Annotated in this window: 35 protein-coding genes (1 of these 35 only partly in view); 17 read left to right on the top strand and 18 right to left on the bottom strand. The window is 66.3% G+C overall.

The window, feature by feature from the left end:
• Nucleotides 1–303: 303 nt before the first annotated feature.
• From AC07XB_RS08865 to AC07XB_RS08845, 5 genes are all read left to right on the top strand, one after another.
• Nucleotides 304–840: a hypothetical protein gene (locus tag AC07XB_RS08865; RefSeq protein WP_492375410.1), complete on the top strand. Its 537-nt coding sequence runs from the start codon at nucleotides 304–306 to the stop codon at nucleotides 838–840.
• 128 nt (nucleotides 841–968) lie between these two features.
• A complete protein-coding gene (locus AC07XB_RS08860) occupies nucleotides 969–2,420 on the top strand; it encodes a bifunctional 2-methylcitrate dehydratase/aconitate hydratase (RefSeq protein ID WP_492831092.1) in 1,452 nt (483 codons plus the stop codon).
• A 303-nt stretch (nucleotides 2,421–2,723) separates the two neighbouring features.
• Nucleotides 2,724–5,429 (top strand): aconitate hydratase AcnA, encoded by a 2,706-nt coding sequence (gene acnA / locus AC07XB_RS08855; RefSeq protein WP_492375408.1) that lies wholly within the window; start codon nucleotides 2,724–2,726, stop codon nucleotides 5,427–5,429.
• Between the two features lie 273 nt (nucleotides 5,430–5,702).
• Nucleotides 5,703–5,849 carry a hypothetical protein gene (locus AC07XB_RS08850; protein ID WP_170301880.1) on the top strand — a complete coding sequence of 49 codons (147 nt, stop codon included), beginning with the start codon at nucleotides 5,703–5,705 and terminating at the stop codon, nucleotides 5,847–5,849.
• A 132-nt stretch (nucleotides 5,850–5,981) separates the two neighbouring features.
• Nucleotides 5,982–7,184, top strand: a complete 1,203-nt coding sequence (locus tag AC07XB_RS08845) for a DUF2863 family protein (RefSeq protein WP_492831091.1) — start codon at nucleotides 5,982–5,984, stop codon at nucleotides 7,182–7,184.
• 57 nt (nucleotides 7,185–7,241) lie between these two features.
• On the opposite strand, the gene trmB is transcribed toward AC07XB_RS08845, so the two are convergent.
• Nucleotides 7,242–7,916 (bottom strand): tRNA (guanine(46)-N(7))-methyltransferase TrmB, encoded by a 675-nt coding sequence (gene trmB / locus AC07XB_RS08840; RefSeq protein WP_492375407.1) that lies wholly within the window; start codon nucleotides 7,914–7,916, stop codon nucleotides 7,242–7,244.
• Nucleotides 7,917–8,174: 258 nt separating this feature from the next.
• On the opposite strand from trmB, the gene AC07XB_RS08835 reads away from it, so the two are divergent.
• Nucleotides 8,175–9,809, top strand: coding sequence for an ABC transporter substrate-binding protein (locus AC07XB_RS08835; protein ID WP_492375406.1), 1,635 nt, complete (start codon nucleotides 8,175–8,177; stop codon nucleotides 9,807–9,809).
• 76 nt (nucleotides 9,810–9,885) lie between these two features.
• Here AC07XB_RS08835 and AC07XB_RS08830 read toward each other — a convergent pair whose 3' ends face one another.
• On the bottom strand, nucleotides 9,886–10,782 hold the full coding sequence (locus tag AC07XB_RS08830; protein ID WP_492813711.1) for a class I SAM-dependent methyltransferase: 897 nt from the start codon (nucleotides 10,780–10,782) through the stop codon (nucleotides 9,886–9,888).
• 74 nt (nucleotides 10,783–10,856) lie between these two features.
• On the bottom strand, nucleotides 10,857–11,612 hold the full coding sequence (locus AC07XB_RS08825) for a hypothetical protein (RefSeq protein ID WP_492375404.1): 756 nt from the start codon (nucleotides 11,610–11,612) through the stop codon (nucleotides 10,857–10,859).
• 261 nt (nucleotides 11,613–11,873) lie between these two features.
• Between AC07XB_RS08825 and AC07XB_RS08820 the strand changes: the two genes are divergently transcribed.
• The gene (locus AC07XB_RS08820; protein WP_492375403.1) at nucleotides 11,874–12,569 is read left to right on the top strand and encodes a P-loop NTPase family protein; all 696 of its coding nucleotides are present in this window, start codon (nucleotides 11,874–11,876) and stop codon (nucleotides 12,567–12,569) included.
• Nucleotides 12,570–12,598: 29 nt separating this feature from the next.
• On the opposite strand, the gene AC07XB_RS08815 is transcribed toward AC07XB_RS08820, so the two are convergent.
• The 4 genes from AC07XB_RS08815 to AC07XB_RS08800 all read right to left on the bottom strand — a co-directional run bounded on the left by AC07XB_RS08815 (nucleotide 12,599) and on the right by AC07XB_RS08800 (nucleotide 18,056).
• Nucleotides 12,599–13,735 (bottom strand): PLP-dependent cysteine synthase family protein, encoded by a 1,137-nt coding sequence (locus tag AC07XB_RS08815; RefSeq protein ID WP_492375413.1) that lies wholly within the window; start codon nucleotides 13,733–13,735, stop codon nucleotides 12,599–12,601.
• Nucleotides 13,736–13,904: 169 nt separating this feature from the next.
• Complete coding sequence (locus tag AC07XB_RS08810) at nucleotides 13,905–14,423, bottom strand: DNA-deoxyinosine glycosylase (RefSeq protein ID WP_492831090.1); 519 nt, start codon at nucleotides 14,421–14,423, stop codon at nucleotides 13,905–13,907.
• A gap of 129 nt (nucleotides 14,424–14,552) precedes the next feature.
• Nucleotides 14,553–16,466 carry a molecular chaperone HtpG gene (gene htpG, locus AC07XB_RS08805; RefSeq protein WP_492831089.1) on the bottom strand — a complete coding sequence of 638 codons (1,914 nt, stop codon included), beginning with the start codon at nucleotides 16,464–16,466 and terminating at the stop codon, nucleotides 14,553–14,555.
• Nucleotides 16,467–16,634: 168 nt separating this feature from the next.
• Nucleotides 16,635–18,056 (bottom strand): aminotransferase-like domain-containing protein, encoded by a 1,422-nt coding sequence (locus tag AC07XB_RS08800; RefSeq protein ID WP_492375412.1) that lies wholly within the window; start codon nucleotides 18,054–18,056, stop codon nucleotides 16,635–16,637.
• A 210-nt stretch (nucleotides 18,057–18,266) separates the two neighbouring features.
• Here AC07XB_RS08800 and AC07XB_RS08795 point away from each other — a divergent pair, with 210 nt between their 5' ends.
• The 8 genes from AC07XB_RS08795 to AC07XB_RS08760 all read left to right on the top strand — a co-directional run bounded on the left by AC07XB_RS08795 (nucleotide 18,267) and on the right by AC07XB_RS08760 (nucleotide 24,348).
• Complete coding sequence (locus tag AC07XB_RS08795) at nucleotides 18,267–18,959, top strand: VOC family protein (RefSeq protein WP_492813716.1); 693 nt, start codon at nucleotides 18,267–18,269, stop codon at nucleotides 18,957–18,959.
• Nucleotides 18,960–19,022: 63 nt separating this feature from the next.
• Nucleotides 19,023–19,739, top strand: a complete 717-nt coding sequence (locus AC07XB_RS08790; RefSeq protein ID WP_492375399.1) for an alanyl-tRNA editing protein — start codon at nucleotides 19,023–19,025, stop codon at nucleotides 19,737–19,739.
• Nucleotides 19,740–19,756: 17 nt separating this feature from the next.
• Nucleotides 19,757–20,395, top strand: coding sequence for a LysE family translocator (locus AC07XB_RS08785; protein ID WP_492375398.1), 639 nt, complete (start codon nucleotides 19,757–19,759; stop codon nucleotides 20,393–20,395).
• Between the two features lie 76 nt (nucleotides 20,396–20,471).
• Nucleotides 20,472–21,410 (top strand): DMT family transporter, encoded by a 939-nt coding sequence (locus AC07XB_RS08780; RefSeq protein ID WP_492375411.1) that lies wholly within the window; start codon nucleotides 20,472–20,474, stop codon nucleotides 21,408–21,410.
• A gap of 11 nt (nucleotides 21,411–21,421) precedes the next feature.
• A complete protein-coding gene (locus AC07XB_RS08775; RefSeq protein ID WP_492375397.1) occupies nucleotides 21,422–21,880 on the top strand; it encodes a RidA family protein in 459 nt (152 codons plus the stop codon).
• Nucleotides 21,881–21,990: 110 nt separating this feature from the next.
• Nucleotides 21,991–22,320, top strand: coding sequence for a DHCW motif cupin fold protein (locus AC07XB_RS08770; RefSeq protein ID WP_043348099.1), 330 nt, complete (start codon nucleotides 21,991–21,993; stop codon nucleotides 22,318–22,320).
• Between the two features lie 39 nt (nucleotides 22,321–22,359).
• Nucleotides 22,360–23,547, top strand: a complete 1,188-nt coding sequence (locus tag AC07XB_RS08765; protein WP_492375396.1) for an aminotransferase-like domain-containing protein — start codon at nucleotides 22,360–22,362, stop codon at nucleotides 23,545–23,547.
• Between the two features lie 156 nt (nucleotides 23,548–23,703).
• Entirely contained in the window at nucleotides 23,704–24,348 is a 645-nt protein-coding gene (locus tag AC07XB_RS08760; protein WP_043352127.1) for a glutathione S-transferase family protein, read from the top strand.
• 45 nt (nucleotides 24,349–24,393) lie between these two features.
• Here the strand turns inward: AC07XB_RS08760 and AC07XB_RS08755 are convergent, their stop codons facing one another.
• Complete coding sequence (locus AC07XB_RS08755) at nucleotides 24,394–25,047, bottom strand: LysE family translocator (protein ID WP_043348104.1); 654 nt, start codon at nucleotides 25,045–25,047, stop codon at nucleotides 24,394–24,396.
• Between the two features lie 510 nt (nucleotides 25,048–25,557).
• On the opposite strand from AC07XB_RS08755, the gene AC07XB_RS08750 reads away from it, so the two are divergent.
• Entirely contained in the window at nucleotides 25,558–27,234 is a 1,677-nt protein-coding gene (locus AC07XB_RS08750; protein WP_492375395.1) for an L-lactate permease, read from the top strand.
• Nucleotides 27,235–27,327: 93 nt separating this feature from the next.
• Here the strand turns inward: AC07XB_RS08750 and AC07XB_RS08745 are convergent, their stop codons facing one another.
• The 7 genes from AC07XB_RS08745 to hutU form a co-directional block, all read right to left on the bottom strand.
• Nucleotides 27,328–27,753 carry a type II toxin-antitoxin system VapC family toxin gene (locus AC07XB_RS08745; RefSeq protein ID WP_492831088.1) on the bottom strand — a complete coding sequence of 142 codons (426 nt, stop codon included), beginning with the start codon at nucleotides 27,751–27,753 and terminating at the stop codon, nucleotides 27,328–27,330.
• Nucleotides 27,747–28,019 carry a type II toxin-antitoxin system Phd/YefM family antitoxin gene (locus tag AC07XB_RS08740; RefSeq protein ID WP_492375393.1) on the bottom strand — a complete coding sequence of 91 codons (273 nt, stop codon included), beginning with the start codon at nucleotides 28,017–28,019 and terminating at the stop codon, nucleotides 27,747–27,749. Before AC07XB_RS08740 ends, AC07XB_RS08745 begins: the two co-directional genes overlap by 7 nt.
• 112 nt (nucleotides 28,020–28,131) lie before the next feature.
• Nucleotides 28,132–29,088, bottom strand: coding sequence for a formimidoylglutamase (gene hutG, locus AC07XB_RS08735; protein ID WP_492375392.1), 957 nt, complete (start codon nucleotides 29,086–29,088; stop codon nucleotides 28,132–28,134).
• Nucleotides 29,085–30,392, bottom strand: a complete 1,308-nt coding sequence (locus AC07XB_RS08730) for an MFS transporter (protein WP_492831087.1) — start codon at nucleotides 30,390–30,392, stop codon at nucleotides 29,085–29,087. The genes hutG and AC07XB_RS08730 overlap by 4 nt, the downstream gene beginning before the upstream one ends.
• 185 nt (nucleotides 30,393–30,577) lie before the next feature.
• Nucleotides 30,578–31,978 carry an amino acid permease gene (locus AC07XB_RS08725; RefSeq protein WP_492831086.1) on the bottom strand — a complete coding sequence of 467 codons (1,401 nt, stop codon included), beginning with the start codon at nucleotides 31,976–31,978 and terminating at the stop codon, nucleotides 30,578–30,580.
• 102 nt (nucleotides 31,979–32,080) lie between these two features.
• On the bottom strand, nucleotides 32,081–33,613 hold the full coding sequence (gene hutH, locus AC07XB_RS08720; protein ID WP_492831085.1) for a histidine ammonia-lyase: 1,533 nt from the start codon (nucleotides 33,611–33,613) through the stop codon (nucleotides 32,081–32,083).
• A gap of 2 nt (nucleotides 33,614–33,615) precedes the next feature.
• On the bottom strand, nucleotides 33,616–35,301 hold the full coding sequence (gene hutU / locus AC07XB_RS08715; protein WP_492375388.1) for a urocanate hydratase: 1,686 nt from the start codon (nucleotides 35,299–35,301) through the stop codon (nucleotides 33,616–33,618).
• A gap of 361 nt (nucleotides 35,302–35,662) precedes the next feature.
• Between hutU and AC07XB_RS08710 the strand changes: the two genes are divergently transcribed.
• The gene (locus AC07XB_RS08710) at nucleotides 35,663–37,495 is read left to right on the top strand and encodes an ABC transporter ATP-binding protein (protein ID WP_492831084.1); all 1,833 of its coding nucleotides are present in this window, start codon (nucleotides 35,663–35,665) and stop codon (nucleotides 37,493–37,495) included.
• Nucleotides 37,496–38,469: 974 nt separating this feature from the next.
• Here the strand turns inward: AC07XB_RS08710 and AC07XB_RS08705 are convergent.
• The 3 genes from AC07XB_RS08705 to parC all read right to left on the bottom strand — a co-directional run.
• Complete coding sequence (locus AC07XB_RS08705; protein ID WP_183036321.1) at nucleotides 38,470–39,000, bottom strand: chromate transporter; 531 nt, start codon at nucleotides 38,998–39,000, stop codon at nucleotides 38,470–38,472.
• Nucleotides 38,997–39,668 carry a chromate transporter gene (locus AC07XB_RS08700; RefSeq protein WP_492831083.1) on the bottom strand — a complete coding sequence of 224 codons (672 nt, stop codon included), beginning with the start codon at nucleotides 39,666–39,668 and terminating at the stop codon, nucleotides 38,997–38,999. The genes AC07XB_RS08705 and AC07XB_RS08700 overlap by 4 nt, the downstream gene beginning before the upstream one ends.
• A gap of 106 nt (nucleotides 39,669–39,774) precedes the next feature.
• Nucleotides 39,775–41,470 carry the 3' portion of a DNA topoisomerase IV subunit A gene (gene parC, locus AC07XB_RS08695; protein ID WP_043348134.1) on the bottom strand. It continues 656 nt past the right edge of the window, so the window shows 1,696 of its 2,352 coding nt (coding positions 657–2,352); its start codon lies off the right edge, out of view — the gene reads right to left on this strand; it ends in the stop codon at nucleotides 39,775–39,777.

Raw genomic sequence — 41,470 nt, 5'->3', positions numbered from 1 at the left:
GCTGCGCATATCATCGAGCAACGCATCGACAACAAGATCATCCGCCCCAGCGCCAACTACACCGGGCCGGAAAACCTCAAGTTCGTGCCGATCGGAAAACGGAAATAGGCTGGGCGGGCCGCAAACCGCCTTGCCATGTAGCGAAGGCGCCCCCTTGCCCGGCCTGGGCTACACCGAATTATGTAACGGATGGTAGGGGCACTACGCCCCGACTTTCAAATCGTAGAGAATAGCGGCGGATATGGCTGCCGGCCTTGCCGGCAAGCCACCGCCATTGACCCAACTCCAGAAGGAACCCACAGAATGAAGCAACTTGTCCTCGCCGCCTGCATCGGCGCATTTACGCTGACCACCGCCGGTGTTGCGATGGCCCAGGAACCGGCCAAGAAGGCCGCTCCCGCCAAGAAGGCTCCTGCGAAGCACACCAAGAAGACCGCGGCAGCAGCACCCGCAGTCGTCCCCAGTGGCGAAAAATGGCAGTGCGAACTGGGCCATGTCCTGTACATCGGTGGCAACATGCAGCGCGACGAAGTCATCACCGTGAACTGGGAGGGCAAGGAATACCGCCTGCCCCGCCTGTCCACCGTAACCGGCGCCGACCGCTACTTCGACGCCCGCTCCGGCCTGGACCTGGTCGTGATCCCGAGCAAGGCCATGCTGTTCAACAAGAACGCCGGCCAGCGCCTGGCCGACGAGTGCCAGACCGCGGACATGCAGGCTGGCGGCTCGGCCCCGACCCAGGCAGGCGCGCTGCGCGCTCCGGTAGCCACCCCGTTGCTGATCGCCCCGTCGGCACCGGCAGCCGATGCCTCCCAGGCACCGGCCGCGCCCAAGCAGTAAGCACCAACCTATAAGCAATAAGAGCAGTAAGAGCAGTAAGCGGTAATCAGTAGTAAGGGGCCGTAACCTGGCATCGTCCGGCTACGGCCCCATGGGCACCAGGAAGCACAAATATCCGAGGGGATCCCATGTCCGCGCCTATTTCGAACGTCCGCCCTGAACCGGACCCGGTCATGGCCGACATCGTCGACTACGTCACCAGGTATCAGGTCAAGAGCGCGCTTGCCTACGACACGGCCCGCAACTGCCTGATCGACACGCTAGGCTGCGGCCTGGAAGCCCTGTCGTATCCGGCCTGCACCAAGCTGCTGGGCCCGATCGTGCCCGGCACGGTGGTCCCCAACGGCGCCAAGGTGCCCGGCACCCAATTCCAGCTCGACCCGATCCAGGCCGCCTTCAATATCGGCGCCATGATCCGCTGGCTCGATTTCAACGACACCTGGCTGGCCGCCGAATGGGGCCACCCGTCCGACAACCTCGGCGGCATCCTCGCCACCGCCGACTGGCTCTCGCGCAACAACGTGGCCGCCGGGCGCAAGCCGTTGACCATGAAGGACGTGCTCACCGGCATGATCAAAGCCCATGAGATCCAGGGCTGCATCGCGCTGGAAAACGCCTTCAACAAGGTGGGCCTGGACCACGTGGTGCTGGTCAAGGTGGCTTCCGCCGCCGTGGTTGCCCAGATGCTCGGTCTGGCCCGTGACGAAATCCTCAACGCGGTGTCCCTTGCCTGGGTCGACGGGCAAGCGCTGCGCACCTACCGCCACGCCCCCAATACCGGCAGCCGCAAGAGCTGGGCCGCCGGCGACGCCACCAGCCGCGCGGTGCGCCTGGCGCTGATCGCCCGGACCGGCGAGATGGGCTATCCCTCGGTGCTGAGCGCCAAGGGCTGGGGTTTCTACGACGTACTGTTCAAGGGCCAGCCCTTCAGGTTCCAGCGCCCGTATGGCACCTACGTGATGGAGAACGTGCTGTTCAAGATCGCCTTCCCGGCCGAATTCCACTCGCAAACCGCGGTAGAGGCCGCCATGACCCTGCACGGCCAGCTGTGCGCCGCGGGCAAGACGGCAGCGCAGATCAGGCAGGTCACCATCCGCACCCACGAAGCCTGCATCCGCATCATCGACAAAAAAGGCCCGCTGGCCAACCCCGCCGACCGCGACCACTGCATCCAGTACATGGTGGCGGTACCGCTGCTGTTCGGCCGGCTGACCGCCGAGGACTATGAAGACAAGATGGCGGCGGACCCGCGCATCGACGCCCTGCGCGACAAGATCGTGTGCGTGGAGGATCCGCAGTTCACCGCCGACTACCACGACCCGGAGAAGCGCTCCATCGCCAATGCGCTGACCGTGACGCTGGACGACGGCACGGTGCTGCCCGAAGTCGTGGTGGACTACCCGCTCGGCCACAAGCGCCGGCGCGACGAGGGCATCCCACTGCTGGTGGAGAAGTTCAAGACCAACCTCGCCCGCCGTTTTCCGGCCAGGCAGCAGCAAGCGATCCTGGCGGTGTCGCTGGACCAGGCGCGCCTGGAGGCCATGCCGGTCAATGAGTATGTCGACCTGTACGTGATCTGAATGATCTGAGCGGCCTGAGCAAAAAAAACAGGGCCGATTTGCGCGCGCCAAAGCCAACGGGGGCTGACGGCGGCAGACGCCTTGGCCTAAAATCCACGCGGCACGTACCTTGGTTTAGCGATTGGGCAGCAAAGCAGTCCTGCAAGATCAATCAGCAAGAAGGGCAGTAGGCATGAACACGGCGCGCAAAACCGCGCCGCGCGCCGCGCGGCAACCCTGCTTCTCCGGCAGCCGGCGGCAATAGACGATTTACGATTTACGAGTCCAAGCAAGTCCGCACCATCCTTCGATTGGAGTAAGGCAATGCCCCACAATCTCAATAAGACTCTGAAAGAATTCAAGATCGGCCCGTCGAGCAAGGGCCAGTTCTACTCCCTGCCGCAACTGGGCAAGGCACTAGGCGTGGCGGTCGAGCGCCTGCCGGTATCGATTCGCGTCGTACTGGAATCCGTGCTGCGCAACTGCGACGGCAAGAAGGTCACCGAGGAGCACGTCAGGCAGCTCGCCCACTGGAAACCCGTCGCCGAGCGTGTCGACGAGATCCCCTTCGTGGTGGCACGCGTGGTGCTGCAGGATTTCACCGGTGTGCCCTTGCTGGCCGACCTGGCCGCCATGCGCAACGTGGCCGAGAAGATGGGCAAGAACCCCAAGAAGATCGAGCCGCTGGTTCCCGTGGACCTGGTGGTCGACCACTCGGTGCAGATTGACCACTTCCGCGAGAAGAACGCACTGGACCTGAACATGAAACTGGAGTTCCAGCGCAACAACGAGCGCTACCAGTTCATGAAATGGGGCATGCAGGCCTTCGATACCTTTGGCGTGGTGCAGCCGGGCTTCGGCATTGTGCACCAGGTGAACCTGGAGTACCTGGCCCGCGGCGTGCACAAGAAGGACGGCGTGTACTACCCCGACACCCTGGTCGGCACCGACAGCCACACCACCATGATCAACGGCATCGGCGTGGTGGGCTGGGGCGTGGGCGGCATCGAGGCGGAAGCCGGCATGCTGGGCCAGCCGGTCTATTTCCTGACGCCCGACGTGGTCGGCGTGGAACTGAAGGGCCGCCTGCGCGAAGGCGTGACGGCAACCGACCTGGTGCTCACCATCACCGAAATGCTGCGCCGCGAGAAGGTCGTCGGCAAGTTCGTCGAGTTCTTCGGCGAAGGCACGGCCAGCCTGGCACTGCCGGACCGCGCCACCATCGGCAACATGGCACCGGAGTACGGCGCCACCATGGGCTTCTTCCCGGTCGACGAGAAAACCATTGACTACTTCAAGGGCACCGGCCGCACCGAAGAAGAAATTGCCGCCTTCGAGGGCTATTTCCGTGCCCAGAAGATGTTCGGCGTGCCCAAGGCCGGCGAAATCGACTACACCAATGTGGTCACGCTGGACCTGGGCACCGTGGCCCCCTCGCTGGCCGGCCCCAAGCGCCCGCAGGACCGTATCGAGATCGGCAACGTCAAGTCCACCTTTGCCTCGCTGTTCGCCAAGCCGACCGCCGAGAACGGCTTCAACAAGGACATCGCCGACCTGGACCGGACCTACACCACGACCGACGGCCTCGATGTGAAGAGCGGCGACGTGCTGATCGCCGCCATCACGTCCTGCACCAATACCTCCAACCCGAGCGTGCTGCTGGCCGCCGGCCTGCTGGCCAAGAAGGCGGTGGAAGCCGGCCTCAAGGTGGCGCCGCACATCAAGACGTCGCTGGCCCCTGGCAGCCGCGTGGTAACGGAATACCTGCAAGCCGCCGGCCTGCTGCCGTATCTGGAAAAGCTGGGCTTCGGCGTGACCGCCTACGGCTGCACCACCTGCATCGGCAACGCCGGCGACCTGACGCCGGAACTGAACGAGGTCATCACCAAGAACGACCTGGTGGCCGCCGCCGTGCTGTCGGGCAACCGCAACTTCGAAGCACGCATCCACCCGAACATCCGCGCCAACTTCCTGGCCTCGCCGCCGCTGGTGGTGGCCTACGCCATCGCCGGCAACGTCACGCGCGACCTGATGACCGAGCCGGTGGGCACGGGCAAGGGCGGCCGCGAGATCTACCTGGGCGACATCTGGCCGACCTCGGAAGAAATCCACGCGCTGATGAAGTTCGCGATGGACTCGAAGGTGTTCAAGATCAACTACGAGCAGGTCAAGAAGCCGAGCAAGCTGTGGGCCAAGGTCAAGGGCACCAAGGGCCAGGTCTACGACTGGCCGAAGTCCACCTATATCGCCGAGCCACCCTTCTTCGACGGCTTCGGCATGGAGCCGGCCGCCACGCAGTCGAGCGTGCGCAATGCGCGCGCGCTGGGCGTCTTCGGCGACTCCGTGACCACCGACCACATCTCGCCGGCCGGCTCCATCAAGGAATCGTCGCCCGCGGGCAAGTACCTGCTGGCCAACGGCGTGCTCAAGGCGGACTTCAACAGCTACGGCTCGCGCCGCGGCAACCATGAGGTCATGATGCGCGGCACCTTTGCCAATGTGCGCATCAAGAACCTGATGCTGCCCGTCAAGGCCGACGGCTCCCGCGTGGAAGGCGGCGTGACGCTGCACCAGCCGTCCGGCGAAGAACTGTCGATCTACGACGCCGCCATGAAGTACATCGCCGAGGACACGCCCACCGTGGTGTTCGGCGGCGAAGAGTACGGCACGGGCTCGTCGCGCGACTGGGCGGCCAAGGGCACCCAGCTGCTCGGCGTGAAGGCCGTGATCACGCGCAGCTTCGAGCGCATCCACCGCTCCAACCTGGTCGGCATGGGTGTGCTGCCCCTGCAGTTCAAGGGCAGCGACAGCGTGCAGACGCTCGGCATCATCGGCGACGAGACCTTCGACATCGAAGGCATCGAAGGCGAACTGAAGCCGCAGCAGGACGTGACGCTGGTGATCAAGCGCGCCAATGGCGACGTGCAGCGCGTGCCGGTGCTGCTGCGCATCGACACCCCGATCGAGGTCGACTACTACAACCACGGCGGCATCCTGCCGTTCGTGCTGCGTCAGCTGCTGGCTGCCTGACCGGAGCAACCCTGGCCCTTCGGGGCCAAGGGGTGACGCCGCTGGCTCTGCGCCTCTTTCGGAGGCCATGGCCAGTGGCGTTTTTCTTTGGGGCGCCATCCGCGCTGGCCCTAAAGCGCATCAGCCGTCGCTTGTACCGGGCTTACCCCAAGTGTTGGCCGGTGTAAGTTCCACGCAAGGCTGCCCTGCCAAACTGCCCGTCATCCACAAAGAAAACGCCTTGCGCGGGACAGCCATGCCGGCCAACCCCGCCTGAAACGCACAGGAGACATCATGGCAAAGATTTTCATCGCATTCGTCGTCATTGCCGGCGCGGCACTGTATATGCTGTCAAAGGGCGGCGACATCTCGATGGGCGGCGAGCAGCACGGCGTGGAAACCCACGCGCCGGAGGCTGCGCAAGCGCCCGCGCAGAAGTGAAACCCGGTCGGTTCCGCCGCTGCGCGGCGCTGCCTGACGCAATGCAATACAGCCGCCCGGCCCCCAGGCGGCTTTTTTTGTCAACGCAGCGAGTAGAATACCGTTTTACCGAAAAACGGATGATTTCGACTTATGGCAGGTTTTCGCCCCAAGGCTTCCCAACGTCTTTCGCCTGACGCCGAGCGTCTGGTGGCCGATGCGCTTGCGCTCGATGCCTCGGGCAGCCGCATGGAGGATGGCTACTGGGAGCGGCGTCTTTCGCAACGCCTGGGCCGGCTCCTGAAGAACGGCAGCCAATCCGCGCTCGACGCAGCGCTCGAACACCTGTTCAAGCACAACGCCGACGCCTCCGACGTGCTCGCCGAGCAAGCCGAGACCCTCGCCGAATCGGCTACCGTCGAAATCGACGGCGTCAGCTACGACGCCCTGCTGATCGCCGCGCCCATCCTGGCCCACACCCGCTACGCCATCCCGTCCGGCGCGCTCAAGCCCGAGCTGTCGCAGACGCTGGCTGTGCACATGCAGGCGCATGTGCTGGCGGCCAACACCAAGATGGCGCTGTCGCCCTACCTGTACAGCATCGACCAGCTGCCGCGCACGCACAGCGACACCTTTGCCCTGACCTACAAGCTGGTATCGGCCGCCATGGCCGGTACCACGCCCAAGGTCGACCTGCGCGACCTGCCGGAAACCGCGCCGATCCTGGCCGATCCGCGCTACCTGCTGGCCGTGGTGGTGGCACCGCACGAGCAGGCCCTGTTCCGCTGGCAGGAAGACGCCAAGGAGCACCATGCCGAGCGCAGCGTCTGCCTGGAGCAATGGCGCACCCAGGTGCAGCCGTCGATCGCGCTGCTAATGCCCGGCTGTGAGTTCGACCTGCTGCTACCCGACGCCTTCTTCCTGTCCTGCCGCGAATCCGACAAGAGCATCCGCCCGCTGACCGTGCGCGCTGCCGTCAACTACCTGTGCGGCACGCTGGACGTGCCGGCCGGCCAGATGGCGGCCGTGGTCGCGGCATTCGGCGAGGAAGAAGTCGAGGAATACCGCGTGGGCTTCACCATGCGCGGCGAGAAGGATGTGATCTACGGCATCGTCTGGCCGGTGTATGGCCGCGAGTCCGACGAGATCGATGCCAGCGAGAAGGACAACCCGCTGGAGCAGATCTGCGAGGAACTGCGCAACGCCGGGGTGGAAGACATCTTCCGCCACGCCGCGCTGTTCGACCCCGAGTATTGCGAAGACTGCGGCACGCCGCTTTACGCCGACCGCTCTGGCGAGATCGTCCACGCCGAGTTGCCGGAAGACGCGCCCACGCAGCAGCCGCTGTTCCACTGAGCTGCGTCGCTTCGCCCTGCCCGACCAACGGCCCGCCTTGCGCGGGCCGTTTTTCCTTCAGCCGGCGGCCGCCGGGCTGACGCAGCGCCACAGCGCATGACCGGAGGCCGCGTACTTGCGCTCGAACGGCGTGATGGCCTCGGCCGGCTGCCACAGCTCGACCTGCGCTGGCCGGCCGACCAGCGCCAGGGCCTGGGCAAACTCGTCGATGTAGACCTGCCAGTTGCTGCGGCACTCCAGGTACGTGCCGCACGCAGCCAGCGCCGGGAACACCGCATGGCCTTGCCAGCGCCGCCCCAGGTGGCCGATCTTGGGCCAGGGATTGGGATACAGCACGTAATGGCGATCCACCGCGATGTGATCCGACTGCAGCATCCGCCAGACGTCGACCAGGTCCGCGCGCGCCCAGGCAAAATTGGCCGGCATCGGGCCATCCCACCAGTCCTTGCCCCCGGTCAGCCGTTTCTCCGACTGATCCACGCCGATCACGAAATGCCCGGGGAACGCCGTGGCCAGGCGCAAGGTGCTCTCCCCCACGCCGCAACCGGCGTCCAGGATCAGCGGGGCCGCTCCGGCCTGCTGCCATTGCTGCAACGCAAGATCCAGCGCGCGCCGGCTCGGCTCGCCGATCGGCTTGCGAAAGGGCTCGGCCAGGTGGCGGGCAAGGCGCGCCTCGAGGTGGTCGTGGACATCGGCCTGGGCCGAGGTGATGGTGCGGGAGTTGGCAAACATGGGCGGGATTCTACCCGGCTGCCGAGCGCTGCGGGATCGCCGGGGCATGCGGCGCTGGCGACGGGCGTGGACAAATGCCATCCACTGCTGCGAGCATAAGGATATGACGTCGATGTCGCACGCAGATGTCGTTTTGACGGCACAATGCGGGCAACCGGGGTGAACCAGCGGGCCGCCCAAGCGTGACCCGCCACCCCATCTGAGAACCCGCCGCCGCCATCCCATCCTGGCGACGGCCCGTACGAGGAGCGCATCCCGATGACCGCCACACGCCGCACACGCCACACCTCCAGCCTCGCCGCCATGATGCCGCGCCGCGCGCTGCTGCAAGCCGGTGCCGCGCTCGCGCTCGGCAGTGCCGCGCTGATGCTGTTGCCCGCCGGTGCGGCGCAGGCCGAAGACCTGCGCATCGGCTTGTCCGCCGACGTGACCTCGATGGACCCGCAGTGGAACAACTCCGGCCCCAACAACGCCATCGCGCTGCATATCTTCGAGTCGCTGGTGTTCCTCGACAAGAATGCCCGCTACATCCCCGGCCTGGCGCTGTCGTGGAAACCGGTCAACGCCATCACCTGGGAAATCAAGCTGCGCCCCAACGTGAAATGGCATGACGGCACGCCGTTTACCAGCGAAGACGTCAAGGCCTCGCTCGAGCGCCCCGACAAGCTCACCAACAGCCCGGGTTCCTTCACCAGCTACACCAAGCCGATCGCGCGCATCGACACGCCCGACCCGTTGACCGTGCGCCTGACCATGAGCGTGCCGAACTACGCCAACCTGGCCAACGACCTGAACAGCGTGCCGATCATGCCGAAGAAGGTAGCTGCCACACTGAGCCAGGCGGATTTCGACTCCGGCAAGGCGATGATCGGCACCGGCCCATTCAAGTTCGTGCGCTTCGCGCGCGGGCAGGAAATCGTGATGGCGAAGAACCCCGACTACTGGGGCCCGAAGACGGAATGGGATCGCGCGATCTTTCGCATCATCACGGACAACGGCGCGCGCAGCGCGGCGCTGCTGTCCGGCGACGTCGACGTGATCGAAAGCGTGCCGTCCGCGGACGTGGCCAAGCTCAGGCAGAACCCCAAGTTCCGCATCGAGCAGCAGGTCTCGTGGCGCACCATCTTCTGGCAGATGGACCAGTCGCGCGACAACCCGCCCTACGTCACCGACAAGGCCGGCAAGCCGCTGGGCAAGAACCCCTTCAAGGACGCACGCGTGCGTGCCGCCATCAGCCGCGCGCTGAACCGCGACGCCATCGTCAGCCGCATCATGGAAGGCCTGGCCGTGCCGGCCTCGTCGATCGTCTCGCCGCAGATCTTCGGCCACCCCGGCACCAAGCCAGAGGCCTATGACCCCGAAGGCGCCAAGAAGCTGCTGGCCGCGGCGGGCTATCCGGATGGGTTCGGCCTGACGCTGCACGCCACCAACAACCGCTACCTGAACGATGCTGCCGTGGCACAGGCCACCGCCAGCATGCTCACGCGCATCGGCATCCAGACCAAGGTGGAAACGCTACCGGTAGCCGCGTACTTCACCCGTGCGCGCCAGGGCGACTTTGCGTTCGAGATGCTGGGCTGGGGCTCGGCAGCGGCCGACGTGGCGCTGCGATCGATCACCGGCACGCCGAACCCCAAGACGGGATACGGCACGTGGAACTGGGGCAAATACAGCAATACCCAGCTCGACCAGCTGATCGAGAAATCGCTGACCACGGTGACCAGCGACAAGGCCCGCGAGGAAAACGCCCGCGCCGCAGCCAGGTTCGCCCTGGCCGACCACGCCATCATCCCCTCGCACAGCCAGCTGGCGATGTGGGCCATGCGCAAGGACCTGAAGTACGAAGCGCGCACCGACGAGTGGTCGCTGGCGCAGTTCTTCCACAAGCAGTAAGAGAGAGGCAGAGAGGCGTTTCGCGAGGCGGCGTTGGGTGTTGAACCCGGCGCCGCCACCTACCTGGCAGCTTGAATCAGATCCGCAGGCCGTCTTCCTGGTTTGCGTTCGCCGCGCGCAAACCCTTCACCCATTCGCGCGCCGGCAACCCGGTCGTATCCTCCAGCACCTTCGCGCGAATCTCCAGCACGTCCCACGACACATCGATTGCCGGCCCATTGAAGGCAAGCGCAATGACATTGCCGTCGTGCACTTCGGGGAACACCAGCACGCGGTTATCAAACGCTTCGCAGATCCGCACGATGTTCTTCGGGAAACTGTCGTGATCGCCGAACAGGTTGATCGTCATCACGCCCGGCGCCTTGAGCACACGGCGGCACGCCTTGTAGAACGCCGTGGTGTCAAGCACCGGCCCGCGCGCGGTGGCGTCATACAGGTCCACCTGCAGCACATCCAGCGCGCCGGTGTGCGCGCCATCCATCACGTAATCCCACGCATCCTGCTCCCGCACGGTAAGGCGCTCGTCGTCTTCACGCAGGCCGAACATGCTGCGGCCCGCAATGATCACGGCCGGGTTGAGCTCCACCGCCGTCACCCGCGCGCGGCTGAACTGGCGATGGCAGAACTTGGTGAGCGCAGCCGCGCCCAGGCCCAGCTGCGTCACGTGAAACTCCGGCGCCGAGGGCGACAGGAACAACAGCCACGCCATCATCTGCTGCGCGTACTCCAGCTCGATGGCATCGGGCTTGCGCAGGCGCATGGCGCCTTGCACCCATTCGGTGCCGAAATGCAGGTAGCGCACACCGTCCATCTCGGAGAAGGTCACCGGCGCGAAGCGCGGGGTCATGCGCTTTTCCTCGCGCTGCGCAGCTTGCGCGCTGCGTGCGCCGCGTCCGTCCTCAGGGCTGCGCGCGCCGCGCGCGGGACGGCGCGAGGCCACGGCTTCAATCGATTTGCGTTTGAGAAGAGTCATGGTGGTCAGGAAGAATGCGTGTAAGCGTGCCGCCCAGCGGGGCCGCACGTAAGTCAGTTCGGATCGACCCGGGATCAGGCTTTGCCGAGCGCGCCCTGGGCACGCTGCAGCCACTCCCGGTTGTGCTCGCGGGCGTGGCGCGGCCAGTGCTTGCCGTCGTGCACGATCTCCGCGTACAGCGCCTGGGCGCGCTCGCGGTCGGCCGGTTCCCCGCGGGCCGTCAGCCAGTCGGCAAACAGGCACCGCGCGGCGGCATCGCTGGCGCAAGTCAGCGCCTGCTCGAATGCAGCCCGCGTGCCGGGCGCGTCCGACGCGGCCAGCGCGCGAGCGTACAGCAATGCAGGGTCCGCTTGCTGGCGGGCCTGGGGCTGGGAGGCGAACAAGCGCTCCAGCGCCGCCACGGCAGCGGCATGGCCACCGGTGGCGAACTGCGCGCGCGCCAACCCCAGCAGCAGCGCCGGGTCGGTGGCGAACGGCCCGCTGGCGGCGGCCTCATAGTGTTCCAGCGCAGCCTTGGACTCGCCGGCCTCGAGCAAGGCGGCGCCCAGGCGCATGCGGTGATCGACGGTGGGCGCGCGGTCGAACGCGTCGCGCGCCTCGCGCACCGCGCGGTTGGGGTCGACCAACTGGCCAATGGCGCGCTTGGCGGCCCGCGCACCCCGCGTCTGGCGCAGCCCGGGCAGGTAGATGGCGAAGAAATACACCACGCTGCCCAGGCCCGGGAAGGCAAACAGGATCAGCAGCCAGTACATGTTCTGCTGGGTGCGCACCGCGTGCACGGCGAAGAACACGGCGATGATGACGTGAAAACCAATTCCTAGATACGGCATTGTCTATCTATCCTGCAAAGCGTTGGCCGGCGGCCTTCCCACCGGCATGCACAGCCGTGATTGTGACAGATGCGGCCGGGGTGCCCGATGCGGCATGCTACTTGCTACTGTCACAAATGCCTTTTACGGTAAGGCTGTCTTGCGTCTACGTTCTGCGCTTACGTTCTGCGCTTGGCTTCCTGGCATACCTGCCTGGCTTGCCTTACCAAGGCCCGAGACGCTCCCCCCAAACCTGGCCCCCACGACAAAGGATCCGCAGATATGAGCTACATCCACTTCATCGGTGGTGAAAAAGGCGGCGTCGGCAAATCGCTCGTCGCCCGCCTGCTAGCCCAGCATTTTATCGACCGGAGCATGCCGTTCCTGGGCTTCGACACCGACAAGTCGCACGGCGCCCTGCTGCGCTTCTATGCCGACTTTGCCGCGCCCGCCGTGCTGGACAAGCACGACAGCCTGGACCCCATTATCGAGCACGCCGTGGAAGACCCGCAGCGGCGCATCCTGGTCGACCTCGCGGCCCAGACGCAGCACGCACTAGCAAAATGGATGGACGACGCCGACGTGCTGGCGCTGGCCGAAGCGCATGGCCTGACGCTCACCTGGTGGCACGTGATGGATGCGGGCCGCGACTCGGTCGACCTGCTGCGCCAGTGGCTTGACCAGTTCGGCGGCCGCATCAAGCTGGTGCTGGTCCTCAATGAAGTCCGCGGCGATCGCTTCGAGATCCTGGAAGCCTCGGGCGAACGCGCCCGCGCCGAAGCGCTGGGCGCCAGCGTGATGACGCTACGCCACCTGCCCGATACGACCATGCAGAAGATCGATCAGCAAAGCACCAGCTTCTGGGCCGCGGTCAATCATCCGGAGCGCGCCGCCACCGGGCTCGGCATGCTGGAGCGCCAGCGCGTCAAGGTCTGGCTGAACCGGGCCTATGGGGAGATGGCTGCGCTGGCGTTGTGAGTGGAATCGCTGGCAGTTGATCTCGGCAGCTAGGATGCGTCCTGAACCCCAAGCCCCGCAGCCTCGATCCCCGCATGAGCCTGCCGTGTCAGCAGCGGTTCGCCGTTGACTGCGCGAGCGATCAGGGCATCGGGCTGCGCGACGGGAATTCCCTGCGCCCGGTACCATGCATCATCATAGTAAGTATTGCCATAGCGTTCACCGCTATCACACAGCAAGCCGACGATGGCGCCCTGCTCGCCCGCCGCCGCCATCCGCTCGGCCAGGTACAGCACACCGACGAAGTTGGTGCCTGTCGAGCCGCCCACGCGACGGCCGAAGCGCGCGGCCAGATAGCGCATCGCGGCAAAGGACAAGGCATCGGGTACCTTGAGCATCGCATCGATGCACGTCGGAATAAAGGAGCGCTCGACACGCGGGCGGCCGATGCCCTCGATCCGCGAGCCGACGTCCAGGCTCAGGCTGCTGTCCGGCTGGCCCGCCAGCATGCTTTTGAAATAGTCAAAAAATACGGAGTTCTCCGGGTCGGCGCAAAGAATGCGGGTTCTATGCCGGCTGTAGGCAACGTAGCGGCCCAATGTTGCGACGGTGCCACCGGTGCCTCCGCTGGCCACGAGCCACGTCGGAACCGGGTATTCCTCGTCAGCCATCTGCTTGAAAATCGACTCGGCGATATTGTTGTTGGCGCGCCAGTCGGTAGCACGCTCCGCATAGGTGAACTGGTCCATGAAATGGCCACCGGTTTCCACCGCTATGCAGTGCGATTCCGTATAGATGTCCGCCGGATTGGCAACCAGTTGGCAGCGCCCGCCATAGAATTCGATCGCCTCGATTTTCGCCCTTGAGGTACCCGCCGGAATCACCGCAACGAAGGGCAAGCCGAGCAGCCTGGCAAAGTAGGCTTCGGAGATGGCCGTCGAGCCGCTGGACGCCTCCACGACGGTGCTTTTTTCGTTCAGCCAGCCATTGCAAAGCGCGTAGAGAAACAGCGATCTCGCCAGGCGATGTTTCAGGCTGCCGGTCGGATGGCTGGATTCATCCTTGAAATAGAAGCGGATTTGCGGATATCCCGGCAGGTCCAGCGGAATCAGGTGCGTATCGGCGCAGCGGTTGAAGTCGGCTTCGATCTTGCGAATCGCTTCGCGGGTCCAGTCAGAGCGTGGCATGGGAACCTTCACTGAAATGACTGCGAACAAAACAACAGCCTTGGGCGCCCGGCGCGGCTTCGCGCCGGTTGGCATATCGAGATTTCGATCATAGACGCCCGAGCGGCTCTGCGGTAATTTGCCCCTCTACGGCAGCCGACGGCTTGCCCGCCGGCACGAATATCAGCGCTTAGTTCAGCAGCGCACGCCACAACGCCAGCTTCTGCTCAAAATTGCGCGCCGCATGTGCCGGGCTCGATGAGGGCAGCACCACAGTCTCATAGCCTGCCGCCTCAAACTGCGCGGCGAAACGACCCGACGTACCGCCGTTAAAGCCGACGCGGCGCAACGCAGGCGCCAGCGCCTTGAGCCGCACGAAGTCGTTGGCCTGCGGATGGCGGATATTGCTGTCCAGGCTGCCCTCGCGCACGCAGGCGCCGAGCACATCCCACACGCCGATGCCGTGGGACAGCAACCGCGCCAAACGATCGGCGTAAGGCAAAGCAGGCAGGGGCTCGCCGGTCAGCGCGCCCAGCAGCGGCCAGAACTGGTTGCGTGGATGCGCGTAATACTGCTGCGCCGCCAGCGACGCCGCGCCGGGAAAGCTGCCCAGCACCAGTACGCGGATGTGCCGATCGATGACCGGTGCAAGGCCTTGCTGTAGATCGGGGGGGAGAACCAGAGGGGATGCGGGAGATGGGACGGGCATGGGGTGAGTGTACTTGGCCCCGGGGGAGGACGGGCGCCTGCGCGGCTTGCATGCATCATGCTTGCTGCCGGCGCCCGCCCTCTCCCGGTCCCTCTCCCGCAGGCGGGAGAGGGAGCAAACCCGCTACGCTTACGCCAGCAGCTTATTGACGCGCTGCACGTAGATCGAGGGGTCTTCGAGCGTGCCGCCCTCGGCCAGCAGGGCCTGGTCGAACAGTACGTGCACGCGGTCGCCGAAGGCGTCGTCCGTGGGACCGGCCTCTACCAGCGCGCGCAGCTTTTTCACCAGCGCGTGGTCGGGGTTCAGCTCCAGGATGGGCTGGGCGTCGGGCGCCTTCTGGCCGGCCTGCTTCAGCAGGCGTTGCAGGTAGCCGCTCATGTCGCCTTCGTCCGACACCAGGCAGGATGCCGACTCGGTCAGGCGCAGCGTGACGCGCACGTCCTTGGCCTTGCCATCCAGCACAGCCTTGGCGCGTTCCAGCACGTCCTTCCAGTCGCCTTCGGCCTTTTCCTGCTCGGCCTTCTCGTCGGCGTCGGCCAGCGCGCCAAGCTCCAGGTCGCCGCGTGCCACCGAGACCAGTTCCTTGCCATCGAACTCGCGCAGGAAGGACAGCATCCATTCGTCCACGCGGTCCGTCAGCAGCAGGACTTCGATGCCCTTCTTGCGGAACACTTCCAGGTGCGGGCTCGACTTGGCCGCGGCCCAGCTATCGGCCGTGACGTAGTAGATCTTGTCCTGGCCTTCCTTCATGCGGCCCACGTAGGCAGCCAGCGCCACGCTCTGCTCGGCGCTGTCCTGATGCGTGGAGGCAAAGCGCACCAGCTTGGCGATGCGCTCCAGGTTGGCGGCGTCTTCGCCCAGGCCTTCCTTGAGCACCTGGCCGAACTGCTGCCAGAAGGTGGTGTACTTGGCGCGTTCGGCTTCGTCCTCGCTGTCCGCCAGCGTTTCCAGCATCGACAGCACGCGCTTGGTGCAGCCTTCGCGGATGGCCTTCACGTCGCGGCTTTCCTGCAGCAGTTCGCGCGAGACGTTGAGCGGCAGGTCGGCCGAATCCACCACGCCCTTGACGAAGCGCAGGTATGCCGGCAGCAACTGCTCGGCATCGTCCATGATGAAGACGCGCTTCACATAGAGCTTGAGGCCGGCCTTGTGGTTGCGGTCCCACATATCGAACGGCGCACGCGCCGGCACGTACAGCAGCTGCGTGTATTCGCTGCGGCCTTCGACGCGGTTATGGGTGTAGGCCAGCGGCGCTTCGTTGTCGTGCGCGATGTGCTGGTAGAAAGCGGTGTACTGCGCTTCGGTGATGTCCGATTTGGAGCGGGTCCACAGGGCGCTGGCCTGGTTCACGCTCTCCCACTCGCCCGTGTCCTTGTAGGCGCTGGTCTCGGCATCCCAGACTTCCTTGGGCATGCGGATCGGCAGCGAGATGTGGTCGGAATATTTCTGGATGATGCCCTTGATCTTCCAGGCGGAGAGGAAATCGTCCTCGCCTTCGCGCAGGTGCAGCGTGATGGTGGAACCGCGCTCGGCACGATCGATGGCATCGACGGTGAACTCGCCGTCGCCTGCGCTTTCCCAGCGTACGGCTTCGCTGGCGGGCAGGCCGGCGCGCCGCGTTTCCACGGTGACCTTGTCAGCCACGATGAACGCCGAATAGAAGCCCACGCCGAACTGGCCGATCAGGGCGGCGTCCTTCTGCTGGTCGCCGGAGAGCTGCTGGAAGAATTCCTTGGTGCCCGAGCGGGCGATGGTGCCAAGGTTGCGGATCGCCTCGTCGCGGCTCATGCCGATGCCGTTGTCGGTGATCTTCAGCGTGCGGGCCTTGGCGTCGGCCTCGATGCGGATCGCCAGGTCGGCGTCGTTCTCGAGCAGGGCCGGGTTGGCAATCGCCTCGAAGCGCAGCTTGTCAGTGGCGTCGGAAGCATTCGAAACCAGCTCGCGCAGGAAAATTTCCTTGTTGCTGTACAGCGAGTGGATCATCAGGTGCAGCAGTTGCTTCACTTCCGCCTGGAAGCTCATCGTCTCGTGCGGTGCGGTCATGGTTCTCCTCTTAACAATCTTGGCAAACTTGGCTGATTTGGGAATCTAGGCAATGTGACGGGCCGGCAGCCGGGGGCTGCGGGCCGGCGTCAGGCCGGTGACCCGAGACATAAGGGCATCCGACCGGTTTTCAAGACATGGCCCGGCTAGGACCAGGTTAGGCCCCGGTTAGCGCCGCTCCAGCTGGCGCGCCAGGAAGGCCAGCATGGCAGGGTCCTGGCTGCTAGCCACATTGAAGCGCATCCAGCCGGACGGCATCTGCGACGGCGAGAACAAGCTGCCGGGGGCGAACAGGTAGCCCTCCTCATGCCCGGCGACGGCGATGGCGTTGGTATCGCGCCCGGTGTCCGCCCACAGGTACATGCCGGCGTGCTGGCCTGCAAAGAGCGACAGGCCCATCCGCTCGATGGTGCGCCGGGTCTCGTCGCGCGCCCGGTCAAGCCGGTTGCGCACGCGCTCCACGTGCTTGCGGTAATGGCCTTCGGTCAACACCTTGTACAGCACGCGCTCGTTGATCTCCGGCGAGGCCAGGCCCGCCAGCAGCTTGCTGTCGGTCAGGCTGGCGACCAGCTCCGGATGGGCGGCGATAAAGCCCACACGCAGGTTGGCGGCCAGCGTCTTGGAAAAGCTGCCCAGGTAGATCACCCGGCGCAGCTGGTCCAGGCTGGCCAGCCGGGTGGCGGAGTGACCTGGCGGGCACAGGTCGCAATAGATGTCGTCCTCGACGATCAGCAGGTCGTACTGCTCGGCGAGGCGCAGCAGCTGGAAGGCCTTGGCGGCCGACAGCGAGGTGCCGGTGGGGTTGTGCAGCACCGAGTTGATCACCATCAGGCGCGGGCGGCGCGCCTGCAGGATGCGCTCCAGCGCCTCCAGGTCCGGGCCCTCGGCAGTGTAAGGCATGCCGATCAGCTGCGCGCCCTGGGCGGCGAAGCGGCCGAACATGACGAACCACGCCGGGTCGCCCACCAGCACGGCGTCGCCGGGGCGCAGGTAGAGCCGCGCGATCAGGTCGAGCGCCTGGGTGATGCCGGAGGTAAGCACGATCTGCTCGGGGGTGGCGCCGATCTCCAGTTCGGCCAGGCGGTTGCGCAGTTGCTGGCGCAAAGGCAGGAAGCCCTGCGGCGTGCCACTGGCCAGGAAATGGCTGCCCGGCTGGCGGCCCAGCCCGCGCAGCGCGCTGGCGATCAGGTCGCCGTCGAGCCAGTCGTTGGGCAGGAAGCCCATCCCCGGAGACTTATGCGGCTCGGTCGAGTGGAACATGCTGCGCAGCAGCCAGGTTACGTCGATGTTGCGCGCGCCGGTCGAGACCGGGGCCACCGGCACCACTTGCGGCGTGCGCTCGCGCACGTAGAAGCCCGAGCCGCGGCGGGATTCGAGGTAGCCCAGCGCCACCAGCCGCTCATAGGCCTCGACCACGGTGAAGCGCGAGATGCCCTTTTCCTGCGCAAGCTGGCGAATCGAGGGCATGCGCATGCCGGCGCGAAAGACCCGCTCGTCGATGCGCAGCCGCGCCCACTCGGTCAACTGCTCCACCAGCGTCATCTGCGCCGAGGGCACAGGGTCGGGCATGCGCTCGGTGGGGGGCGGCATGACCAGGCGCAATGAGCGCACCTGCTCGCCAGCCTCTTCGCCAGCGTGGAAAGCCGCGCCCTCCTGCTTGCCTGCCCCGGCTCCTTTATCCTTGAGCCCTGGCGCAACCGGTTCCCTGCTGTTCATGCCTTGCTCCCGCCACTGTACTGAGAATGTTCTGCATAACTGTATCGGTACTGTACCGACAACCTTGTCTACCATCAACACACAATGACAATTGCCCTCGACCATCTCGTGATCGCCGCCCCCACGCTTGAAGCGGGGGCGCAGCATGTCGCCGACGCGCTCGGCGTGACGCCCCAGCCGGGCGGCGCGCACCCTGGCATGGGCACCCACAATTGCCTGCTCGGCCTGTTCGGCGGCATCTACCTGGAAGTCATCGCCATCGACCCCGAGGCACCGGCCCCCACGCGGCCGCGCTGGTTTGGCCTGGACACCGAGGCAGTGCAGGCCCGGCTGCGCCATGGTCCCTTCCTGATGCACTGGGTCGCGCGGGTGGAACGCCCCACCGACCTGTCCCTGTGGCAGGCGCAGTACCCCACGCGCATCCCGCCGGTCATCCCGATGACCCGTGGCGACCTGCGCTGGCGCATCACCGTGCCGCAAGACGGCAGCCTGCCCGCGTGGCCGGCTGACGATGCGGATGGCACGGACGGCCCGGCGACGCCGGGCGACGGCATCCTCCCCACGCTGATCCAGTGGGATGTCTCGACCCATCCGTCGTCCCGGCTGCCGAACCAGGGCCTGGCGCTGCGCTCGCTGCGGGCACGCCATCCACAGGCCGCGCGGCTCGCGGAGGCCTTGCAATGGCTGGGCGGCACCCGGTTCGTCCCGGAAGCATCCACGCTCGCGGAACTGAGCGCGGAGATAGAAACGCCCGATGGCGTGCGCACGCTGCGCTGAGCCGCACGCCGCAAGACAAAAAAAATCTGTCACAACTAGAACAACCGCCAAGGAGCCCCTCTGATGTCCGCCACCCGCAAACGCTTCGACGACGACGCCTATCTCGGCAGCTGCACCGCCACCGTGGTAGCCGTTCACGCTGACGGCATCGAGCTCGACCAGACCGTGTGCTACGCGCGCAGCGGCGGCCAGGCGGGCGATACCGGCACGCTCAAGCTGGCCAACGGCGCGACCATCGCACTGCTGGAAACCGTGTACGCCCCGGACCGCAGCCATATCCTGCACGTCCCGGCGCCGGGTACGGCGCTGCCGGAGGCGGGCGACATCGTGGCCGTCACGATCGACTGGGAGCGCCGCCACCGGCTGATGCGGCTGCATACCTGCCTGCACCTGCTGGGCTCGCTGATCCCGGTGCCAGTGACCGGCTGCGGCATCTCGCCCGACTCGGCGCGCATCGACTTCGACCTGCCGGAATCCACGCTCGACAAGGCCGTGCTCACCGAGCAGCTCAATGCGCTGATCGGCGCCGACAGCCGGGTGCAGGTGGAGCGCATCACGTCCGAGCAACTCGCCGAGCAGCCCGAGCTGGTGCGCACGGTGGGCGCGGCGCCGCCCGCGGGCAGCGGCGTCATCCGCATCATCGACATCCCCGGCGTGGACCGCCAGCCTTGCGGTGGCACCCATGTGGCGGCCACCGGCGAGATCGGCGCCGTGCTGGTGACCAAGATCGAGAAGAAGAGCCGCACCAACCGCCGCGTGGTCGTGCAGTTCGCTGCGTGAGAGTGGCAGGATGATAGATGGATCCCGCTCTGCTCACCGGGCTGTCGGCCGCCCAGTTCGCCGCGCTGCTGTCGCTCATGGCAGTCGGCGCCTTCACGCCCGGCCCCAACACGACGATTGCCGCGGTCACCGGCGCCAACTTTGGCCTGCGCGCCACGCTGCCGCACTGCGTGGGCGTCGCGTTCGGCTTTGCCAGCATCCTGGCGCTGTGCGCGGCGGGCGTGGGCGCGCTGATCCTGGCCAGCCCGGCGCTAGCGCTGCTGGTGCATGCCGCCGGCGTGCTCTACCTGCTGTGGCTGGCGCTCAAACTGGCGCGCAGTACCGTGCTGTCGGACAAGCAGGTGCTGCGCCCGCTGTCGGTGTGGCAGTCGGCCGTGCTGCAGTACGCCAATATCAAGGCGTGGATGCTGGCGCTGGCTACAGCCGCCTCGTATATGGCAGGCGCGCAGTCGCCGGTGCATCGGGCCGTGCTGGTGTGCGCGGTGTTCGGCGTGTTCGGCTTTGTCAGCAATGGCGTGTACGGCGTGATTGGCGCCACGCTGCGGCAATGGCTGCAGGTTGGCCACCGCATCCGCTGGTTCAACCGCGCAATGGGCCTGGCGCTGGCACTCACGGCGCTGTGGATTGCGCTGGCTGGCCGGCCCACCCTGCACTAATTCAAACGCCATGGCTGCCAAAACCACCTCTGTCCAACCCATCGCTAGCGCCCCTGCCGACACCCACGGCGGCGGCATGCTGCTCGGCTTAGTCGGCGTGGCCGTGTTCAGCCAGACCTTGCCCTTCACGCGCATGGCGGTGGCCGAGCTGGACGCCACCTTCGTCGCGCTCGGCCGTGCGGTGGTGGCGGCGCTGCTGGCGCTGGTGCTGCTGTGGCAGCGCGGCGCGTTCGCCCGCGCGCGCCGTCCCCGGGGCGGCCAGTGGTGGCGCCTGGGGGTCACCTCGCTGGGCGTGGTGGTGGGCTTTCCGCTGTTTTCCTCACTGGCCATGCGTGAAGTGCCGGCCGGCCACGGCGCCATCATTACCGGCCTGCTGCCGCTGGCCACGGCGGTCTTCGCCGCCTGGTTCGGCCGCGAGCGGCCATCGCCGGCGTTCTGGCTGTCGGCCGCCGCCGGCAGTGCGCTGGTGGTCGCCTTTGCCCTGTGGCAAGGCGCCGGCGGGCTGCAGCATGCCGACTGGCTGCTGTTCGCAGCGATGGTGCTGGGTGCGCTGGGCTATGCCGAGGGCGGCAAGCTGTCGCGCGAGCTTGGCGGGCTGGAAACCATCAGCTGGGCGCTGGCCGTGGCACTGCCGCTGCTGCTGCCGGTGGTGGCCTGGCTGGGGCTTGCGCATGCCGGCCAGATCGCAGCCGCCTCGCCGCGCGCCTGGCTCGGCATGGGCTATGTTTCCGTATTCTCGATGTTCATCGGCTTCCTGTTCTGGTACGCCGGGCTCGCAAAAGGCGGCGTGGCGCGCGTCGGGCAGATACAATTGCTGCAGCCGTTCCTCACGCTGGCGGGCGGCGCCCTGCTGCTGGCCGAACCGCTTGATGCCGTCACCCTGGCGTTTGCGGTGGCGGTGATCGGCGTGGTAGCCCTGGGCCGCCGGACCGCCGTGCGCAGCGCCCCCGCGAGTCCCATGCCCGCGCCCGCCGCCGAAGAACCCCACCCTGCCCCTACGGCACGATCCCTCTGACTGGAGACCCTATGTCCGTTCACGACACCCTTGCCCGCCTCGGCATCGCACTGCCGACCGCTGGCGCACCGGCCGCCGCCTACGTCATGGCCGCGCAAACCGGCAACACCGTGTTCCTTTCGGGCCACATTGCCCGCAAGGATGGCAAACCCTGGGTAGGCAAGCTGGGCAAGGACCTTGGCACCGAAGACGGCAAGGTTGCCGCTCGCGCCATCGCCGTGGACCTGCTGGCCACGCTGAACACCCACCTGGGCGGCGACCTGGACCGCGTCACCCGCATCGTCAAGGTGATGAGCCTGGTCAACTCCACGGAAGACTTCACCGAGCAGCACCTGGTGACCAACGGCGCCTCGGAGTTGCTGGCGGAAGTCTTCGGCGAAGCCGGCAAGCATGCCCGCAGCGCCTTTGGCGTAGCGCAGGTCCCGCTGGGCGCCTGCGTCGAGATCGAGATGATCGTCGAAGTGAAGTAAGCCGGCGTGAAGCGAGAAGCGAGCAGGCAGAACCAAGTGAATTGAAGTCAGGCCAGGGACCGGGGGATACCCCCGCCCTGCGCCCAACCAGCTGAAGGCACCGCCCACCCATGCGCATCGACAACCTGCCTTTCGGCACCACCGACTGGTCCGACATCACCCCGACCCGCCACCCCGGCGACACCGGGGAAGCCCTCTGGCGCACCCGCCAGTTCGGCGACATCCGCGTTCGCATGGTGGAGTATTCTGCCGGGTATCTCGCCGATCACTGGTGCACCAAAGGGCACATCCTTTTTGTGCTGGAAGGCGAGTTGCATACCGAGCTGGAAGACGGCCGGCATTTCGTGCTCCGCGCGGGCACGAGCTACCAGGTCGCCGACCAGGCCGAGCCGCACCGTTCGTCCACCCCGACCGGGGCGCGGCTTTTTATCGTTGACTGAGTCGAGCCAACCCGACTCCCCACACACCAAGAGAACATCATGAACTGGGCCATTTCCCGCCGGGCGCAACAGCTGACCAGCTCGGCTATCCGCGAAATCCTGAAAGTGACCGAGCGTCCGGAAGTTATTTCCTTCGCGGGCGGCCTGCCGTCGCCGGCCACCTTCCCGGTAGCGGCCATGGAACAGGCGGTGGCCCGGATCTTCGCCGACAACCCGCAAGCCGCCCTGCAGTACGCCGCCACCGAAGGCTACATGCCGCTGCGCGAATTCATCGCCAAGCGCCATCACGTGGATGTGGAGCGCGTGCTGATCACCACCGGCTCGCAGCAGGCGCTGGACCTGATCGCCAAGGTGTTGATCGACCCGGGCAGCCCGGTGCTGGTGGAAACGCCCAGCTACCTTGGCGCGCTGCAGGCCTTCTCGCTGTTCGAGCCCGAGTTCGTCTCGGTGCCGGGCGACGACAAGAGCCTGCTGCCGGAATCGCTCACGCCCGAGCTGACCGCTGGCGCGCGCTTCCTCTACGCCCTGCCCAACTTCCAGAACCCCACCGGGCGGCGCATGCCGCTGGAGCGCCGCCAGGCCCTGGTGGCCCGCGCCCGCGAGCTCGGCGTGCTGCTGGTCGAGGATGATCCCTACGGCGAACTGAGCTATCGCGGCGACCAGTTGCCGAGCCTGCTGTCGATGAACCCCGACGGCGTGATCTACATGGGCTCGTTCTCCAAGATCCTGGCCCCCGGCCTGCGCCTGGGCTTTGTGATCGCCCCGCCCGAGCTGCACTTCAAGCTGTGCCAGGCCAAGCAGGCGTCGGACCTGCATACGCCCAGCTTCACCCAGCGCCTTGCCTATGAAGTGGTGCGCGATGGCTTGCTGGACTCGCATATCCCCACCATCCGCACGCTCTACGCGGCGCAGTGCCAGGCCATGCTGGATTCGCTCGCGCGCCACATGCCGGAAGGCGTGACCTGGAACGCGCCGGAAGGCGGCATGTTCATCTGGATGGAGCTGCCCGAGGGCCTGGACAGCATGGAGATCCTGCAAGAAGCGGTCAAGCGCAATGTGGCCTATGTGCCGGGCGCGCCGTTCTACGCCAGCAACCCGCGCCGCAATGCGCTGCGCCTGGCCTTTGTCACGGTGGCGCCGGAGCGCATCGAGCAAGGCGTGGCCATCCTCGGCACGCTGTTCCGCGAAGCCATCGCCAAGCACGCGCCGCAAGCCAAGGCCGCCTGAGCGTCGCTTGAGCGACACGCGTGGCACGGATACGTCTCCTGACTGATACCGGGCTGGCGGGCTTCATGGCAAGATAATGGCCATCGCCTGTCAGTCCGGGCCGCGAACGCGCAGGCATTGCGCATGCGCGGCCCACGCCTTGAGGAGAAGGGTTTCGTGCTGCGTATCTGGGGTCGACTCTCATCGATCAACGTGCAAAAAGTGGTCTGGTGCGCGCGCGAGCTGCACCTGGACCACGAACGCATCGACATTGGCGTCAGCGAGGGCGACCTCGACACCGAGGCCTATGTCCGGCTCAACCCCGACCGCAGCATCCCGGTGATCGAGGATTTCCGCGGCACCGACGTGGGCGGCGAGCCTTTTGTGCTGTGGGAATCCAACGCCATCGTGCGCTACCTGTGCGCGCACGACGGCGAGGACACCCTGTGGCCCGGCAACGTCAAGGCGCGCGCGCTGGCCGACCGCTGGATGGACTGGCAGACCAACGCCTTCAGCCCGGCCATGGTCGACGCATTCCGCCACCTGGTGCGGCTGCCCGCCGAGCAGCGCGACCCCGACCTGATCGCCCGCTCCCTGGAACGCACCGAACCGCTCGCGGCCCGGCTCGACGAAGCCCTGGCGCAGCGTGAGTTCATCTGCGGCGACCGCTTCACCATGGCCGACATCCCGGTTGCCTGCGCCGCCCACCGCTGGCTGGGCCTGCCGGTCACACACCAGCCCCGCCCGCACCTTGAGCGCTGGGCAGCGGCCATGCGTGCACGGCCTGCCGCCCGCACCATCCTGACGTTGCCGCTGGTCTGAGCCGCCCCCTTATTTGCTGATTTACTGGCTGATTTACTGGCTGATTTACTTGCTGTTGCGCCCGCCCGACACCGCGGCCAGCACCCCCAGCCCGATCAGCGCGCCGCCCGTCAGGTAGCGGCCCACGGCCTGCGCGCCCCTGGCGCGCGCGAGCAGCGGCAACAACGCCGCCGCGGCCAGCACATAGCAGCAATCGGTGGTGGCGGCGATCAGGACGAAGGTGCCGCCCAGGGCCACGCTCTGCGGCAGCGCCGCGATGGCGGGATCCATGAACTGCGGCAGGAAGGCCGCGAAGAACAATGTGGTCTTGGGGTTGAACAAGGCCACCACGAAGCCATCGCGAAACACCCGCCGCAGCCCGGCGCTGCCAGCAGCCGGGTCCGCCTGCGCAGCAGCGGCCGGTCGCGCGCGCAGCGCCCGCACCCCCAGGTAGACCAGGTAGGCCGCGCCGGCGTACTTCATCACGGCAAAGGCCAGAGACGATACCGCGAACAGCGCCGCCAGCCCCAGCGCGGCCGCCAGCACATTGACCAGGTTGCCCAACACCACGGCCGTCACCGAAGCCAGGCCCGCAAGCCGGCCTAGCGACAGCGTGCGCGCAACGATGTAGATCACCGCCGGCCCCGGCGTCACCGCAAGCAACAGGCTGGACAGCAGGAAAGCGGCAAGCACGTGACCGCCGGGAAGGATGTGCAGCATGGCAATGCTCCTCCAGAAACAGGAACGCCACCTTTCATGCCCGGTCGGCCGGCTTATCGACAGCGCCAAGGCGTAAAAGGACGACCGGCACATTCTGCCACCACGGGCCTGGCCAGCATACATTTGCGTATCGAGTGGTTTGGAGTACTCTGCCAATAAGGCAGCGAGTGCGCCAACCTGCCCCCAGGCAAACCCTGATCCATGAATCCTGCTCACGATGACGGTGACTGGATTTAGGGCAGCGCGGCAGGAACCCATCCATAAAATCCGAAGTTTGCTGGTCGCGCGGTTGACAGCTTGGCAGGTTCGCAATGCGCGCCCGGACAAGAAGACGACGAGGCAGCCTGGGCCTAAGAGGCCGTTTCAAAATGAAGCGAAGCGGTTCTGGCTAGGCGCGCGGCCGCAGACAGTACAAGGGGTACGGCAAGGCCGCGCAACGACGCCAGAATCTTTTTGAAATGGCCTCTGCTACAAAAGCAACCTGTCGCCCCAACCCGAGGAGGACTCATCGTGTGGACCCAAGTCTATGACCCGCTAGGCAGCCTGGCATTGTCCACGCTGGCAGCGGGGATTCCCGTCGCCGTACTGCTGGCGGCGCTAGCCTTCTTTCACCTGCAGGCCCACCTGGCCGCCGGGCTGGCGCTCGTGGTCGGCGTGGTCATCGCTTCCGCGGTGTTCGGCATGCCCGCCGACATGGCTGGCAAGGCCGCCGGCCTGGGCATCGTATCGGGCCTGTTCCCGATCGGCTGGATCGTGCTGAACATCATCTTCCTGCACCGGCTGACCACCATCAACGGCTCCTTCAAGGTGCTGCAGAACTCGATCTCCGGCATCACCGAAGACCGGCGCCTGCAACTGCTGCTGGTGGCCTTCAGCTTTGGCGCTTTCTTCGAAGGCGCCGCCGGCTTCGGCACGCCGGTGGCGGTCACCGGCGCCATCCTGATCGGCCTCGGTTTTTCGCCACTGGCGGCATCCGGCCTGGCGCTGATCGCCAATACCGCGCCGGTGGCCTTCGGCGCGCTGGGCGCGCCGTTGATCGGCCTGTCCGCGGTGACGGGCCTGGACCTGCTGCACCTCTCGGCCATGGTCGGCCGGCAGCTGCCCTTCTTCTCGGTACTCGTGCCGTTCTGGCTGATCTGGGCCTTTGCCGGCTTCCGCGGCATGCTGGCGATCTGGCCGGCGATCCTGGTGGCCGGCGTCACCTTTGCCGTGCCGCAGTTCCTGGTGTCGAATTACCACGGCCCCTGGCTGGTGGACGTGATTGCCGCGCTGGTGTCGATGGGCTGCCTGACGCTGTTCCTGAAGGTCTGGAAGCCCAAGGAAATCTGGACCTCCACGCGCATCCTCGGCCGCAGGGACGACTCCAAGGTCGACGACCCCGAAGCGGTAGCCGCCGAAGCCCGCGCCAGCGCCGCCTCCGCCGGCATCTCGGTGGTCAAGGCCTGGATGCCCTGGGTGATCCTGACCGTGTTCGTCTTTGTCTGGGGCGTGCCGGAATTCAAGAAGCTGATGGACGGCCTGTGGCAATGGAAATTCCCCATCCCCGGCCTGGACAAAGCCGTGTTAAAGGTGCCGCCGGTGGTGCCGAAGGCCACTGCCGAAGGCGCGGTCTTCACGTTCAACGTGTTGTCGATGGCCGGCACCGGCATCCTGGTCTCCGGCATTCTCGGCGGCCTGCTGATGGGCTACTCGGTGCCGCGCCTCATCAAGGAATACTGGGAGACCATCAAGCTGGTGAAATATTCGCTGCTGACCATCTGCGCGATGTTCGGCGTGGGCTACCTGACCCGTTACTCGGGCCTGGATGCCACGCTGGGCCTGGCCTTTGCTCACACCGGCGTGCTCTACCCGCTGTTTGGCACCATGCTGGGCTGGCTGGGCGTGGCGCTGACCGGGTCCGACACCGCCTCCAACGTGCTTTTTGGCGGCCTGCAGAAAACCACGGCCGAGCAGCTGGGCCTATCGCCGATCCTGATGGCCTCGGCCAACAGCTCGGGCGGTGTGATGGGCAAGATGATCGATGCGCAGTCCATCGTGGTGGCGTCCACCGCCACCAAGTGGTACGGGCACGAAGGCGATATCCTGCGCTATGTGTTTTTCCACTCGATCGCGCTGGCGATCTTGGTCGGGCTGTTCATTACGCTGCAGGCTTATGTGCATCCGTTCACGCAGATGGTGATTCACTGAGCTGGCGAACCAGCAGGCATGAATAAATCCCCGCTCGTGCATGGGCGGGGCCAGACGGAAGCCGAAAAGGGAGCTGGGCGCCGGAGCCCGCGCTCAGCCCCCGAACCAGTTGACCAGCCGCAAGCCCGGCAGCCCGGCAAAACCCCTGACATTGCGCGTCACCAAGGTCAGGCCGTGCGCCATCGCGACGGATGCGATCTGTCCATCCACAAAGGGCAGGCTCAGCCCAGCCCGCTCCCGCGAATTGCGTAGCTCGGCATGGATCCGTGCCGCGGCGCTGTCATAGGGCAAGACCGGCAGGCTACCCGCCACTTCCTGCACGAAACGGCCAACCGCGTCCTTGCGCTGGCCATCCGGCATGCGCAGCCAGCCAAAACGTAATTCATGCCAGACCGGCGCCGGAATAACCAGTTCGCCATCGAATCGGGCCAGATTCGCCATGACGCCTGCATCCGGCTTTGGCCGCATTGCCTCCGAGACAATGTTGGTGTCCAGCAGCCAACTCGCAGCGCTCACCATGTGAAGTCACGCCCGTCGCCGGGTTGACGCACATGCTCGAAAGGGTCGACCTCATCTTCCGCTTGCACGTGCTCGCTGCGCCATTCGCTCAAACGCCCAAAGAAGCCAGACGTGGAACCGACAAGCAGCCGGTATTGCGACCAGGACATCAACACTGCAGCCGGCTCACCGCGCCGGGAGATCAGCAGCGGTTCCTGCCCTCTTTCCGCGTCCCGAAGCACATCAGCGAGATGCGCTCTTGCCTCCGAGAATGGGATGGTTTGCATAGCGTGCCCCCTGCTCGAAATGTACAACTCAATTGTACAAGAATGAGCCGCCGAGTGTCGGCGGGGGTTTTCTTTGCGGCAATGGCGATGGCAATGGCGATGACCACGGCCCTCAGGCCATCAACCGGTAAGCCAGCCGCGCCGCGGCCCGAGCGCCGCAGGTGTCACGGTCATAGAGCGGATTGAACTCCGCCAGGTCCGCCACGCGCAGCTTGCCGCTGGCGCGCACCTGCGCCACCACCTCCTCCACCACGGGAAGGGGCACGCCATAAGGGGCTGGCGCCGAGACCGCCGGCATCACTGCCGCCGGCAGCACGTCCAGGTCGATCGTGAGGTAGACGTGATCGACCGCATCCATCAGCCCCTGCAACTCGGCAATCCGCGCGTCCAGGTGCCGTTCCTGCATCTGCACGTCCTCGACGTAGTGCACGCCAAGCGCCTTGGCATGCGCGAACAGCGCGGCGGTATTGCCGAGCCGGCTCACGCCCAGGCAAGCGTATTCGAAACGCTGTCCGCGCTCGTGGCAGGCCTGCGCGATCTGGTCGAAGGGCGTGCCCGAACTGCCGGGACGACCGGTGCGCAGGTCGAAGTGCGCATCGAGGTTGATCACCAGCACGCGGCCGTGGTCGCCACGCGCATCGAGATGCGCGCGCAGCCCCTGCCAGGTGCCCCAGGCGATCTCGTGGCCACCACCGAGCACCAGCGGGAATGCGCCCTGCGCCAGTTCGGCCGCGACCGCTGTTGCCAACGCTTGCTGCGCCGTCTCGAGATCGCCATCGTGGCAGACGACGTCGCCCGCATCGTGGAACACTTCCAGGCCATGGGCCGGGATGCCGGCCAGCGCGCGGCGGATCTCGCGCGGGCCACCCGCCGCGCCGGGACGGCCCTGGTTGCGCAGCACGCCGGCGTCGCAGCAAAAGCCCAGCAGCACGGGCGCGCCAGGCACGCGTTCGGCGCCTTGCACGCGCACGACATTGAATAGCCGGCGCGTGTCGCCCAGCTCGCCCGCATCGCTGCGGCCGCGCCAGATGCTGCCCGGCGCTGCAGCCATCGGATCCCTTTCGCTCATGACAGGCGGCGGCCCAGGGTTTCCGGCACCATCGCCAGGCCGATCAGCGAGACCAGGCCGCAGCCGATCACGTAGAACGCGGGCGCGTTGGGATTGGCGGTGAGATGGATCAGCTCGGTCGAGAAGAACTGCGCGAAACCACCGAAGATGGCAATCGCCACGCAGTAGGCAATCGACAGGCCGGTGGCGCGCATGCGCTGCGGCAGCACCTCGCTGACCAGCACCATCGACGCGGGCGACGTCATCGACATCGGCACCGAAAGGCAGCCCACCACCAGCAGCAGGCGCATCAGGCTGGGCTCGGCGTTGATCAGCACGAAAGCGGGATAGATCATCAGCAGCAAGGCCACGCGCGACCACAGCACCACCGGGCGCCGCCCCACCCGGTCGCTCAGCCAACCCGCGAACGGCGACAGCACGACCTGCACGGCAGCGGCCACGCAAGCGGCCCGGATGCCCAGCGACAGCGGCATGTGCAGCTGGCTAACGGCATAGTTGCTCAGGTAATACACCACGATATAGGTCGACGAAGCCACGCCGATCATCAGCAGGATGCTGGCCACCAGCGCACGCCCGTGCTCGCGCAACAGCTGCAGCGTGGAACCGCGCTCCGACTCGCCGGCGGCCGGCGCCGTCTCTTCCAGGCGGCGGCGAATCACCAGGCCCACCGGGATCACCAGGATGCCAATCACGAAGGCCAGGCGCCAGCCCCATGCCTCCAGCGCTTGCTGCTCCAGCACATTGCTGAGCAGCAAGCCAACCAGCGCGCCGAACAGCGCCGCCAGGCCCTGGCTAAACGGCTGCCAGCTGGTGTAGAAGCCGCGCGAGCGGTCGTCGGCATATTCCAGCAGCAGTGCCGTGGAGGCACCCATCTCCCCGCCGATGGCAAAGCCTTGCACCAGGCGCGCGAGCAGGATCATGATCGGCGCGAGCATGCCGATCTGCGCATACGTCGGCGTCACCACGAAGATCACCGAGCTCAAGCCCATCAGCCAGAGCGTCAGCGCCACCGCCGGCTTGCGCCCGACGCGGTCGGCATACATGCCGATCAGCAGGCCGCCCAGCGGGCGCATCAGGAAGCCTACGCCGAAGGTGGCGAAAGACAACAGCAACTGCCCGGTGGGATCGGATACCGGGAAATACAGGCGGCCGATCAGCGTGGCGAAGAAGCTGTAGACCACGAAGTCGTAGAACTCCAGGCCATTGCCGATAGTAATGGCAGCGATGGACTTGAACCTGGACAGCGGCTGGGCCGTGGCGGCATGCTGGGCTGCGATACCGGGAATGGTGTTGTCAATGGACATGATGTAACTCCGAAGCAAAATAATCCTGGCCGACCGCAAGCGGGCGGTGAGCGCAACCCAGACAGGGTGTTCTTCGCGCCACTACGGCAGCGCGCCGGGCTGGCGCGCGCTGCCGGTTACCCTGGCATCCGGCTAGGCAGATGCCAGGCAACGCGGACCCTGCCGAGGCAGGGTCCGCGCATGTATCAGTCCGCCGCAAAGGAGGAAGCAGGCGCCCCCTGCTGGCCGCGCGGCCGTCCCCAGCACCACCACGCCACCACCAGCAGCAGCAGCCACGCCGCGCCCACCAGCAGCGCTGCGCGGGTCTGCGGGAACCAGCCAAGCACGCCGAAGATGAACAGCATGAAGGCGATGGCCGCGAGCGGCGCTACCGGCCAGAACGGCACGGGGAACTTCAGCGCCGCCACCTCGGCGCGGCTCATGCGCCTGCGCAAGGCGACCTGCGACAGCAAGATCATCAGCCACACCCAGACCGTGGCAAAGGTGGCGATGGAAGCGATCAGCGTGAACACGTCCTCGGGCATCACGTAGTTGAGCACCACGCCGGCCAGCAGCGCGAAAGCCATCACCACCACCGTCATCCAGGGCACGCCCTTGCGCGACACGCTGGCAAAGATGCGTGGCGCCTGCCGTTGCACCGCCATGCCATACAGCATGCGGCCAGCGCCGAAGATGTCGCTATTGATGGCGGATACCGCGGCGGAGATGACCACGACATTGAGCAATGCGGCGGCCGAGCCAATGCCCAGCCGGCTGAAGATCTGCACAAAGGGGCTGCCCTCGCTGCCGATGCGGTGCCAAGGATAGAGAGACATCAGCACCGCCAGCGTCAGCACATAGAACAGCAGGATGCGCAGGGGCACCGCGTTGATCGCACGCGGAATCACGCGCTGCGGGTCGCGCGCCTCGCCGGCCGTGATGCCGATGATCTCGATGCCGCCAAAGGCGAACATCACCACGGCGAACGAGGCGATCACGCCGGCAATGCCGTTGGGCATGAAGCCGCCGTGCGCCCAGAGGTTGTGGATGCCGGTGGCAACGCCGCCGTCGGCCATGCCGAAGCCGAACAGCATGATGGCAACACCGCCGCCGATCATCGCGACGATGGCGCCGACCTTCAGCAGCGAAAGCCAGAACTCCAGCTCACCGAACACCTTGACGCTGAGCAGGTTGAGGCCGCCGATCAGGAACACGATGCCGAGCACCCAGATCCAGCGCGGCACGTCCGGGAACCAGAAGCCCATGTAAATGCCGAAGGCAGTCACGTCCGCCAGGCAAACGACGATCATCTCGAAGGCATAGGTCCAGCCGAGCAGGAAGCCCGCCAGCGGTCCCAGGCCGGTGCTGGCGTACTGGCCGAACGAACCCGCCACCGGATTGCGCACCGCCATCTCGCCCAGCGCACGCATCACCATGTAGACCGCGGCGCCACCGATCACGTAGGCCAGCAGCACCGCCGGTCCCGCGGCCTGGATGGCCGAGGCCGAGCCGTAGAAAAGTCCCGTGCCGATGGCCGATCCGAGCGCCATGAAGCGGATATGACGGGCGCTGAGGCCACGCTGCAGGCCTTGCGACTGCTCTTGCATCTATTTGTCTCCGAATCATTATTCTGTCTTCTGTCCGCCCGGGGCGCGGGCTGCGGCCTGCTGCGTGGCAGGCGTCCCGCCCCCGGGCGTCATGCCCAAGCCTCAGAGGCTGGGCAGCAACCGCGCGGGCAGCAGCGCGTTCAGGGTGCCGGCCGCCAGCAACCGGCTCGCGGTCTCGATATCCGGCGCGAAGAAGCGGTCCTTCTCGTAGTAGGGCACTTCGGCGCGCAGCAGGCTGCGTGCCTGCTCCAGCTTGGGCGAGCTCTTCAGGCCTTCGCGGAAGTCCAGGCCCTGGCAGGCGCCCAGCCACTCCACGGCAAGGATGCCGCGCACGTTCTCGGCCATCGCCCACAGGCGCTTGCCGGCATTCGGCGCCATCGACACGTGGTCCTCCTGGTTGGCCGAGGTCGGCAGGCTGTCGACGCTGTGCGGATGGGCCAGTGCCTTGTTGTCGCTGGCCAGCGCGGCGGCGGTGACCTGGGCGATCATGAAGCCCGAGTTGACGCCCCCGTTGGCCACCAGGAAAGGCGGCAGCTGCGACATATGGCGATCCATCATCAGCGAGATGCGGCGCTCGGACAGCGAGCCGATCTCGGCGATGGCCAGCGCCAGGTTGTCGGCGGCCATCGCCACCGGTTCGGCATGGAAATTGCCGCCCGAGATCACGTCGCCTTCGGCGGCAAACACCAAGGGGTTGTCCGAGACCGCGTTGGCCTCCACTTCCAGGACCTCGGCCGCCTGCCGCAATTGCGTCAGGCAGGCACCCATCACCTGCGGCTGGCAGCGCAGCGAGTAGGGATCCTGCACCTTGTCGCACTGCGCATGCGAACGCGCCAGCTCGCTGGTATCGGTCAGCAGATCGCGATAGGTGGCGGCCGCATCGATCTGGCCGCGCTGGCCGCGCACCGCATGAATGCGCGCGTCGAAAGGCGCGCGCGAGCCGAGCATGGCCTCGACGCTGAGGCTGCCGCAGACCGTGGCCGCGGCAAACAGATCCTCGGCCTCGAACAGGCCGCGCAGCGCGTATGCGGTGGATACCTGGGTGCCGTTGAGCAGGGCCAGGCCTTCCTTGGCGGCCAGGGTCAGCGGCTCCAGGCCGGCACGTGCCAGCGCCTGGCGCGCCGGCAGCCATTCGCCCTGGTAGCGGGCACGGCTTTCGCCCAGCAGCACCAGCGACATATGCGCCAGCGGCGCCAGGTCGCCAGAGGCGCCCACCGAGCCCTTGAGCGGGATATGCGGATAGACCTCGGCATTGACCAGGGCGATCAGCGTGTCGATCACCTTGCGGCGGATGCCGGAAAAGCCGCGCGCCAGGCTATTGATCTTGAGCAGCATGATCAGCCGGACCATGGCGTCGTCCAGCGGTTCGCCCACACCGGCGGCATGCGACAGCACCAGCGAGCGCTGCAGGTTCTCCAGGTCCTCGCGGGCGATGCGGGTCTGCGCCAGCAGGCCGAAGCCGGTGTTGATGCCGTAGGCGGTCCGGCCTTCGGCAACGATGTTCTCAACGCAGGCCACGCTGGCGGCGATGGCCTCGGCGGCCTCGCTGTCCAGACTCACGCGCAGCGGCTGCAGATAGGCCTGGCGCAGCTGCGCCAGGGTCAGTTGACCAGGTTTGAGGTTCAGCGCGTTCACGTTCAGGCTTCCTTCTTGTGGTTGAGCATCGGCAGGTTCAGGCCCTGCTCTCGTGCACAGTCGATGGCGATGTCGTAGCCGGCATCCGCATGGCGCATCACGCCGGTCGCGGGATCGTTGTGCAGCACGCGGGCGATGCGGGCGGCGGCTTCGTCGGTGCCGTCGCACACGATCACCACGCCCGAATGCTGCGAGAAGCCCATGCCCACGCCGCCGCCGTGATGCAGCGAGACCCAGGTCGCGCCGCTGGCGGTATTGAGCAGCGCGTTCAGCAGCGGCCAGTCGGACACGGCGTCGGAGCCATCCTTCATGCTTTCGGTTTCACGGTTGGGGCTGGCCACCGAGCCGGAGTCGAGGTGGTCGCGGCCGATCACCACCGGCGCCGACAACTCGCCACTGCGCACCATCTCGTTGAACGCCAGGCCAAGCTTGGCACGCAGGCCCAGGCCGACCCAGCAGATACGCGCCGGCAGGCCCTGGAAGCTGATGCGCTCGCGCGCCATGTCCAGCCAGCGGTGCAGGTGCGCATCGTCGGGGATCAGCTCCTTGACCTTGGCGTCGGTCTTGTAGATGTCCTGCGGATCGCCCGACAGCGCGGCCCAGCGGAACGGGCCGACACCGCGGCAGAACAGCGGGCGGATGTAGGCCGGCACGAAGCCGGGGAAATCGAAGGCATTCGCCACGCCCTCTTCCTTGGCCATCTGGCGGATGTTGTTGCCGTAGTCGAAGGTGGGCACGCCCATCTTCTGGAAGTCCAGCATGGCCTGCACATGCAGCGCCATCGACTGCTTGGCGGCCTTGACCACACGAGCCGGCTCGGTCTGCGCGCGGTCGCGGTACTGGCCCCAGGTCCAGCCCACCGGGAGGTAGCCGTTGAGCGGATCGTGCGCGCTGGTCTGGTCGGTGACCATGTCCGGGCGCACGCCGCGGCGCACCAGTTCGGGCAACACTTCGGCGGCGTTGGCGCACAGCGCGATGGAAACGGCGCGGCCTTCGGCGGTGTACCTGGCGATGCGCGCCAGCGCGTCATCGAGGTCGGTGGCCTGTTCGTCGACATAGCGGGTGCGCAGGCGGAAATCGATGCTGGCCTGCTGGCACTCGATGTTCAGCGAGCAGGCGCCGGCCAGCGTGGCGGCCAGCGGTTGCGCGCCGCCCATGCCGCCCAGCCCGGCGGTCAGCACCCAGCGGCCCTTGAGGTTGCCGTTGTAGTGCTGGCGCCCGGCTTCCACGAAGGTCTCGTAGGTGCCCTGCACGATGCCCTGGCTGCCGATATAGATCCAGCTGCCGGCTGTCATCTGGCCGTACATGGCCAGGCCCTTGGCGTCGAGCTCGTTGAAGTGTTCCCACGTAGCCCAATGCGGCACCAGGTTGGAATTGGCGATCAGCACGCGCGGCGCGTTGCTATGGGTCTTGAACACGCCAACCGGCTTGCCGGACTGCACCAGCAGGGTCTCATCGTCGTTCAGCGTCTTGAGCGTCTCGACGATCTTGTCGTAGCACGCCCAGTTGCGCGCGGCGCGGCCGATGCCGCCGTACACCACCAGCTCCTTGGGGTTCTCCGCCACTTCCGGGTCGAGGTTGTTCATCAACATGCGCAGCGGCGCTTCGGTCTGCCAGCTCTTGGCGTTCAGTTGGTTGCCGCGCGGGGCGCGGATCTCTACATCGCGAAAGCGGTCGGTGTTGCTCACGGGAACTCCTTGGGTCAATAAGGCCGGCTCGAACCGGTCTGTTCAGCCATGCTAGGTATGTATAGTGTTGTATAGACAAGCTCGGATAAATTGGGGTATTCCCGAGGATAAGCCGCAGGCATGGACGAAAAAGTGCGCTTATGAATACTTAAATGATGAAGGCGACGGAAAGTGCGCGCCGTTCCGAGCGCGCACTCAAGCACCGCGACACGGACGCCCCTCCCGCGAGTACGGACATCGGCGATGCGCAAGCGCGGTATGATGCTCCTGATCCGCCGCATGCCCATGGCATCGATACGGCCCTTGCAAGCACGCCTGCGACCCGAACGAGGCGGTCGCCGCGGAACACCCCTGGACTCCCATGCTGATGCGTTTCCTGGAACGGCTGATTGACCCGTTCCGCGCCCTCCCCGACACCCAGCCACCCAGCCAGATCTGGCGCTTTTATGCCTACTTCCTGCGAGAGGTGTGGCCGGTCTTCGCGCTGCTGCTGGGCGTGGGGCTGGCTGGCGCGCTGATCGAAGTCTCGCTGTTCGGCTTTCTCGGTCGCTTGGTCGACCTGGCGCAAGCAACACCGCCCGCCGAGTTCTTCGCGCGCCACCGCGTCGAGCTCATGTGGATGGCGGTGGTGGCGCTGCTGCTGCGTCCGTTCTTCAACGGCCTGCACGACATCCTCGTGCACCAGGTCATCAACCCGAGCCTGGGCAACCTGGTGCGCTGGCAGAACCACCGCTACGTCCTCAAGCAGAGCCTGTCGTTTTTTCAGAACGACTTTGCCGGGCGCATCGCGCAGCGCATCATGCAGACCGGCTTCTCGCTGCGCGATTCAGCGGTGCAGGCCGTGGATGCCATCTGGCATGTGTTGATCTACGCGGCCAGCTCCCTCTACCTGTTCGCGCAAGCCGACTGGCGCCTGATGCTTCCCCTCGTGGCGTGGATCGCCTGCTACGTGGCCGCCATGCTGTACTTCACGCCACGCGTGAAGGCGCGCTCGGTTGCCGCCACCGGCGCGCGCTCGCGGCTGATGGGGCGCATCGTCGACGGCTATACCAACATCACCACGCTCAAGCTGTTCGCCCACACGCGCCATGAAGAGGACTACGCGCGCGAAGCCATGGCCGACCTGACCGACAAGGCACGCCTGTCCGGGCGCATGGTCAGCGCCATGGATTTCACCGTGACCTCGCTCAATGGCCTGCTGATCGCCGGCACCACCGGGCTGGCGCTGTGGCTATGGAGCCAGGGCCATGTCAGCGTCGGCGCGATTGCGCTGTCGAGCGGGCTGGTGATCCGCATCGTCAGCATGTCGGGCTGGATCATGTGGGTGATCAGCGGCATCTTCGAGAACATCGGCCAGGTGCAGGATGGCCTGCAGACCATCGCCGTGCCGCGCACGGTCGGCGATCGCGACAACGCGCAAGCGCTGCGCGTCACGCGCGCAGAGGTGCGCTTCGAAGGCGTGGGCTTTCACTACGGCAAGGGCTCGGGCGTGATCGAGAACATCGACCTGGTGGTGCGCCCGGGCGAGAAGATCGGCCTGGTCGGCCCCTCCGGTGCCGGCAAGTCGACGCTGGTCAACCTGCTCCTGCGGCTGTACGACGTGGAGCAAGGACGCATCCTGATCGACGGCCAGGACATCGCCGGCGTCACGCAGGAAAGCCTGCGTGCGCAGATCGGCATGGTGACGCAGGATACGTCGCTGCTGCACCGCTCGATCCGCGACAACCTGCGCTACGGCCGCCCCGGCGCCAGCGAGGCCGAGCTGCTCAGCGCGGCCAACGACGCCCATGCCGGCGAGTTCATTCCGCGCCTGCGCGATGCGCATGGGGCGACGGGGCTGGATGCGCAGGTGGGCGAGCGTGGCGTGAAGCTGTCGGGCGGCCAGCGCCAGCGCATTGCCGTGGCACGAGTGCTGCTGAAAAACGCACCGATCCTGATCCTGGACGAAGCCACCTCGGCGCTGGACTCCGAAGTGGAAGCCGCCATCCAGGAGAACCTGGAGACGCTGATGCAGGGCAAGACCGTGATCGCCATCGCGCACCGCCTGTCCACCATCGCGCGCATGGACCGGCTGGTGGTACTGGAGGATGGGCGGATCGCCGAGAGCGGCACGCATGCGGAGTTGCTGGCGCGTGGGGGGCTTTATGCGCGGTTGTGGGCGCATCAGACTGGGGGGTTTGTGGGGGTGGAGTAGAGCGGGTTGCTTGGGGACTCGGGATTGATGTTGGCGGTAGTGGTTTTTGGGCCCAAGTGCCTTCATGCTCGGGTCTTTCGCTGTTTTTTTAGCGGCGTTGGTTGTTGCACCCAAGGGCCATACGACATCCCCCTGCGGGGGCTGCCGGTCACTTTTCTTTGCGCGGCAAAGAAAACTAACGAAAAGAAAGCCGCCCTGCCGGGAGCAGAGCAATCAGGCTGTTTTTGCCTCGGTGGTTGCATCGTACGGCCCGGAGTGTTGGCTGGCCAATCCTACCGGCTTGGAGGGCATCGTAAATGCATGACCCAATGGTCACGTGGTGGTGCCCCTGATCGCTTTGCGCAGTGAGCATTCGACCATCTGCCGTTCGCCGTGCGCAGCGCCACGATCCTGCCTGCCCTGGTGGTTTCGTGGTTTTGTCTCTGGCGGTGGCCGCCCGGCCATTTGATGCCCTGCCGTACCGGCACGAGCGGCACCTTGCTTCACCCCCCTCTGGTTTCGTGGTGGGCACCGTGGCCCGTCCGCGAGGGCCGCACCCGCACCTCACCACGCTCGTCCTCCGAGACAAAACCACGAAACCAGTCACGCCCGATACGGCGCAGCACTTCGCCCCGCGAACGGCAGATGTGGGAATGGTCACCGCACACGAGGTCAGGGGCCGCACCACGTTACCCGTAGGTCATGCAGAAACAATGCCCTTTGGGCCGGTAGGATTGGCTAGCCAACACTCCGGGCCGTACGACGCAACCACTGCCCCACATAAGCCTGATTGCTCTGCTCCCGGCAGGGCGGCTTTCTTTTCGTTAGTTTTCTTTGCCGGTCAAAGAAAAGTGACCGGCAGCCCCCGCAGGGGGATGTCGTATGGCTTTTGGGTCCAAAAACCAACGCCTCTCAAAAAAAAGCGAAAGACCCGAGCATGGAGGCTCTTGTCCCCAACAGCCAACTCCGCATCATCCATCTACTCACTATCAGGCTCAAACCAACCCCATCACCCCCGCCCCAGCCCCCAACGCCACCAGCACCAGCGGATGCACCTTCGTCTTGAGCATCAGCACGATCGTGACCACCGTCACCGCCACGGCGGTCCAGCGGTGATCCACGCTCGCGGCAAGGATCCAGCCAGTGGAAAACAGCAGCCCGATGGTCAGCGTGGCAAGGCCGCGCCGGATCAGGCCGGGCCACCGCGCTTGCGGCGAGCGGCCGGCGAAATACTCGAAGCCGAGCGCGATCACGCTGGACGGCCCGCAGATGCCGATCATGCCGACAATGGCGCCGGCCAGGCCCGCCACCTGCCAGCCGAACAAGGCAACGAACAAGATGTTCGGCCCGGGCGCGGCCTGCGAGATGGCGTACATGGCGGAGAACTGCGCGTCGCTCATCCAGGCGTTCGACTCCACCAGGAAGCGATGCATGTCGGGGATCGTGGTACTGGCCCCGCCGATGGCGAGGAACGACAGCATCAGGAAATGCGTGAGCAGGCTGGAAAGCACGTTCGGTGAACTCATTGCCGTGGCTCCCCGGGTACCGCTGGCACGGGCGGCGCGGGCGGCATGGACGACACCTCGATAGCCGCCGCCTGCGCGCGCCGCGCAAGCTGCTCGCTGCGCCACTCCAGCACCAGCCCCATCGGCACCAGCACCGCCATCACCGGCACCAGCGGCCAGCGCAACAGCCCGATGCCGACAAACGCCGCGCCGCCGATCATCAGTCCGCGCACGGTGCGCGGCTGGCTCTGTGCGAGCTTGAAGCCGGTCGACAGCACCAGCCCGGCCGACACCGCCGTCATGCCCGTGAGCATGCGCTGCACCGCCGCCACGTCGCGGTAGTGCTCGTACAGCAGCATCAGCGCCAGCACGCCCACCATCGGCACCATCACCAGCCCCGCAAAGGCCGCCAGCGCGCCGCGCAGTCCGGCAAAGCGCAAGCCCAGCATCAGCGCGAGGTTGATCACGTTGGGGCCGGGCAGCACCTGCCCAAGGCTGAGCAGCTCGACAAAATCGCGGTCGCCCAGCCAGCGGTTGCGGTCGACCACGGCGCGCCGCACGAAGGGCAGCACACCGCCGAAGCCGGACAGCCCCATGCGGGCGAATTCGATAAACAGGCGCCGCGGCGTAGGTGGGGGTGCTAGCGCTACCATCGGATCGTCGCCGGTGGGAGAGGGAGTAACTGGCATCGCTTGTCACGGGAGAGGCATGGCCGCCGGGGCGGTCCGGCATGCCGGGAAAGAAAAAGGCCCCGCGCATTGTCTGTCGCGCAGGGCCAGTTCGGGTGGACGCGGCTTAGTTGCCGCTCGCCGGCGGCACGATCCGTACCGGCTCGATGCTCGGCTCCTTGAGCTTGAGATCCAAGGCGCGGCCCTTGCGGGCGCGCTTGCCCACGTAAGGCAGCAGCAGCTGGCCGTAGAGCTTCTGCGAACTCGGCTTGCCGCCGCGCCCGGCACCGGACACCACCAGCCCCGGGGCGCCGACGGCGATCGCCTGCTGCAGCGTCTCCTTGGGTTCCAGCTCCATCAGGATCACGCCGCGGCCACCGGCCGAGAGCGACTTGATCTCGTCGAGCGCAACCAGCAGCATGCGGCCGTTGGCCGACAGGCAGGCCACGTGCGTGGCCTCCTCGCCGATCGGCGCGGGCAACAGCGGCGCGTCGCCCTCGTCCAGCGTCAGGTAGGCGCGCCCGCCCTTCTGCCGGCTGACCATGTCTCCGACCTTGGTCTGGAAGCCATTGCCGCCGCGCGTGGCGATCAGCAAGCGCTGGTCGACGCTGCCGGCAAAGGTATGGGCGATCTGGCTGCCGGGCTGCAACTCGATCAGCGTGGTCACGGGCACGCCGTCGCCGCGCCCGCCCGGCAAGCCGGCCACCGGCACCGTGTAGGCGCGGCCATTGGTGCCGAACACCAGCATCACGTCCACGCTGCGGCACTCGAAGGTGCCATAGAGCGCATCGCCCGCCTTGAAGGTGAACTGCTGCGCGTCATGGCCGTGGCCCTGGCGCGTGCGCACCCAGCCCTTCTGGGAGACCACCACGGTGACGGGCTCGTCGACCACGCGCACCTCGGCGTTGGCGCGGCGCTCTTCCTGGATCAGCGTGCGGCGCGGATCCTTGTCTTCCGGGCTGTATTGCTTGGCGTCGGTCTCGATCTCCTTGATGATGCGCCGGCGCATCATGGTCTCGGACTTGAGCAGCACATCCAGCTCGGCCTGCTCGTCGCGCAGGCTCTTCAACTCCTGCTCGATGCGCAGCGCTTCCAGCCTGGCCAGCTGGCGCAGGCGGATTTCCAGGATGTCTTCGGCCTGGCGGTCCGACAGGCCGAAGGCCTGCATCAGCGCCGGCTTGGGCTCATCGCTCTCGCGGATGATGCGGATCACCTCGTCGATATTGAGCAGCACCAGCATCCGGCCTTCGAGGATGTGAATGCGATCTTCGACCTTGCCCAGGCGATGGCGCGTGCGGCGGGTGACGGTGGCGAAGCGGAAGGCGATCCACTCGCGCAGGATGTCGGCCAGGCCCTTCTGGCGTGGGCGGCCATCGGTGCCGATCATCACCAGGTTGATCGAGGCGCCGGACTCCAGGCTGGTGTGCGCCAGCAGCGTCTGGATGAATTCCTGCTGCTCGATGTTCTTGCTCTTGGGCTCGAACACCAGCCGCACCGGCGCGTTCTTGCCGGATTCATCGCGCACCGCGTCGAGCACCGCCAGCATGCCTTGCTTGAGCTGCAACTGCTCGGGCGTCAGCGACTTCTTGCCCGCGCGGACCTTCGGGTTGGTGATTTCCTCGATCTCTTCGAGCACCTTCTGCGACGAGGTGCTCGGCGGCAGCTCGGTCACCACCAGTTGCCACTGGCCGCGCGCCATTTCCTCGATGATCCAGCGCGCGCGCACCTTCAGGCTGCCGCGGCCGTTCTCGTAGATCTGCGCAATGTCGGCCGCGGGCGAAATGATCTGGCCGCCGCCCGGATAGTCCGGCCCCGGCATCAGC

Source organism: Cupriavidus sp. GW821-FHT02F09, from assembly GCF_059421605.1.
Note: the sequence above shows the minus strand (reverse complement) of the source record. Positions and strands in the feature narration are given on the sequence as shown.

Coding starts and splice junctions, on each gene's coding strand:
- AC07XB_RS08865 (WP_492375410.1), top strand. CDS start 304: ATGAAGCAACTTGTCCTCGCCGCCTGCATCGGCGCATTTACGCTGACC.
- AC07XB_RS08860 (WP_492831092.1), top strand. CDS start 969: ATGTCCGCGCCTATTTCGAACGTCCGCCCTGAACCGGACCCGGTCATG.
- acnA (WP_492375408.1), top strand. CDS start 2,724: ATGCCCCACAATCTCAATAAGACTCTGAAAGAATTCAAGATCGGCCCG.
- AC07XB_RS08850 (WP_170301880.1), top strand. CDS start 5,703: ATGGCAAAGATTTTCATCGCATTCGTCGTCATTGCCGGCGCGGCACTG.
- AC07XB_RS08845 (WP_492831091.1), top strand. CDS start 5,982: ATGGCAGGTTTTCGCCCCAAGGCTTCCCAACGTCTTTCGCCTGACGCC.
- trmB (WP_492375407.1), bottom strand. CDS start 7,916: ATGTTTGCCAACTCCCGCACCATCACCTCGGCCCAGGCCGATGTCCAC.
- AC07XB_RS08835 (WP_492375406.1), top strand. CDS start 8,175: ATGACCGCCACACGCCGCACACGCCACACCTCCAGCCTCGCCGCCATG.
- AC07XB_RS08830 (WP_492813711.1), bottom strand. CDS start 10,782: ATGACTCTTCTCAAACGCAAATCGATTGAAGCCGTGGCCTCGCGCCGT.
- AC07XB_RS08825 (WP_492375404.1), bottom strand. CDS start 11,612: ATGCCGTATCTAGGAATTGGTTTTCACGTCATCATCGCCGTGTTCTTC.
- AC07XB_RS08820 (WP_492375403.1), top strand. CDS start 11,874: ATGAGCTACATCCACTTCATCGGTGGTGAAAAAGGCGGCGTCGGCAAA.
- AC07XB_RS08815 (WP_492375413.1), bottom strand. CDS start 13,735: ATGCCACGCTCTGACTGGACCCGCGAAGCGATTCGCAAGATCGAAGCC.
- AC07XB_RS08810 (WP_492831090.1), bottom strand. CDS start 14,423: ATGCCCGTCCCATCTCCCGCATCCCCTCTGGTTCTCCCCCCCGATCTA.
- htpG (WP_492831089.1), bottom strand. CDS start 16,466: ATGACCGCACCGCACGAGACGATGAGCTTCCAGGCGGAAGTGAAGCAA.
- AC07XB_RS08800 (WP_492375412.1), bottom strand. CDS start 18,056: ATGCCGCCCCCCACCGAGCGCATGCCCGACCCTGTGCCCTCGGCGCAG.
- AC07XB_RS08795 (WP_492813716.1), top strand. CDS start 18,267: ATGACAATTGCCCTCGACCATCTCGTGATCGCCGCCCCCACGCTTGAA.
- AC07XB_RS08790 (WP_492375399.1), top strand. CDS start 19,023: ATGTCCGCCACCCGCAAACGCTTCGACGACGACGCCTATCTCGGCAGC.
- AC07XB_RS08785 (WP_492375398.1), top strand. CDS start 19,757: ATGGATCCCGCTCTGCTCACCGGGCTGTCGGCCGCCCAGTTCGCCGCG.
- AC07XB_RS08780 (WP_492375411.1), top strand. CDS start 20,472: ATGCTGCTCGGCTTAGTCGGCGTGGCCGTGTTCAGCCAGACCTTGCCC.
- AC07XB_RS08775 (WP_492375397.1), top strand. CDS start 21,422: ATGTCCGTTCACGACACCCTTGCCCGCCTCGGCATCGCACTGCCGACC.
- AC07XB_RS08770 (WP_043348099.1), top strand. CDS start 21,991: ATGCGCATCGACAACCTGCCTTTCGGCACCACCGACTGGTCCGACATC.
- AC07XB_RS08765 (WP_492375396.1), top strand. CDS start 22,360: ATGAACTGGGCCATTTCCCGCCGGGCGCAACAGCTGACCAGCTCGGCT.
- AC07XB_RS08755 (WP_043348104.1), bottom strand. CDS start 25,047: ATGCTGCACATCCTTCCCGGCGGTCACGTGCTTGCCGCTTTCCTGCTG.
- AC07XB_RS08745 (WP_492831088.1), bottom strand. CDS start 27,753: ATGGTGAGCGCTGCGAGTTGGCTGCTGGACACCAACATTGTCTCGGAG.
- AC07XB_RS08740 (WP_492375393.1), bottom strand. CDS start 28,019: ATGCAAACCATCCCATTCTCGGAGGCAAGAGCGCATCTCGCTGATGTG.
- hutG (WP_492375392.1), bottom strand. CDS start 29,088: ATGAGCGAAAGGGATCCGATGGCTGCAGCGCCGGGCAGCATCTGGCGC.
- AC07XB_RS08730 (WP_492831087.1), bottom strand. CDS start 30,392: ATGTCCATTGACAACACCATTCCCGGTATCGCAGCCCAGCATGCCGCC.
- AC07XB_RS08725 (WP_492831086.1), bottom strand. CDS start 31,978: ATGCAAGAGCAGTCGCAAGGCCTGCAGCGTGGCCTCAGCGCCCGTCAT.
- AC07XB_RS08710 (WP_492831084.1), top strand. CDS start 35,663: ATGCTGATGCGTTTCCTGGAACGGCTGATTGACCCGTTCCGCGCCCTC.
- AC07XB_RS08705 (WP_183036321.1), bottom strand. CDS start 39,000: ATGAGTTCACCGAACGTGCTTTCCAGCCTGCTCACGCATTTCCTGATG.
- AC07XB_RS08700 (WP_492831083.1), bottom strand. CDS start 39,668: ATGCCAGTTACTCCCTCTCCCACCGGCGACGATCCGATGGTAGCGCTA.